Source organism: Sinanaerobacter chloroacetimidivorans (assembly GCF_018128545.1).
In the GTDB taxonomy this organism is placed as follows: domain Bacteria; phylum Bacillota; class Clostridia; order Peptostreptococcales; family Anaerovoracaceae; genus Sinanaerobacter; species Sinanaerobacter chloroacetimidivorans.
In genome coordinates, this window is the sequence record NZ_JAGSND010000001.1 from 519,045 (window position 1) to 576,715 (window position 57,671).

The following is a 57,671-nucleotide window of genomic DNA, read 5'->3' on the forward strand; positions in this document are numbered from 1 at the left end:
AAATTTAGGACCTGACTATTAATAGTCAAGTCCCCTGGAGATCCTGTTTCCAAAATCAGTGTCTGCTTTGAAAAAATAGCTGACTACCTTTTCCTGTATTCTTCCGTCAACAAAAAGCATATTATCAATTATGTTATCCACTAGGTGGTCTTGTTCCCTTTTATTTAATGACCGATACCGTTCACCTGCCTGACTGAAGTTGTCAGGATTCGATACGGCCTTCCGTTCCACCTTGCCCTCAATGATGACTGAAGTTGGAGGGTAGGAAGATACCGCTGCGGTTTGAACCGCAAATTTCGCTTTATTAATAGGTAATTGATTATAGTCTACTCCCAATCGATATCTTTGAGAATCGATGCTGGCAAAGATACTTCCCTGAAGAAGTCTGTCAAAGGAAAACTCAATTCCCGGAACAATATTGGCAGGGCTGAAAGCAGCCTGCTCAACCTCTTCAAAGAAATTCTCCGGTCGTTTATTGATCGTCATTTTTCCAACCTTCGTCAGGGGAATCTGACTTTCAGGCCAAATTTTTGTGGCATCCAAAATATCAAAATCATATTGATATTGATCCTCATATGGGATCAGCTGTACGCTCAGCTCAAAATCTGTAGTTTCTCCTCTTTCCATAGAGTCATAAAGATCTCTTGTGGCTACGTCAGGATCAAATCCAGCCAGGAATTCAGACTCTTGTCTGTTAATATCCTTTAACCCAAGCAACGGTTTCCAATGATATCTGATAAAATGCCTCTTACCTTTCTTATTCACCCAAACGTAAGTATTAACGCTATTGCCCTCTATATGGCGGTAGCTTTTTACCGTCCCTCTATCGCTGAACAGCCATGTAATCATATGAGTCGTTTCAGGATTTTCCGATACAAATTTCCAAAATCTTTCCGCCTGAATCAGATTTGTGTCCGGTGCCGGCTTTAATGAGTGAATTAACTCGGGCAGTTTCATGGCATCTCGAACAAAAAAAACCGGCAAACTGCTGGCTACCAGATCGTAATTTCCTTCCGAAGTGTAAAATTTAACAGCAAAACCTCTGGGATCTCTTGCGGTATCCGCAGATCCTCTGGACCCTGTCATGGTAGAAAATCTCACGAAAACAGGAACCTTCTTGTCAGGATTTTGAAGGAAGGCCGCACTTGTATAATCACTCATTGGCATATATACTCTAAAAAAACCGTGAGCGCCAGCACCTTTTGCATGAATGACTCTCTCCGGTATTCTTTCTCTGTTAAATCGAGTCAGCTTTTCTATCAAACGAACATCCTGGAGTAATATAGGCCCATCCGAACCAACCGTCAATGAGCTTTCGTCACTTTTCATCATATATCAACCTCCTAGATTTTAATACTACAGTATATGATTCAAGTGCCCATAAAGTCAAAACGGAGACAAACTAAATTATCATCAGTCTGTCCCCGTTTTTGTTGATTATTTTATTTTACCCGTTATACTCCCGTATGGCCGAAGCCTCCATCGCCGCGGGTTGTCTCACCAAGTTCGGAGGTATCCTCCCATTTTATTTTTTCATATTTTGCAATGACCATTTGAGCGATTCTGTCGCCATTTTTTATTTCAAATGGTTCTGGCCCCCAATTAATCATCGGGATTTTAATTTCTCCCCGGTAATCACTGTCTATGGTACCCACTCCATTGACGAGGCCAATGCCGTACTTAACCGCTAGTCCGCTTCTTGCTCTGATCTGCGCTTCATATCCTTGGGGCAATTCAATTGCAATCCCTGTAGGTACAAGATATCGATCTCCCGGCATAATGCAGACAGGCTCCTTCAAGCAGGCTCTCACATCCATCCCTGCAGAACCGTCGGTTTCATAAGCCGGCAGGATTCCGCTTTCTGATTTTATTTTTACAATCATCTGCTGCTCCTTTTGTTATGTCTGATACTAAAAAATTGCTTTATCAGGATTGGATTACTTTTTTCATATCTATTTTATTTCTGCCGATGAGGACGCCGGAATACTTCGCAACATCAGTAATGAGTTCGGAGACCGCCTTAATGTCCTCCATGGTTACCGATTCAATGTTCTGAATCGTTTCTTCCGGAGTATAGACTTTGTTTAACAGAAGTATGTTCTTTCCGATGGAAAACATCCTGCCGTTTACATTTTCCAGGCTGAAAATATAATTTCCCTTCAATTGCTCCTTCGCCGTCTGCAATTCCTCCGCAGTAACCCCATTCTGCTTCAGAAGTCTTAATTCCTCTTTAATTCCTAGAATGGCATCCTTGACCTTATCATGGCTTACACCTGCGTAAATATTAAAATATCCGCTGATACTGAAGGAACTGGCCATGGAATATACGGAATACGCCAGTCCTTTTTCCTCTCTGATATTCTGAAAAAGTCTGGAACTCATGCTCCCCCCCATAATATTGTTGAGAAGCGCCAGGGCATAATAACGTTCATCATCAATACTGAGTCCACGTAAGCCCATGCATAAATGAGACTGTTCAATATCTTTTACCTTTACCTTATAGCTGGGCTGGTATTGAGTAAGTTCATAGGATTTTGCAGCCTTCTCGGGGTTCAGCTTCATCAGTTTGCTGTCAAACAGTTCACAAACCTGTTTCTGATCAAAACTTCCGGATATGGAAATAACGATATTATCTCTGGTATATTCTTCGCTCAAGTATCTTTTTATGGAATTCTGAGTGATTCCTTTTAAAGAGCTTGGGGTTCCGATGATGGATTTAGCCAGGGGATTCCCCTTGAATACCAGCTCACTGATAATATCATGAGCATCATCCTCAGGTGAGTCTTCAATCATTTTAATTTCCTCGCAGACCACCCTCTTTTCTTTTTCCATCTCAATTTTATCAAATTTGGAATTCATAAACATGTCGATGAGAATTTCGGCTGCCTTATCAATGTTAGTTGCCAGGGTTTTAATATAATAGCAGGTGGCTTCCTTACCAGTAAATGCATTTATCTGCCCGCCGATCTTGTCCACATCTTCCGCAATCTGCTTCGCACTTCTATTATCGGTCCCTTTAAACAGCATATGCTCAATAAAATGGGAAATACCCGAGTTTTTATCGGTCTCATCAACGGATCCTGCTTTTACCCAGATTCCGACGGAAACGGATTTCACATAAGGTATTTCCTCCATTACTAATCTAATACCGCAATTTAATGTTTTATTTATTATCATTTAGCCTACCACTTTCTTTTTGTTTTTCATACAAATATTATATAGTTAAAGGGGCAGGCTGTAAAGAGGTACAATTTCTATATTCTGGGCCTTAATCTCCTGTATCAGCTCCGGCAGAGCTTTTACAGTTTCGCTTTTCGGATGCATAAGTACAATGGCGCCTTTTAACGGTTTCTTCAGGATTCTTTCCTTTATGACACTTGCCGTTGAACCTTCTCTCCAGTCAATGGTATCTGCACTCCACAAAGCCATCTTATATCCGAGACTCTTGCATAAGTCCACCGTAGTATCGTCATAATCCCCGGAAGGCGGTGCAAATACCGTTGTTTTTACCCCTGTTATATTTAGTATAACCGCTTCTGTCTTCAATATTTCTTCTTTTGCCTTATCTACAGAAATTTGCGTACAGAGCTTGTGTCCATACCCATGATTTTGAATTTCATGGCCGTCTACGGCAATAGCCTTCAGCAGTTCAGGATTATTTTCTGCCCATCTTCCACTGACAAAAAAAGTGATTTTAACGTTGTTGTCCCGGAGTATTTTCAGCATATCAGGGAGTACCTCTTCCCCCCAATCCACATTGCAGCTGAGCGTCAGCTTTTTGCTGTCTTCAGCGCCTTTTCTTATGATGATATTTTCCTGATCGATTCCTTTTCCTTCGACTCCCAATATCAAGTCACTGACTGTGTACACTTCCTTATCAAATATCAAGGAATGAATGGAGAAAATTTGATAAAAGGAGAAGATCAGAAAAAAGATGATAGCACCATAAATGATGATTTTCTTTTTTTTCATAAAAACACCCCCAAACAATCTATGCTTGAGGGTGCCGGATTATATCTTCTATCTTATAATTTTGCTGTTTCTTTAATTTTGATGGCTATACCTTTCATCAGGGCTTGCCATCTGGTCCGTTTATTTGTTATTGATAGCTATATTGTCTCTGATGTTGCAGTATTTATAGATTACCGTAGCCGCCTGCGCTCTGGTAGCCTGGCCCTGAGGCAGGTAATTCCCTTCCGGATAGCCTCCCATGATTCCCGAAGCAACGATTACGCTGACGGACTCCGAGGCCCACGGACTGATAAGACCAGAATCCGTAAAGGTTGCCCCTACATTCGTTTGAGGCAATGCCAACCCGATGCTGTTTGTAAAGTTACTCAGCATAATGGCCATTTGCTCTCTTGTAATATTGGCATTTGGTGCAAAAGCAGTCTCATCAAGACCCTTTACGATACCATTTTCAAAGCCCCAGTTAACATAGTTATAATACCAGTCAGAGGAGTTGACATCTGCAAATCCGGCAGGTGTGGATTTTGTCACATCCAGACCGTAAACAGTTTTTGCAAGCATCGTCAAAAATTGAGCTCTCGTCAGTGATTCATCAGGCATGAAGTAATTATTGCCCATGCCATTTACAATTCCCCTGGCAGCAAGCTTACCAATGTAATCCTTTGCCCAATGGTTCTTGGTGTCCAGGAAGTCTATGCTGGTAGCTCCCACCTGTACGGGGATGGTGGTTTTTAATTGTTTATATTCCACATAGATGTTTCCGGTTACTCCAGTCTGTCCGGTAGCTTTAAAGAGTCCGTTAGTATCAATGGTTCCGATCATCGGATCGCAGGACCAGGTAAACAGGCTGTCCTTGCTGGCAATTGGCGCGTATCCATATTTAGCCGTTACATTGATATCGGAACTCTTCCCGGGATCAATTACTAAATTTTGTACGTTCGTAGTGAAGGTAATATTGTCATATACATCAATACCTACCGTGGAGCTAATGCCGCCGCTCTCTGCCTGAATCGTAGCAGTTCCGATACTGCTGCCGGCGGTAAAGAGGCCGCTTGCATTGACACTGCCGTCAGAACCGGATTCCATGCTGTAACTGACGGAATTTCTTAAGGATGCGGGTTCATATTGGCTGTCGGATGCATAGGTGCTTAGCTGAATATCTGCTCCGGGCATAGCCAGTGGCTGGCTGGGGTAAATATGCAGATGCTCTGCCTTTCCATTTCCGGAATCCTTATAAACAAGAAGCAGTCCATTGGTGGTTTTTCTTTGAGTACCTCCAGAAGGTGAATTCTTCATGGCGGCTTTCGCTTCAAGTCCGGCTTCTCTGACAGACATTACAGAGGAACCACCTCCATCCATATTCACTACGGTGGTACAACCGAGGCTTACGAGGTGCTTGGCCGCATCTGTAAGGCCTAAACCGGCAGAAAATCCCGGCTGTCTTCCATCCAATACATAGAGCATCATGGTTCCGTCAGGCTTGATGCCAATAATGGTTCTTGGATTGATATTGGTTCCGTTGGAAATATATTGGCCATTGTCATATAAAACATAATAGACGCCAAGAGCTTCCTTGCTGTTTGTCAAGGCGCCGCCGCTGTAATCATTGACGGAAATTTCAACGGTAGATCCCGGAATAAGCTGGGTAAGCTGGGATGCACATGTTGAATCTGCTACGGTTGACAGCACCAGTTGTGATTGTCCGATTGGAGTGTTGCAGGAATTGGTTCTCACCTCAACAACGGTGGCCGTAATGGTGCCTCCAACGGTTAATTCTGCATTTTCTGCCGTACCGGCTTCCAGGATAACCTCAACAGTCTTTCCTGATGTTTTGGTAGTTGACGCGTATTGCCTATTAAATAAATGCAATGCTTTAGCACCTCCGTGAGGTACATTGAAAAAGCCGATATTCGCATTATATTCTGTAGGGACATTGACCACTTGAGTGGTAACAGATCCATCCGTAGTACTGGGAACCTGTGTCGGATCTACCGGATTTGTTACAGTAGTAGGCACATTGATCGTACCTTTTAAGCTATATCCTAAACTTGCCTTTGCAAGAGAAACTGCTCCTTCATCATCAAAAGAAATGACATACTCAGGCGCATAACCGGATGTTTTGATTTTACCGTCATGAATGGTAAGCCCTTTCGGTGTTCCGGTAGCCGTATCATACAGATCTCCGTTGATTCCCGCAACTACTTTATAGCCTTGGCTTTGCAAAGTACTCACCATAGTATCCATAGTATAGTTGCCTGTTACTTCTCCTTCAAAAACATAGGGTATCAAATCAGAATTTCGGGTATCGGCAGTGACGATATAGGCCCGTTCAATGCCGTTGGCACTATGCCCTGCCAATTGTTCAGAATAATAGGCGTTTTCATAAATCTCAGTTTTTGTTTGATAATAAACATTTCCCATTCCGGCCTGATACGTAAAGCCTGTTAGAAATGTCCCTGCCAATAAGGATCCCGCTAGAATTCCTGCTGTCAGCTTTCTGCTTTTCCTGTGAGTCATTTTTTCCCATTTCCCCCTTTTTTCAATAATCTTCAGTTCTTATGTCTCGTCCTATTCTATCAACCTATCCCCTCTATTTCAAGTTACACTTCGGTTACAAATGGATGTACCTCTGTACGGTCTGTACGTTACGGCAGCTATGATTGTTTTAATTTTTTGCTTCAAAATCAAACATTGTGCTTCCGAAGCAATCGGCATTGTAGAGGATGATCACCACTTCCGGTCTGTACTTCTTTGCATATTCAAAGACAGATTCTTTATATAGCCGGACATCCAACGCTCTGAGTTCCTGTACCCCAAGAGATAAAAAAGAATAGACAGGCAGACCGAAGGAGTCTTTGATCATCATTATTTTTCCACTGTTTACATTATGATTGATAAACTCCAGTTCTGCGTTATCTCCGTGATAGACGGCATAGCGATTCGTATCCAAGGGAGCTTCCTGATCGATGTAATCCTTTGTCAGTACAGCTTCTTCAAAGGAGCCCTCGTATACCTTTTCTCCGCCGTAATCCCGTTCATAAAGGGTATAGCTTGTGTCAAAGTCCGGTGTAATCAGCGTAAAATCATCGACGCCTCCGTATAGTTTGCCTACCCTTCTTCCCATGGAACCAATATAAAAATCTTCGTATGTAGTTCTGTTATAATTCTCTATGTTTGTAATTCTGTCATCGATATGAAATTGATAGTCATTGTTTAATTTATCCACGATGGTTCCCATACTTAAAAATGCTCCATCTATGGTCCAATGATGATCCGTATTAAAAAACAACTGATTTTGATCCAGATCACTGGACCAGAAGACCTGCCGCAGATCCAGATAATCGATATCGGATGCTGCAAGACCTGCCAGGAAATCATCTGCATTTTCATTGGCATAATCTTTGACAGTTGGCGGAAGCTGATTGCCCTTTTCAGGCAGCTTGAAAGGTGCTTGTATATAAAGCAATGGGATCCCGATTTCATCCAATTGAGATTTTAGGGTGCGGATTTGCTCCAGTTCGTTGGAGACATCTTTTTTCATTACAGCATAGGTAATTTGCGCTTTAGAAGTCTTATACAGCGCTCCGTAACCGGAATCCGATACAATATTTTTCCCCATGGTCTTCTGTGTCAAACCGAAGAGTTCTATAAAATTATGACGTTGAAAGGTATCTTCATTCACCGCATTTTCAAGGCTTGCTATGGCTCCTACCACCCGTTCCACCACGGGAGATTGCGGCGGTACCGTAGATCGGTAACCCGCTAGGAAAGTCCTTCCGACATCCTTCCAGGAGGCAATGAGACCGAAAAGCATAACAAAAACTACAATTAGAAACATTGCAGCCGTTATCATTTCTTTCTTATGTAATAGAAAAGCTTCTTTTAAATTTTTCAATTTTCCTTCCTCCGGACTACCGTTAAAAATTAAAATAGATAAAGGGGTTGTAAGAGCCTTTTACCAAATAGGATAAGGCTACTAAAAACAATACCATAAGGCCCAGTGGATAGACCGTATTTATAATGCCGCTCACAAGCCTGTTTCCGGAATGAACCCTGGCTTCCGCCCATTTGATCAGTACATGATAGATCGGCATGGAAAACAGGATACCAAAAATTAGGAAATATTTATTCTCTGCGAGATATACGGCAGTGTTTACATCCATGAATCGATTTCCGCTGAGGAGAAGCATGGAAGAAAGGTATGCGAAGGCATTACCGATGGTGGCTGCTCTAAATAAAACCCAGCCTACGATTACCATAAATAAAGTATAGACTCTTTTCAAAATGGCAGCGCCGATATGTCCTTCCCCCAAGCTATCAAAGTGAAAGCTCTTTTCTGCTGCAATGAGAACAAAATACATGAGCCCCCAGCAGATAAAAGTCCAGTTTGCGCCATGCCACAGTCCGGTAAGGCCCCATACCACCAGCAAATTGAATATCATCCTCCATTTTGAGGAAACACGGCTTCCTCCCATGGGAAAGTAAACATAGTCACGGAACCATGTTCCCAAAGAAATATGCCATCTTCGCCAGAATTCCGAAATAGACTTGGAGATATAAGGATAGTTGAAGTTTTCCAGGAATTCAAAGCCAAACATCTTGCCAAGTCCGATGGCCATGTCGGAATATCCGGAAAAATCATAATAAATCTGTAACGTATAAGCGATCGCCCCAAGCCATGCAAAGGATACGGAGAGCTCATCGCCAGGCAAGGAAAAAGCCTTATCTGCAATAATTGCAAAATTATTAGCTAATAATACTTTTTTCCCAAAGCCGAAAAGGAAACGGCAGACACCCTGTGAAAAACCTTCCAGAGTTTCTTTTCGATTCATAATTTGTTTCGCAATGGTCTCATACCTTACAATAGGACCTGCTACCAGCTGCGGGAAAAAGGAAATATAGAGTCCCACGTTTAACGGATTTTTCTGAGCCTGCCCATGCCCCCGATAAACGTCCAGCACGTAGGATATGGCTTGAAAGGTAAAAAATGAAATACCGATAGGCAGCATAATCACAGGAATCGGTAACTCGGTTCCAAAGAGCTTATTGATATTGTTTAACGTAAACATGAGATATTTGAACACAAAAATAATACTCAAATTGAATATTGCCATAAACGTAATAATCCATCGGCACCGCATTTTATTTTCCCTGCTTCGGTCGATCCACAATCCAAAGATCCAATTGCCGATAATGGAGCCTACCAGGATTAAAACGAACCAGGGTTCTCCCCAGGCGTAAAATCCAAGGCTTGCAAGAAGTAAGAAAACGTTCTGTGCCTTTCGGCGGTTTCTTAACAAAGTATAATAAACAGCCAATACTGCCGGCAAAAAACATGAGATAAAAATTAAAGATGAAAAAAGCATGTCAGCATCTCCTTCGGCCTGTTGTTTTTGTCGGATTCGTCATTTTCACTCATAACCCGTCGAATATTGTATCATAAATCCTGTGCTTTTGAAAGAACAAAAAGAACCGCATCAGGGTTGCCCTTCAAAGTACGAAGGATATCGATGCGGTATTTCTTTTTTATTTTTATAATATTTTATTTCCTTTAATTTGATTTCATGAAGAAGGAAATCATCTTCAGCCTTCCAAAAGCTCTTTTCTGGAAAGATTGATTCTGTTCTGACTGTCGATCTCCGTTACTTTTACTTTCACGACATCTCCGATATTCATGACATCTTCAACCTTTTCCACTCTTTCCTTTGCCATCTTGGAAATGTGAAGCAGCCCTTCTTTTCCTGGAAGAATTTCAATAAAGGCTCCAAAGTTCATCAGTCTTGTGACTCTTCCTTCGTAAATTTCACCCACTTCTACTTCTTTTACAAGAAGTTCAATGGCTTTCACACCCTTCGCCGCTGATTCCATATCAGGTGCGGCGATATAGATAAGACCTTCATCATTGATGTCAATTTTAACACCGGTTTCACTGATAATTTTATTGATGGTCTTACCTCCAGGTCCGATAACCGTTCTGATCTTGTCAGGATCGATCTGCATGGAGATAATTCTTGGAGCATAAGGTGAAAGCTCTTTTCTAGGCTCGGAAATTTCCTCCAGCATTTTTTCCATGATAAACATTCTGCCATCATGTGCCTGAGTCAATGCATCCTGCAAAATCTTCCTTGATAAACCATGCACCTTGATATCCATCTGAATTGCCGTAACACCCTTTGCCGTTCCGGCAACTTTGAAGTCCATATCTCCAAGGAAGTCTTCCATTCCCTGAATATCTGAAAGGATCGATATCTTGCTTGAACCGTCTTCTTCCACTCTTTCAATGAGACCCATAGCAATACCGGCAACAGGGGCTTTAATCGGTACCCCGGCATCCATCAGGGACAGCGTACTGCCGCATACGGAAGCCTGTGAGGTACTGCCGTTTGAAGATAATACTTCGGATACCACACGAATTGCATACGGGAATTCCTCAATGCTGGGCAATACAGGGATCAAAGCTCTTTCAGCCAGAGCGCCATGTCCGATTTCTCTTCTTCCCGGGCTTCTCATAGGCCTTGCTTCTCCTACGCTGTAAGGAGGAAAGTTATAGTGATGCATATATCGCTTTTCCACTTCTTCGCCGATGCCATCGATCGTTTGGGCTTCTCCCATTGGACCCACTGTGGTAACAGATAATACCTGAGTTTGTCCTCTGGTAAAGAGTCCTGTACCGTGAGTTCTTGGCAGAATTCCTGTTTCACACCAAATCGGTCTGATTTCTGTACTTTTTCTGTTGTCAGGTCTGATTCCGTCATCCAGAATCATGCTTCTAACCTGCTCTTTTGTAATAGAATACAATACGGCAGCTATGTCTTTTGCATTATCAGGATAAATCTCTGCAAAATGCGCTTTCGCTTCTTTTTCTACCGCATCCATATTGTCAAGGCGCTCCTGTTTGTCATAGGTCTGAATTGCAGCCCTCATCTTCGCCGATGCATATTCCTTTACAGCTGCCTCTATATCTTCCTGAACCTTATATAAGACAACCTCTCTTTTTGGCTTACCTACTTCGGCAACGACTTCCTCAATAAACTCAATCAGTTTTTTGATTTCCTCATGAGCAAACATGATGGCTTCCAAAATCACATCCTCAGGCACTTCATTGGCACCTGCTTCAACCATCATAATCGCTTCCTTCGTTCCGGATACCACTAAATGAAGGTCGCTGACCTCACGTTCAGCAAGGGTAGGATTTACCACAAATCTTCCATCTATTAAACCGATGAGTACAGATGCAGTTGGACCTTCAAAAGGAATATCTGATATGGAAAGAGCTACAGATGAGCCAATCATTCCGACGATTTCCGGCGAGCAGTCAGGATCAACGCACATAACCGTTGCAACTACCTGGACATCATTATAAAATCCTTTTGGAAATAGCGGACGAATGGGTCTGTCAATCAAGCGGGAACTCAAGATCGCCTTCTCGGAAGGTCTTCCCTCTCTTTTAATGAATCCCCCGGGGATTTTTCCCGCAGCATACATTCTTTCTTCATAATCTACACTAAGTGGAAAAAAGTCAATATCTGCTCTGGGTTCTGCTGATGCTGTTGCTGTTACATTTACAACAGTGTCTCCGTATTTCACCATAACAGCTCCGCCTGCCAGCTGACAAACCTTGCCGATTTCCAGTTGCAGTAATCTTCCACCAACTGCGGTTCTAAATATTCTGTAGTCTTCAAATCTCATTAACAACTTCCTCCTGTTAATTTCCTCTTATTTAATCAGTTACCCTTATCTTGTCCTGCAAATGCAGAGTTATACCCGATTGATAACCCACCGGATAAATAAAAGCGGGGAAGTCCCCCGCTTTTTATTCTTTGAATTATTTTCTTAATCCCAAACGAGCAATCAAGTTTCTGTATCGATCTAGATCCTTGTTCTTCAGGTAATTAAGAAGGTTTCTTCTCTGACCTACCATTTTTAAAAGGCCTCTTCTTGAGTGATGGTCTTTTTTATGGATTTTTAAGTGCTCATTCAAATCATTGATTCTGAAAGTAAGAATCGCAACCTGAACCTCAGGAGAACCTGTGTCTCCTTCTTTTGTTTTGTACTCGTTAATAATTTCTGCTTTTTTTGCCTGGTCAATCATTTTCTTATCTCCTTTTCTTCTTTCACCTTTAGCCGTGTACTACGTCGGAGAGTCGTAGGGCTCAGCAAAAGGTAACTATTGACAATACATACTAACACATACGCCGATGCTTGTAAAGTCTTTTGTCACAGATATTATAGCCAATTTACAAGAGTTCTAATCAAATTCTCAGCGTTGAACAGATTTCAAAGTTTCAAAGAAGCCCGGATAAGATATTTGAATACACTGAGGGTCCTTGATCCGGCTGCTTCCTTCCGCAGCAAGCGCCAGTACAGCCATGGACATGGCAATGCGGTGATCCTGATAGCTTTCAAATTCCGCACCGTGAATGGGGCAGCCCCCCCGGATGATCATACCGTCTTCCGTGGTGGTCACGGACACCCCTGCTTTGGTCAATTCTGCCGCCATAGCTTCAATGCGGTTGGATTCCTTTACTTTCAACTCTTCGGCATCCTTGATCATGGTGGTCCCCTCGGCAAAGGCGGCGGCAACAGCAAGCACCGGCAGTTCGTCAATGAGTCTTGGAATCAAACTGCCGCCAATCTCCGTACCATGAAGCGAAGAAGATTTCACAAGAATATCTCCGGCCGGCTCTATGGTATTGCCATACATGGTAACTTCGATCTGACCGCCCATTGCCTGCAGCACATCCAGAATTCCTGTTCTCGTTTCATTCAGTCCGACATTTTTGATCAGGATTTCCGAATTCGGAACGATCAATGCGGCAACCATGAAAAAGGCTGCGGAAGAGATATCTCCCGGTACAGTGAGATCGCAGGAATACAATTCCTCTGTTGGCTCTACCAGGATCCGGTTCTCCTGCGTGCTTACCTTTCCTCCAAAACCGTTGATCATCAGCTCCGTATGGTTCCTGGATGGTTTCGGCTCTGTAATCAGAGTCTTTCCGTCCGCATAAAGACCTGCTAAAATCAATGCCGATTTCAATTGTGCGCTGGCTACCGGCAGCGGATATTCAATTCCATGGAGCTGAGTACCTTCGATGGTAATAGGAGTATATCCGCCGTTGATTCCCGATATTTTGGCTCCCATTTTTATTAGGGGCTCGATAACACGGTTCATGGGCCGTTTCCGGATCGAAGCGTCTCCGTCCAGAACGCTTTGAAAGCGCTGAGGAGCGAGAAGCCCGCACAGCAGTCTGGTGGTGGTGCCGGAGTTGCCCGTATAAAGAAGCTCTTGGGGTTTTTTCAGGCCATGGAGCCCGTTTCCCCGGACTTTCACCTGATCTCCGCTGATACTGATCTCCGTACCCATTTTGCGGAAACAATCAATGGTAGATAAGCAGTCCTCCCCCATGAGAAAATTGTCTACAAGAGTGACGCCTTTTGCGATGGCTCCCATCATGACGGAACGATGGGAGATTGATTTATCCGATGCAGGGGTTATCTGACCCTGCAAGCCTTTTGATGCTCTAATTTCCATGATTTTCTTTATCTCCTGTTACTGCTTGCTTTCGTAGCTTCCCAGTATTTTTACATAAGGGAGTTCCTCTGTCAGCTGATAAAAAAGCACCCGCATTCTTTCATCCTGAAGGTTCCCAGTAAAATCTACGTAAAATAAATATTCCCAGGCGTGCTTACCGTCCGGTCTGGAATGGATTTCGGTGAGATTGACACCGTAATCCCCGAATATTCCGAGGACACTGGCAAGGCTTCCGCTTCTGTGGGAACAGGCAAAAACCAATGCGATTCTGTTGTGGTTAGGTCTAGAAATGAGATGCTTTGAAACAGCTACAAATTTTGTCGCATTTTCTTTATTGTGATTAATTCCTTCTATGAGGATGTTCAAGCCGTATCGCTTTGCCGCTGCTATGGAGCAGATAGCTCCTCTTCCCAGGTCATTCTCACGAAAAACATCCTGGGCCGCAACTGCCGTATTGCTGCTTACCTTAGCCGTAATCCCTCTGCTCTTTAAAAATTCCTTGCTTTGCAGAATGGCCTGGGGATGGGAATAGACTTCTTTGATATCTTCCAATGACGCCCCTTTGATTCCCGCAAGGCAATGTTCTACCTTTACGATATCACTGCAGTTAATGTAAAGATTGTATTTCAGAAGCAGATCATACACCTCGTAGACCCCTCCGGCCGTGGTGTTTTCCAGAGGAACGATGCCAATATCCGAGCTGCCCTCACTGACCTGGCTGAAAACATCCTCAAAGGTGGAAACAGCGGTATATTGACAGTTCGGGAACATGGAGCCCGCAGCCATTTCGGAATAGGAGCCCGGAAGCCCCTGATAGCAGACCTGCCTGACTGGCAATTCTTCCTTCTGACAGGCAATTTCAAAGGCAGCGCCAAGTATAATAGTCTTCTTATATTGATGGGTTCTGCTGACTTCCATCATCTTTTTGACAAAGGAGATATATTCCTGTTCCAATTCTTTGTCAAGCCCGGCAGTCAGCTGTCTGATCACCTGTTCTTCCCGCTCGGGTTTTAATATTTTGTCTTTGGTTCTGAATTTACTTTCCGCTACTCGTTCAGCTGCTTTCATCCGCCGCTGAAACAATTCTTTCATTTGTATATCTATTTCATCAATTTCTTTTCTGATTTCATCCAGCGTCATAGCCATATGCCTCCAAATACAGATCCATCATTGCAACAGCTGCCGCAGCTTCAACTACAACCGGAGCCCTCAGCGCAATGCAGGGATCATGTCTTCCATGTATTTCCAAATTCTCTTCCAGCCCAGTTTTGATGTTCAAGGTGTCCTGCTTTCTTGAGATAGACGGGGTAGGCTTAAAAACCGTCTTGAACAGAATCGGCATACCCGTGGTGATGCCTCCTAAAATCCCGCCGTTGTAATTGGTTTTTGTTCCGATCTTTTGATCTTCCTGCAACATAAAGCAGTCGTTGACTTCGGAACCTTTCTTACCGGCAAAGTCAAATCCCAGGCCGAATTCGATCCCTTTGACAGCGGGTACACCGTATAAAAGAGAAGCAATCCTGCTTTCCACATTTTGAAACATGGGACTTCCGATGCCCTCTCCGGCACCGATGATGGCACATTCCACGATACCGCCGAGAGAATCCAGTTCCATTCTCGCCGAATCTACCTGCTCTATTATTTGAGGCAGAAGGGTTTCGTCAAGAAGCGGTACGGTTTCCCCTTGAAGTTTCTCCAGCTGTGCAGCTTTCACGGAGGTCGGGTCGAAAGGCAGATCCGCGATGGAACCCACCTGATACAGATGGGAGCCTATTGTAATCTTTCTGCTTTGTTTCAGAAAATCTTTGCATAAAGCACCGGCAAATACAAGAGGTGCCGTCAGCCTGCCCGAAAAGTGTCCGCCCCCCCGAATGTCGTTATAACCTCTGTATCTGAGCTGACCGGTATAATCGCTGTGACCTGGCCTTGGTACGGTTCTCAGCCCTTCATAATCCTTGCTGTGCATATCCTGATTATAGATGGTGATGCAGATTGGTGCTCCGGTGGTGATCCCATCGTAAAAACCGGACAGAAGTTCCGGTAGGTCTTCCTCTTTTCTGCTGGTGGTAAGCTTGCTGGTTCCCGGCGCTCTTCTCTTCATTTCTCTTGAAATGAAGTTCATATCGGGACGAAAACCGGCAGGAAAACCATCAATTACAACGCCAATTGCCTTTCCATGGGATTCTCCGTATATTGATATTTTTAATTGATTGCCCCAAGTGCTTCCCATCTTAATCACCTAACACTTTCATCATTTCTTTTAATTCTAATACAGGCATTTTTACCTGTCTGGTTTTTCCTGGCTCTTCAATGTGTATAAAATGAATGCAGTCACCCTGTTTTTTCTTATCAGTCAATAAAGCCCCGTATAAGTCCTTCCTGTTGTAGGGGATATCCGTCGGAAGGTCAAACTTCTTCAGAACGGCCGTCAGATTTTGCAACGTGCCTTTTTTTGTGATTTCGAAAGCTTCTCCCATTTTAACAGCTGCCACCATTCCGACAGCAACTGCTTCCCCATGTGAAAACCGGGTAAAATCTCCCAGCATTTCAACGGCATGCCCGATGGTATGGCCAAAGTTCAATATTCTGCGAAGACCTTCTTCGGTCTCATCTTCTTCTACCACATGGATTTTAATTTTGACACATCTTGTGACGATCTCTTCCAGATTTCTCTGCAGTTCATCTGCTGACAGCAGTTCCAGAATTTCCGGGTCCCAGATACAGCCGTATTTAATGACTTCAGCCAATCCCGATGAAAAGATTTCCCGGGAAAGAGTGGATAGAACATTCATGTCTATGATTACTTTATCAGGCTGGCGGAATGCCCCAACCAGATTTTTCCCTGTTGGCAAATCCACTCCGCATTTGCCGCCTACGGATGAATCCACCTGAGCCAGTAACGTTGTAGGGATCTGAATCAGATGTCGGATCCCCCTTAAGTACGTAGCAGCTGCAAACCCTGCAATATCTCCGATGACACCGCCTCCCAGGGCAATGATCATATCCTTCCTTCCAAGCTGATTTCTGCTCAGTGTTTCATAGATTTCAGATACCGTTTGCAGAGTCTTATATTCCTCACCGGCCGTTATGATATGACTGCATACTTCAAATCCCCGAGGTTCCCATTGCTCAGTAAGTACTTCCAGATAGACCGGTGCCACATTAGTATCGCTGATCATGCATATTTTCGATGGCTGATCCTCAGTTGACAAATCTGCAAGGCATAGGTCAGCAGCTTGCTGAAGCAGTCCTTTATCTATAAATATTCTCGATGTATTCCGGCTTCCATTCAGTATTAATTCTTTCATCGATACCTCTTTTGTTCACAATCTCATTTATTTTCAATTCTATATTTTCAATATCTAATTACAGTTCTCTGTCTACTACTTCGGCAATAGCCCCAATTTTCTTCATTGTACTGTTAAACATCTCGTAGGTTAAGCTTTGCGCCCCATCGCTTAAAGCATTCGGCGGATCATTGTGTACTTCAATCATCAATCCATCTGCTCCTGCTGCAATTGCTGCCATGGAAAGGGATTCCACCATCCAGGATTTTCCGGAAGCATGGGATGGATCTATGATGACCGGTAAATGACTCAATTTCTTAAGGGCTGGTATTGCACTGATGTCCAGCGTATTTCTGGTAAAGGTTTCGTTGGTACGAATCCCTCTTTCACATAATATCACATTTTCATTGCCGCCGCTCAAAATATATTCCGCAGACATGAGAAATTCTTCCAGAGTGTTTGAAAATCCACGCTTCAAGAGTACCGGAATTCTCGCTTTTCCAAGTTCAATGAGCAGTTCGAAATTTTGCATGTTTCTGGCACCCACCTGAAAGCAATCCACTTTTCCGATGAATTTTTCCACATGACCAGGGTTGGTAATCTCTGTAACAATGGGCAGCCCTGTTTCCGCTTTAGCAATATTAAGAAGATCCAGTCCCTCTGCTTTCAAGCCCTGGAAGGAATAAGGGGAGGATCTTGGTTTCCAGGCTCCTCCTCGGATGATGGTTGCACCTGACTGCTTGATATGCTTTGCAATATCAATGATTTGCTCCTCTCCCTCCACAGAGCAGGGCCCTGCCATAACAACAATTTTTTTGCCTCCCACGGGTACTCCGCCTACGGTGACGATGGTATCTTCAGGATGCATTTTTCTGTTTGCCCTTTTATACGGTTCCTGTATCTTAATAATTTTATCTACATGATCAGAAAGATAAGCGGAACTTGTGTCCACGGAGGAGGTATCCCCTACAAGACCCAAAACCGTCATCTGCGCTCCGACGATGGGACTCACCTCTACATTGTATCGGCTGAGCCACCCCGCAATTTTGTTGATGTCCTCTTGTGAGGTTCCATTTTTTAATACGATAATCATGTTCTATTCTCCTTTACTGTTATTTCTAGCAAAAAAGTCCCTGAATACAAAAAACCTTCCGTCCCTACAAAGGGACGAAAGGTTATTATTGATAGCTTCCGCGTTACCACCCAAATTCAGTACAAAAAGTACTGCACTCGTTTCAAATACAAAGCACTGTTTCTATGCTTGATATTCTATCCCTATAACGTGGGATTACGCCATAGCCTACTGCAATCGTTCAGCCTGGAGCTCAAGAGGGAACTTCAAAATAATTTGCCAAATATCCACTTCCAGTCAACGATGGATAATCCCTGGTAGGTTCCTTATTCCTACTTTCCTCTATCATAGCCTTTTTCACTATTATTGGTATTATGCTATCTTCTATTGCATCATTTGTCAAGTAAATTTTTCATTTTAACAAAAAAAGAAGAAAGATAAAACTATAATATAATGTCCTTATCATGCTGCTGATGATAGAGCTTCGCTTCCATGCAGTCTTTTCTGATTTGCTCTGCCAGCTCGTCCACATTGTTAAATTTAATTTCCGACCGGATCTTTTCTAAAAATTCGATTCGGATTTCCTTACCGTAAAGATCCTTATTAAAATGGAAAATATGTGTTTCAATATTTTTTTTATTATCTCCAATTGTAGGTTTTATCCCTACATTTGTTACTCCATGATATTTTACCCCATTGTAGCAGCAATAGGTTACATATACGCCATGTGCAGGGGTTACCATAGTCTCATCTATCAGAATATTGGAAGTAGGAAATCCGATGGTCCTGCCGATTCGATTGCCGACCACCACTTCACCGCCGACGGAATAATTCCGGCCCATATATTTCATACATTCTCCGACTTTCCCTTCCTCGATCAGATTTCTGATAAAGGTACTGCTCACAAGATTTCCGTCGATGCGGAACGGCTCCAGTACATGAATTCCAAAGCCCTCCCGGAGTCCTGCTTTCATCAAAATTTCAGGATTTCCTTCCGCTTGATAGCCGAAATGATAATTAAAGCCGCAATAGGCTTCTCTCATTTTAAAGGCATCAAGGAGCAGTTTCTGTATAAAATCTTCGGCTGACATATGCTGGATTTCTTCATCAAATTCCAAGGAGAATAGATAGTCCACTCCCAGGGATTTGATAATGGCGGCTTTGTCTTCCAAGTACAAAATATTTTTAATTACAGGTTTCCCTGACAGAACATTCTTTGGATGGTTGCGAAAGGTGAACACAGCACTTTTCAGCCCCGCCATCTTCGCACTCTTTACGGTTCTTCTGATCAATTCCTGATGTCCCTTATGTACACCGTCAAAATTTCCAAGAGCCACTACTGTTTCTTTGATATTCTTGATTTCTTCCAATGAGTTAAATAGTTTCATTTGCTAACACCCTTATCAAAAGTCTTGTCCGATTTTCAGGAATCCCCACGGTCCTGGACTGATTTTTCTAGGCGGCATGGCTTTCAGCCCTGCCTGAGAAAAATCTTGCCCGATTCCTGGGATTCTATTTTTTAGCTTTTTGAGAATCCCCACGGCCCTGGACTGATTTTCTAGGCGGCATGGCTTTCAGCCCTGCCTGAGAAAAATCTTGTCGGGGACTAATTTTTTATATTGTTTATTATAAAAGGCTACTCCCAAAAATCCATTTGTTACGTCTTTACTTCCCTGTGGCTGATCCAAATAAATATTATAAGCCATTTTATATTCTTCTCTGATATCTAATCCTTGTTCAGAGTCTTTAAATTCAGGTTCTTTTTCTATTTTCACTTCAGACATCCTTAAATGTCCTCCGTTCACGAACCATTTTCCTCTTTCTTCACTTACTGCTGCCCGTCCGAAATGAACCAGAGGATAATCCGTATCCAATATATATCGATCCAGTGGGCCTTCTGCAAGTTCCTCCAGTGTCACCGTATTTTCCAAAGTGAAGATACCGCTTGCTGTTCTGATCAGACAACTCATAACAGCTCCGCACCCCAATTGTTCGCCGACATCCTGACATATTGTACGTATGTAAGTACCTTTTGAGCACTCTACGTCAAAAGTAATACGGCCGGAGTCGAGATCCATTTGGATTACACTTAAAGATTTTATGTCAACCAACCTGGGTTTTACTTCCACCGTTTCCCCTTGTCTGGCATACTCATATAATCTTCTGCCATTGACTCTAACGGCTGAATAATTCGGCGGCAGCTGCAAAATCTGCCCTCGGAAAGGCTTAAAAGCCTCGAGGATTTCAGCTTCGCTGAACTTCTTTCCATCTTCCCGGTGATCACTTAGTATGGTGCCCCAGATATCCTGAGTATCTGTCACAAGCCCCAACTGCATTTCACAACGATACTTTTTATAATCAAGATCCAAATATTCGGTAATTCTTGCAGCACTTCCAATGCAAAGGGGAAGTACCCCTACTGCCATAGGATCCAAGGTTCCGGTATGGCCGATTCTTTTAATACCCGATAGCCGCCTCAATATCTGCACTCCATCATGGGAAGTCATCCCCGCAGGTTTCAAAAGATTTATGATTCCGTCTCTAATCATGTTTCCGCCTGTTCTTTCATTTCTTCTATTTTCACTGTCTCCAGATAGCTGACAATGGCATCGGAAATCTGCCGCTTTGCATCCTCTAATGTTGTATATAAAGTGCAGCCGGCAGCTTTAATATGTCCGCCTCCTCCAAAGGATTGTGCGATGGAAGAAACGTCTGCATAGGTTTTGGATCGAAGGCCCACTTTAATGTGGTTCCCATCGTTTTCCTTCAAGAAGGCAGCGATCTCTACTCCGCTGATATTTCGAAGCGTTTCAATGATACCTTCCGTCTCATCCATGGAAGCTCCAGTCTTTGCAAGCATTTCCTGGGTTACGTACGCGATATCCGCTTTCCCTCCGCCGATCATTTCAATGGTATTCAGTACTTCCTTGGTTATTTTCAGCTTTTCATGCCGGATATTCTGATAGAGTTCAACACTGACTTTCTCCAGATCAATACCAATATCAAAGAGCTCGGCAGTAATCAGATGGGTCTTTTTTGTTGTGTTTGTGTATTGAAAATTTCCAGTATCCGTGGTTATAGCCGTATATAAAGCTTCCGCTATTTCCACATCGATTTCCACTTCCATCTCATTGATCAAATCATAGACGATTTCACCGGTTGCCGATGCATGTTCATCGATATAGTTCAAATCTGCAAAATAGTTATTTGTGGTATGATGATCCACGCAGATACGAAGTTTCCCCTCGAGGAATTTTTCTTTTCGTTCTGTGAAACGGTCGATATCACTGCAATCCACGGATATGGAGATATCCGGATCTTCTATCATGTTTTCGTTGTTTGTGCAATACCCTTGATCCAGAAAAGAAAGATAGGCAGGTATCCCATCTTCTATAAGAATATAGGATGTTTTTCCCGCTTTTCTAAGAGCCCTGCACAGTGCCACAGAGGAACCTAAAGTATCCCCATCCATAAGGATATGGGGATACAAGAGAACGGTTTTCGCGTCCATCAATTTTACTGCGATTTCTTTCAATGTATTATTACTCATCTTCATTTCCTGATTCTTCTATTCCCAGTTCATGGATCAGTTTCGAAATATGTCTTCCATATTCCAAAGAAGTATCCATTTTAAAGAGCAATTCCGGAACATGTCTCAGCTTGATCTGTTTTCCGATTTCCCTTTTCATAAGCCCTTTGGCGCTTTTAAACGCTTCCAGGACTTCGTTTTTTCCCTCTTCGTCCGGTTCTTCCTTCGCATTTCCAAAAACCGTAAAATAAACGGTGGCATAGCTTCCATCTTCAGTAACATCTACGGCAGAAATACTCACCAATCCAGAGAGCCTCGGATCTTTGATATCTCTTAACAGCATATCACTGATAATTCTTCTGATTTCTTCACCAAGCCGACCTTTTCTATAGCCTTTTCCCATTGTTTATCCCTCGTTTCCCAGCTCGCCCGCTTTGAAAGGCAAACATCAGCGAGCTGATGCAGAGAAATCACGAATATAACTTTGTAGATTTCTGCTGCTTGTTATTTTCTTTCAATCTCTTCCATCTTAAAGGCTTCTATTATGTCCCCTTCCTTTAAGTCGTTATAATTTTCAATACCAATACCGCATTCATAGCCGTGGTTTACTTCTTTTACGTCATCCTTGAATCTCTTTAAGGATGAAATCTTTCCTTCATGAATGACGATGCCGTCTCTTACAAGCCTGATCTCGGCATTTCTCAGCACTTTGCCTTCCAACACATAAGCGCCGCCGATGATGCCCACACCCGGTACTTTAAAGGTATTTCTAATCTCTATCTTGCCCAGAACCACTTCTTTAAATACAGGGTCAAGCATGCCTTTCATGGCTGCTTCAACATCGTCAATGACGTCGTAAATAACACGGTAGGTTCTGATTTCAATTTTTTCTCTTTCTGCCATGCTGGAAATCGCAGTACTAGGTCTTACGTTAAAGGCGATAATAATGGCTCCGGAAGTATTCGCCAGCATGATGTCTGATTCCGTAACGGTTCCGACTCCGGTATGAATAATTTTCACTTTTACATTTTCATTCTGCAGCTTCTCCAAAGACTGGGTCAGCGCACCAACAGAGCCTTGTACGTCACCTTTGATAATCAGGTTCAGTTCTTTCACTTCCCCTTCTTGGATCTGGCTGAATAACTGTTCCAAAGTAACGCTGGAATTTCTGGCCATTACTTCTTCTCTAAGTTTTTGTTTTCTATTTTCAGCGATTTCTCTTGCAATTTTATCTTCTTTTACAGCATTGAATTCGTCACCGGCTTCCGGTACTTCTGTCAGACCAAGAATTTCCACTGCAGTTGCCGGTCCGGCTTTTCTGATGGTATCACCCTTGAAATTGGTCATAGCTTTAATTCTGCCGGAACAGGTTCCTGCAACAACACTCATACCCGCCTGTAAAGTTCCGTTCAAAACAAGCAAGGTGGCAACTGAGCCCTTGGTTTTATCAAGTCTGGCTTCGATTACCGTTCCCATAGCAAGCCTGTTGGGATTTGCCTTTAATTCGAGTACTTCCGCCTGAAGCAGGATCATTTCCAAAAGGGTATCGATACCTTCCCCTGACTTTGCAGATACAGGTACGCAGATGGTATCTCCGCCCCATTCTTCAATCAGAATTCCATGCTCGGTCAGATCCTGCTTGACTCTGGTAGGATCTGCACCCGGTTTATCCATTTTATTAATAGCGACGATAATCGGAACATTGGCCGCTTTGGCATGACTGATGGCTTCTACGGTCTGTGGTTTTACGCTGTCATCGGCAGCTACGACCAGTACCGCTATGTCCGTCACATGGGCCCCTCTGGCTCTCATTGCCGTAAAGGCCTCATGGCCCGGAGTATCCAAAAATACGATTTTATGACCGTTTGCATACACTTCAGATGCTCCGATATGCTGTGTGATACCTCCCGATTCAGTGGAGGTAACATTTGTTTTTCTGATAGCATCAAGCAATGAGGTCTTACCATGGTCTACGTGCCCCATAACGGTAATGATAGGGGGTCTGCTTTTTAGATCCTCTTCCTTATCCTCAAAGAGTTCCAGTCCTTCTTCCACTACTTCTTCTGCTACTTTTCCCACCATAATGGGAACACCCAGTTCTTCACCCAGAAGGACTACCGTATCCTCATCCAGATTTTGATTGATGTTGGCCATAATTCCGAGCTTCATCAAAGCCATGATAACTGCTGAAGTTGATTTTTCAATCTGATCGGCAAATCCGGCTACGGTAATCGGTACATTGATGATCTTCGTACCTGGTGCCAGCTCTTCCATATTAATCTCCGGTTCTGCAGGCTTTGGCTTTGACTTGTGATGTACAGGCTTTTGCTGCATTGGAGGCAGACTGCTTTTCTGTTTTTGTTTTTGATTGGGGAACTTCTGTTCTGGCTTTTGTTCAGACTTCTGATGCTGCTGAGGTCTTCCTTCATTGGATTTTTGCTGAGCATTTGACTTCTCGTGATACCGTTGAGGTTGTTTCCCTTCGGTATTTTTCTGAGATGAAGGTTTATTGTCTGCATGTCTTACCTGTTGTGCCGGATTTCCTTCCATATTTCGCTGCTGTCCTTGTCTGTTTTGCTGTTGATTTCCATGTTCAGTTCTTTGCTGTTGGTTTCCATGCTCAGGTCTCTGCTGCTGATACCCCTGATTAGGTCTCTGCTGAGGATTCCCCTGATTAGGTCTCTGCTGCTGATACCCCTGATGGGATCTCTGCTGCTGATTTCCCTGATGGGTTCTCTGCTGCTGGCTTCCTTGGGCTGGTCTTTGCTGCTGGCCTCCCTGAGCCGGTCTTTGCTGCTGATTCCCTTGAGCCGGTCTCTGCTGCTGGCTTCCCTGGGCCGGTCTTTGCTGCTGATTCCCTTGAGCCGGCCTCTGCTGCTGATTTTCCTGAACCGTTCTATGTTGATGGTTTTCATTGGTCGTTTTTTGTTGTTGTCCTTGACCCTGTCTTTGAGGCTGCGGCTTTGCTGTCTTCTCCGGACTCACGCTGGGATGTGCGGCAGCTTTCACTACGACCTTTACTTCTTCCTTGTCCTGCTGCACTTCAGCCTTTTTGGGAACTACCTTTACTATTTTTGTCTCCGGTCCGTTTTTGCCCCGCAACACAGTGTTTCTGATTGCAATTACATCCATATCTGATAATACGCTCATATGGCTTTTGGCATCGATCCCCATAACGTTTATTTTATCTAACATATCTTTACTCGACATATTCAATTCTTTTGCCAGTTCATGTACTTTTATATTGGACATAAGAACACCTCCATTCTTTCTTTTATTCCCTGTCTAGTTCTTTTAATATTACATCTGCAAAATTTACATCTGTTATACCAAAAACTCCTCGTTCCTGACTTCCTGTAATTTTTGACAGTTCCTCTGTTTTTCCGTAAATACGCACTGGGACTCCATGATCCTCCGATAATTTTGCAAGCTTCTTTACGGTATTCTCTGATAAATCTTCGGTAAGGATTAATAGCTTAATCTTGCCTTGCTTAATTCCATAGGTGCATGTATGATACCCGGACAACAGGTTTCTAGATTTTTTTGCAAAGCCAAAATAACTATCAATCTTTTTTCTCATGCTCCTTTAGCTCCTTGAACAGTTCATCTAATTTCTCTTCTGTAATATCAATTTCCAAATTTCTGCTAATTGCCTTTTTCTTTCTTGCCTTTATAAAGCACTCAGTATCAGGACAAAGGTATACGCCTCTGCCGTTTGCCTTCCCCGTGAGATCGACTTTTGGGCCGTCTTCCGTCGCAACGATTCGAATCAGTTCTCGTTTCGGCTTGGACTCCATACAGCCAACACATCTCCTCATGGGTAATTTTTTTGCTTTCATCAAAGCACCTCCTTTATACTGATTTTAGTGCCTTTGTTTCATTTTTACGGTACTTGAATATGGAAATAAATAATTTAAAATTATTCAACTTCAACAATATCTGAATCGTCTTCTATCATATCTTCGTCTTGATAGGCTTCAAAATCTCCCGTTTCATCCGATACGTAACCGTCAGGGAAATATTGGCTATGGCTTTTGATATCGATCTTCCAGCCGCATAGCTTTGCAGCAAGTCTGACATTCTGTCCTTCTTTTCCTATGGCAAGGGAAAGCTGATAATCCGGCACCACCACGGTAGCCGATTTCCCTTCGGAATTGATGATGACTTTTTCTACTTTTGCCGGGCTCAGTGCACTGCTAATCAGTTTTTCAGGATCATCACTCCAATTGATAATATCGATCTTCTCACCAAACAGCTCATCCACAATGGCCTGAACTCTGGTACCTCTGGCACCGACACAAGCCCCTACCGGATCTACGTTTTCATCCGCCGTATAAACCGCCATTTTTGTTCTGGAACCAGCTTCCCTTGAAATACTTTTAATCTCAACAATGCCGTCCTGAATTTCAGGCACTTCCAGTTCAAAGAGCCGTTTTACCAAGCCGGGATGGGATCTTGACAGATACACCTGAGGCCCTTTTGTCGTCTTTTTTACATCCATAATAAAAACCTTAATACGGTTGTTAATAACGTACTTTTCTCCGGGTACCTGCTCCGTAGCAGCTAAAATCCCTTCGGTTTTTCCCATATTGATAAAAACCGTATCATTGCTGATTCTATGAATCAATCCTGTTACGATCTCAGACTGTTTGTTAGAATAATCATCATAAATCATTCCGCGTTCTGCTTCTCTGATTCGCTGAACAACAACCTGCTTTGCAGTCTGGGCAGCGATTCTGCCGAAGTCACGTGGAGTCACCTGTTTTTCCACGACGTCTCCAACCTCGAATTTGGGATCGATTTCTCTTGCTTCTTCGAGTGAAACTTCAACAAGATCATCTTCTACGTTCCCTACTACATCTTTTCTCATATATACATCGATATCACCGGTTTCTTTATTAATATTCACCCTGACATTCTGAGAGGTTCCATAGTTTTTCTTGTAAGCAGATACAAGGGCTGATTCGATGGCTTCAATCAAGAGATCTTTTGAAATCTCCTTTTCTTTTTCTAATTCTTCTACTGCCTTGATAAATTCTCTGTTCATTTTTTTCTATTTTCCTCCTTAAAAAATAACAGCAAGTTTCGTTTTAGCCGCTTTTTCCATTGGTATTTCAATTTTATTATTTTTTTCATCCAGTAAGACTATGATTCCATCGAAGAGCCCTTCCAGTTTACCGGTTATGACCTTTTTCCCATTCATCCCCTGGTAAAGAGTTACATCGACAATATTTCCCGCAAATCTGGCATAGTCACTTTCCTTTAACAGCGCCCTGTCCATACCGGGAGAAGAAACCTCAAGATAATAATTTTGTTCGATCGGGTCCAGCTCATCCATTCTTGCACTGAGAAATCTGCTCACTTTTTCACAATCGTCCGTGCTGATTCCTCCGCCGGGAGCACCCTGTGCTCTGTCAATATAAACGCGTAAAAACCAATCTTTTGCTTCTTTTACAAATTCTACATTATAAAGCTCATACCCATTCTCCTGAAGGAATGTCTCCAGTTCCTGGGCAACCAGATCTTTAATCTTACTCTTTGCCATGTTAACTCCTTTTTTCAGTAAAACTCCATGATAGATTTATTCCGGAACGGAATGATATCTAATTTACTTAGGTACAAAAGTGAAAGAGTGGGATTGCCCACTCTTTTGCATTTACCAGTCCAGTTTTTACTACACTTTGAGGATAGCATAAAATCCTTGGTATTGCAAGCTTTTTATTAAAAAAAGCATCATTGACAGTTGAAAAATTTGTCATTTTCAGGCTTTCCTTAACAGGATCTTCCGGTGCATTCAGAAACCCGGTTGGATCAGAAAAGACATAGTTGATCAGATTCAGGAATGCCGGACAAAACACCATGATTCGTGAGCGCTTCAATGGCAGTTTTATTTACCTTTGCTCTGTTTCTCATGTCGTCAACCGATATAAACGGTTTTTTCTCAAACTCCGTCACAATGGATTTCGCCGCACTTTCACCAACGCCGGACAGCGCTACAAAGGGTATCAGCACTTTGCCATCTATGGACTGGAACTTCGTAGCGTCGGATTTCCCTATTTCTGCCGGAAGAAATTCATATCCTCTGGCATACATCTCATATGCGACTTCCAATACCGTGACTTCGTCTTCTTCCTTCTTGGTAGCATTTTTCCCCTTAGCTTCTATCAGTTCCATTTTATTTCTGACTGCTGCAGGTCCTTTTAAAATGGTATCGGAATCAAATTCGCTTACCTTCGTTGTAAAGAATACAGCATAAAACTCAACAGGATGATAAACCTTGTAATAAGCAATTCTGTATGACATCGTCACATAGGCTACGGCATGGGCTTTCGGAAACATGTACTTAATCCTTCTGCAGGATTCAATATACCATTCCGGCACGTCGTTATCTTCCATAATGGCCACTTCTTCGGGAGTTACTCCTTTACCTTTTCTGACATTTTCCATGATCTTAAAGGCAGTTTTATTCGGTACACCTTTATGAATCAGATAGTTCATGATGTCATCTCGGGTAGAAATGGCGTCCTTCATGGTTGCCTGGCCATTCCTGATAAAATCCTGGGCATTATTAATCCAAACATCGGTGCCGTGGGAAAAACCTGAAATACGTACCAGATCAGCAAACATGGACGGTTTGGTATCATCCAGCATCTGCCTTACAAATTTTGTCCCAAATTCGGGAATTCCATAACTTCCGTGTGTAAATTTATAATCAGGATCTTTAATATTCAGCCCTTCTATTCCGTTGAAAATGCTGTCCACCTTCTCATCCTTTAAAGGAACAGTCAGAGGGTCTACTCCCGTCATATCCTGCAGATGGCGAATCATAGAGGGTACGTCGTGGCCCAGAATATCAAGTTTCAGCAAATTCTCATCAATGGAATGATAATCAAAATGCGTTGTGATGATATCGGTGTTCATATCATTTGCAGGATGTTGTACCGGACAGAATTCATAAATTTCATGACCTCTTGGCACGATGATGATCCCTCCGGGATGCTGACCCGTCGTTCTACGAACACCGGTACAGCATTCCGTGAGTCTTTCGGTCTCCCATTTATTGACCGGAAGCTGTCGCTCCTCAAAATATTTCATTACAAAACCATATGCCGTTTTGCTGGCTACAGTACCGATGGTCCCTGCCCTGAATACATTTTCTTTTCCGAAAATTTCTTCCACATATTTATGGGCAAAAGGCTGATATTCACCTGCGAAATTCAAGTCGATATCAGGCTCTTTATCCCCTTCAAAGCCTAAAAAAACCTCAAATGGGATGCTAAAGCCCTCTCTTTTATAGAGTGTACCGCATTCGGGGCAGTTTTTCTCCGGCATATCAATACCGCAGTCATAGCTGCCGTCCAGAATAAATTCTGAGTTTTTACACGCAGGATTCGGGCATATGTAATGAGGAGGCAGCGGATTTACTTCTGTAATTCCACCCATGGTAGCGGCGAAGGATGAACCAACGGATCCTCTGGAACCTACCAGATATCCATCCGACAGTGATTTTTGCACCAGCATTTCCGCAGAAACATACATAACGGCATAACCATTATTGATGATGGAATCCAGTTCTCGGTCCAAACGTTTCTGCACCAATTCCGGTAAGGGATTGCCATAAATGCTCCAGGCTGTCTCCATGCAGGTATTTCGCAGCTTTTCTTCCGCCCCGTCTATTTTAGGAGGAAACTTACCGCTTGGAACCGGCATTACTTTCTCAATTTGATCTGCAATATAATTGGGCGCCTCGATAACAACTTCTTTTGCAAGCTCTTCACCCAGGTATTCAAATTCTTTCAGCATTTCCTCCGTGGTTCTGAGGTAAAGGCCTTTATCTCCTTCGATATCTTTATATCCCTGGCCTGCCATGAGAATTTTCCTGTATAACGACTCTTCGGGGCTTGCATAATGTGCATCACAAGTAGCAACGATCGGCTTGCCTAGTTTTTTTCCAAGGGCTATTATTTTTTTATTGATTTCTTTTAATTCATTGACATCGGCAACGGAACCATTATCTACCAGAAACTGGTTGTTGGCCAATGGTTGTATCTCCAAATAATCATAAAAATCAGCAATTCTTTCAATTTCGGATTCGCTTTTTTTATGTAATATGCTCCGATATACCTCACCCGCTTCACAGGCAGAGCCAATGATCAGTCCTTCCCTGTAGCTTGAAAGTACGGATTTAGGGATTCTAGGCTTTTTATAAAAATACTCCAGATGGGATTTGGATACCAGTTTATAGAGATTCTTCAAGCCTTCCTGGGTTCTTGCCAAAAGAATAATATGGTAGGTGCCTTTGGATTTATAATCAATCTTGCCGTCTCCCCCATCAGAATCGTCAAACAGATATCCTTCCAGACCATAAATGAGCTTAATATCAAGCTTGCCGTATTTTACAGCCTTTTGGGCATCAGGAAAAGCCTGTACCACGCCATGATCGGTTATGGCGATGGCTTTCTGACCCCATTCCGCTGCCGTCTTTACCAAAGCTTTGATTTCATTGAGCCCGTCCATGGCGCTCATTTTTGTATGCGCATGAAGTTCTACTCTCTTTGTTTCGCAAAGATCCTGCCGGCTTGGCTTTTCTGTTTTTTCTATATCTTTCCCCATGATTACAAGAACATTCTCATAGGTGTCAAATTCGGCTGCCCCTCTGATTTTCACATAATTTCCGGGATTGAGGCTGCTGTCGATTTCATTCCATTTTTCTTCCGAAGCAAAAACCTTGACACAGATAGAAGTTGTCAAGTCCGTTACCAAGATGGTGACAAGTTTTTTATTGTTTTTTATCGTTCTTGCTTCTTTTCTAAAAAGCATTCCCTCAATTGTTACCTGTCCGCTGTCTACGGTTATAGAGGAAATGCGTACCGGCTCATCCTTGATCATTTTACCCATAATTCGATTTCCGACCATGGGTTCTTCTTTTTGATCTCTGCGCTGCCATTTCCCTCCGTTACCATTGCTGCCCGGGTTTGCACCGTTTGTTTTTTGCACTCCCTGCGAGCCATTTCCATTAGATGCTGCAGTCTTTTGTGCTTTGCTGGCTTCCTCCAGCTCTTTCAGGGCCAATGCTGCTATTTCTTCCGTTTTTTCTTTATAAGTGTCCTGATGATTTGCAAAATGAACCGTTTTATGAATGTTAAAATTATGATATAAAAGCTTTTCAAATAAGGGTGCGACCTTATCGTTCAATTCTTTAACAGCAACATCACCCAATGCCATAATAGTCAGCTTTTCGCCTTCACAATCAAATTCCTGCGGGAATATAGTTTTTGTTATCGCAGCATAATCTCCGTTGATTTCTTCAATCATATGCTCTATATACAATTTGAAGATTTCATTCTCTGAAAGAATCATGTCCACGTATATAAATTGAATTTTGACACCTTTTAACCCAGGAATTTCATTTTTTATAAGCTTGCAGATTCTGTCCACATCACCATAGGGTACGACGAAGTTAAGTCTCATATCCATAGAAAGGACAGCCGTCTCTTTCGAAACAACTGCCTTTTCAAGTGAATACTGATAACATTCTTTTGGGTGTTTTCCAATCTTGTTCCAGCTTATCGTATTCTCGATTAATGACTTCAATGATGGCCTCCGTTTATTTTTGCTTATAAAAATTTCTACTTCTTCTGCTCTGGTTCATCCTTCATGATTTCCGTAAGCGAGGTTGCAAGACCTGCCAGCCCCTGAATTTCTGAAGGAATAATAATTTTAGTTGCTTTTCCGTTTGCTGCGGCGGTAAAGGCATCCAGACTCTTCAGTGCAATGACTTTCTGGTTTGGATCGGATTCTACCAGCATTTTGATACCGTCTGCCGTAGCTCTTTGCACCATGAGGATCGCTTCTGCCTGACCTTCTGCCTCTTTAATCTGCGCTTCCTTCCTCGCTTCTGCCGCCAGAATCATGGACTCTTTATTGGCTTCCGCAGTCAGGATAACGGACTCCTTGTTACCTTCGGCAATCAGAATGGCAGATTTCTTTTCTCCTTCCGCACGAAGTATTGCTTCACGTCTTTCTCTCTCCGCACGCATCTGTTTTTCCATTGCCTGCTGAATATCTCTTGGGGGAACGATGTTCTTTACTTCCACACGATTGATCTTAATGCCCCATGGATCGGTAGCTTCATCGAGTACCAGCCTGATTTTTGCATTGATATGTTCTCTGCTGGTCAATGATTCGTCGAGTTCCAGATCACCAATAATGTTACGCAAGGTAGTTGCCGTCAAATTTTCTATAGCAGCCATAGGATTTTCCACACCATAGGAATATAATTTCGGGTCGGTAATCTGAAAATAGATAACCGTATCAATTTCCATGGTAACATTATCTTTTGTAATGACAGGCTGAGGCGGAAAATCGATAACGTGTTCCTTTAAGGATACTTTTTTTGCGATTTTATCGATTAGCGGAATTTTTATATGAAGACCTACCTGCCAGGTTGCATGATAAGCTCCCAATCTCTCTACAACATAGGCCCTAGCCTGAGGAACAATTCGTATATTTGTTACAACTAAAAAAATGGCGATGACAATTAAAAGAATAATTGCCAAGATTGAAATCAAACCAGATGTGACTAACATGTTTCTTCTCCTTTCACCAACTCAACAATGAGCTTAACCCCTTCAATTTTAACAACTTTGACTTCCTGACCCTTGAGCAGCGTTTGATTATCCAAAGATGCGGCAGTCCAGATCTGGCCATTCAGCTTTGCCTGGCCCGTACCGTAAGGCATAATATCTTCCGTTACCAGCGCAATTTTTCCAATCATCTGATCAATATTGTTCTTTTCATGACCAATTTTCAATCTCTTTTCTGCCAACGGTCTTGTGAAGTACAGAAGTATGATCGATACGGCCAGAAAAACCGCTCCCTGTAGTAATAATGGACCTCCGATTAATGCAATAAAGCAGGCCGCTACACCGCCCACCGTAAACCAGATGGTGGTCAATCCCATGGTAAACCCTTCAATGATAGCAAAAATGACTGCAATCAGAATCCAAATCAGTGGTTCGGACATCTCAAATCCCGGAATCATAAAATCACCCCTTTCTTTTTAAAACTACGTTTTTATAATTGTGAATCATGTAAAAATTAAACTAAAATATGTTCCTGATTGATATATAAAATGAGTTCCTTTGCAATCTCATCCTCATTTACTGTTTTTATGACTTTCCCTTTTTTAAAGAGGATTCCTTTCCCTTTACCGCAGGCAACACCCAGGTCGGCCTCCCTTGCCTCTCCCGGTCCGTTTACCTCACATCCCATTACGGCCACGGTAATAGAAGGTTGTTTTTTTCTTGCCATTTCTGTTTCCATAGGTTTGATTGCAGCTTCTACCTCAGCGGCTATTTTAGCAAGGTCTACACCGCATCTTCCGCAGGTCGGGCAGGAAACCAAATTGATTACACTGCTTTTTAAATCCAAAGCCTTCAGGATTTCTTTTGCAAAATATACTTCATTCACAGGATCCCCAGTAAGCGATACCCGAATGGTATCTCCGATACCGGCTAAAAGCAACGCCCCGATACCAATAGCGGACTTTGCCTTACCGCTTTCCACCGTACCGGATTCGGTAATTCCGATATGCAGCGGATAGTCCATCTTATCCCTGATGATATGATGCGCCTGATTATTAAATCTGACATCGGACGATTTTAGCGATACTACAATATCGAAAAAATCAAGCTCCTCTACATATTGAATGCTGCGCAGTGCACTTTCTGCCAGTCCTTCGGGGGTAACCCCTCCATATTTCTCTAAAATATCTTTTTCCAAAGAGCCTGAATTTACCCCAATTCGAATGGGTATTTTTCTTTCCTTCGCAGCATCTATCACTGCCTTTACCCTATCCCTGCTACCAATATTTCCTGGGTTAATTCGAACTTTGTCCGCACCATTCCCAATAGCAGCTACAGCTAATCGATAATCAAAATGGATATCTGCTACCAAGGGGAGCTTTACTTTTCTTTTAATTTCTCCAAAGGCTTCTGCTGCCTCCATATCCGGGATGGCACAACGTACAATATTACAGCCTGCTTCTTCCAGTTTCATGATTTGATCGACCGTAGCAGAAATATTCCTGGTATCCGTATTCGTCATGGACTGAATGGACACGGGAGCGCCTCCGCCGATTGCCAGGCCCCCGCAAAATATCTGCCTGCTCATAGAATAAACCTTCCTACATCCTGGAATGTAATATAAATCATCAGACCGAACAACAGCATGATGCCGATAAAATGTATTTTTCCTTCCGTTTCATCGGATATCGCTTTTCCAGTAAATAATCGAATTACCATGAAGAGAAGTCTGCCTCCGTCCAATGCAGGGAAAGGCAGCATATTTACGATCGCCAGATTTAAACTGATTAATGCTGTCAACTGTGCTAAATAGAAAATGCCCATCTTGGCAGTATCACCAACCATGTAAACAATTCCAACCGGTCCTGTAAGATTTTTGGTGGATACTTCACCGGTAAAGAGCTGGCCAATCACCTCAACCATTTTGATGCCCATTTCTACCGTACTTTGAGCTCCCAAAACCAACGCTTTCCCCGGATTTTTACCATATTCCGGCGTGATGCCGATCACTCTGCGTCCATTTTCTGCAGTCGTCACAGCAGTTTCAAAGTTGAGCTGCTCTCCATTTCTTTCAACAACCACGGTAATGGTATCCCCGGTACTTTGGCCTATAGTATCTGTAATATCGTTCCATTCACGAATTACCTTATCCTCGATCTGTACAATTTTATCCCCCGGCAGCATTCCCGCCACTGCAGCAGGATTATCCGGTGTAAGCTCTTTGATAATATTGGTAGGCATCCCTACAGACATAAAGACGATGGATAAAATAACAATCGCAAGAACTAAATTCATTGCAGAGCCTGCAATGACCACAAGTGCTTTTGCCCAAAACGGCTTGTTATTAAAAGCTGCTGTATCGCTGGATTCCTCATCTTCCCCTTCCATTTTGCAGAATCCGCCGATAGGCAGTGCCCTTAAGGAATATTCCGTATCTCCCTTTTTAAAATGAAAAAGCAGCGGACCCATACCCAATGCAAATTCATTTACTTTAATCCCTACTGACTTTGCCAGAATATAGTGTCCCAATTCGTGAACAAAAATCAATAAACAAAAGATTAATATGGCATAGATAATCATCATTTTTCTAATTCCCCCCTGGTCTTTTTATCTACTTCTAAAATCCCTTCCATATCCAAATGATAGATGACTTCATGCTCCTGCAGCACTTTGTCAATAGTATTCTGAATATCAATGAAACTTATCCTGTTTTCTAAAAATTGCTGCACTAAAATTTCGTTGGCAGCATTCAATACAACAGGATAGCTTCCGCCTGCTTTTAATGCCTCGTAAGCAAAGTCGAGACATTGAAAGGTTTTCCGATTCGGCTTTTCAAAGGTTAATGTACCCAGTTCAAAAAAATCTACACTGGAGCAGTTGTTTTCGATTCGATCCGGGTAAGTAAATGCGTAACTGATAGGCACTCTCATATCCGGAACTCCGAGCTGTGCAATGATGGAATGATCCACATATTCAACCATGGAATGGATAATGCTCTCAGGGTGGATGACAACATCAATTTGCTCAGCCGGCATATCAAAAATCCATCTGGCCTCGATCACTTCCAATCCCTTATTCATCATGGTTGCTGAGTCAATGGTAATCTTGCTTCCCATCGTCCAATTCGGATGCTTTAAAGCCTGGGCTAACGTTACTTTTTCAAGCTGCTCAAGAGTATACCCCCGAAAAGGTCCCCCGGATGCCGTCAAAATCAGCCTGTTTATATTCTTATGTTCATTACCCTGCAATGCCTGAAAAATAGCACTATGTTCACTGTCAACAGGCAGCAGCCGAACTTTATGCTTCGCCGCCGCACCCATGATCAGCTCTCCTCCTGCCACCAATGTTTCTTTGTTTGCAAAGGCAATATCTTTGCCCGCTTCAATGGCACAGTAAGTAGGTATCAATCCTCTCATGCCCATCAGTGCATTCAAAACCAGATCGGAATCAGCCATAGCTGCAGCTACGGTCAGCCCTTCCATCCCGTATAGAAATTCCGTATCCGGATGTATCTTGCTCAATGCAACCGCATCATCCTCATAGGCGGTGACTGCAAGAGCGGGTTTATGTTTTGCAATTTGTTCGGAAAGTTTATCTGCATTGCTTCCACAGGTCAATACCGTAGCACAAAAGAGGTCCGGGTTCTGTTCTATAATATCCAATGCCTGGGTACCGATAGATCCTGTGGAACCTAGTATTGCGATTTTTTTCATTGTTTCTCCCTTAAAGCTATTATTTATTAGTTTGTGAAACTAAGTTTGAATTTTTGTCTGATCAGCAAAAGGTCTAATTTTATGTGATAACGCAAAGCTGGTTCGCAGTTTTGATATTTTCATAACCTCATCTCATGATTTTTCGTGCGCAAAAATGTGAAGGGTCACATTATTTGCTGAGATTGCTGATGCAATCTACGAAAAATCCTACTCGATTCGGTTGAAAATACTTCAAACCTGCTCAAGGCTTTGCTTATATCCCATAAAGATTATGACCATTTCGGATAAGACCAAAGCAAAATCATTCCGACGTATTGTTATAGCCCTTTTGCTGATCAGACAAATTAAATCACATAGTTTACAAACAATGGCATTCCACTATTATTAGCGGTAAGCAAATTTTTCTTAGTTTTTTAAAATTTGCTTTTTTAGTCAGGCCACCCCGTTAGTCAAAATAAAATTATGTATATTACGCTATTGAACTGCCAGCTTTTAGCTTTAGCGAGTTTTTTACCAAGCCGCAATGGCTGAACTTTGGATTTAAGAAAATATCCGAACAGGTTTCGTCAATGACATAGGATGAAGATGATGTTATTTTTAATGATGGCATTCAAGTTTTGCTATAACCCAAAAACACCGATTAGGGATACCGTTTGTTTTTGGGGTTAAAAATAACGAATCGAGACCATATCATTAGAAACCTGTGAGTATTTTCGTGATACAAAGTCAGACCTTTGGCTTGTCAAAACTCAACTACTTCGATCTGGCAGTTGAATGATTCGGTTTAAATACTAATAAATGAAATTTGACTAACTAATAAATAATAGTTACCCACTTTATTGAATCACAAGCATTATATAATAGTAAATCAACGGGGCCGTGAACAGTACGCTGTCGATTCGGTCCAGCACACCGCCATGTCCCGGTATTAAATTTCCGTAGTCTTTGATTCCTATTTTTCTCTTAAAGATGGATGCGGTCAAATCTCCAAACTGAGAAATGATGCCTCCAAGCAGACCGATAATAATACAATGGAGCAACAGTCTGGGTATCACGAAATAACCAAATAGGGCACAAAAGAGCAGACTTCCTAAAGTACCGCCGATGGCGCCTTCGATTGTTTTCTTGGGACTGATTTTCGGGCAGAGTTTATGCTTGCCGAAAGCAAATCCGCTGAAATAAGCCATGCTGTCTGTTCCGAAGGCCGTGATGAAAATCAGCCAGACAAAAACGCCATATTCCGGAATCTGTTCCACCAGAGTAACATGGAAGGAGAAGAAAATAACATAAAAGATTCCTGCCATAGTGACCATGGCATCCTGTAATTCACGTTCTTCAATTTTAAAAAGGTAAAGGAGACTCATAATGATCACTGCGAAAAACCACAGCCTGTAATATTGTTCGTTGCCTCCCCCAAAGAGGTTAATGGCATATAAGCCTAATATGCTGATATTGGCAGTCAGATAGGACGGTTTTACGCCGATAGATTCAAAGCCCCGATAAAACTCTCTAACACCTAGAATTCCTATAATAAAACTGGCTATTAATAATACTCTTCCGCCAAAGAAAACCACAGCCAGCAGAGGAAGCATGATAATTCCTGATATGATTCTTGTCTTCATTCCAATTCCTCACCTTCCGCCATAACGTCTTTTTCTTCCTTGATATTCTTCAATGGCTTTATGAAATTCTTCCTTTTTAAAGTCCGGCCAAAGCACATCGGTAAAAATAAATTCACTGTAAGCACACTGCCATAAGAGGTAATTGCTTAATCTTTTTTCACCGCTGGTTCTGATTATCATATCCGGATCAGGAATTCCAGCCGTATATAGATAATTCGAAATCATATCTTCTGTAATGTCCTCAGCCTTTAATTTTCCATTTTCAACTTCCTGAGCAAGGACTTTTACGGATCTTACAATCTCATCCCGGCTGCCGTAATTTAATGCTATATTAAACTGAAGTCCGGTATTATTTTTCGTTACTTCAAGGGTTTTTTCAATACTTTTCACTGCATCTCCCGGCAATTTCTGGTAATCCCCGATAATTTTTACCTTTACATTGTTTTCGTGGAGTTCTTTCAGCTCTTTCTCCACATAAAGAACAAGCAGTTTAAAAATACCGCTTACCTCTTCCATAGAACGCTTCCAGTTCTCCGTTGAAAAGGCATAGACCGTAAGGTGATGAATGCCCAGCACGGAAGAAGCCTTCACAATTTCTTTCATCGCAATCATTCCGGCATTATGCCCTGCAAATCTTGGGAGATTTTTGCTCTGCGCCCACCTGCCGTTCCCATCCATGATGATTGCAACATGAGATGGTATTTTATCGTAATCTATCATATTTTGCACACCGTTACTACCAGGTTTTCGGCCTCTTTCAGGCTCTGTACTCTGATTACCCTGAGAAACCCATTCAGCGGTTCCTTTTTGGTTGATTTTGTTTCTATAATACGAAAAGCTAGCCCTTCTGCTTCCAGAAGGGCTGATGCTGCATTTAACTCCATACCTAGTACATCAGGAAAGTCCCTCAATGGTTAAACCTCCATGATTTCCTTTTCTTTATCAACGATCATTTGATCGATGTCTTTGATGCATTTATCGGTTTTTTTCTGAACCTCATCCAATGCTTTTTTTAAATCGTCCTCTGTAAGTTCTCCGGCTTTTTCCTGCTTTTTCAGCTCATCGTTGGCATCTCTTCTTTCATTTCTGATGGCAACTTTGGCATCTTCACCCATTTTTTTAACTGTCTTAGTGAGTTCTTTTCTTCTTTCTTCAGTAACAGCCGGAATCACCAATCGGATTACTTTTCCGTCATTGGAAGGATTAATTCCCAAATTAGCGACATTGATGGCTTTTTCAATGTCATGGATGGATTTCGGGTCAAATGGTGAAATCATAAGACTCCTTGGATCGGGAACAGATATATTTGAAATGTTTTTAAGTGGTGTGGGGCTGCCATAATAGTCAACCATTACCTTATCCAGTAATGCCGCATTTGCCCTTCCCGCTCTTACTGTATTTAATTCTTCTTTTAAGACTGCCATACTTTTTTTTGTTTTTTCATCTAGAACCTGCTGTACATCAATACTCATAATTTCATCCTCCGCAATTTAATTTTGTTAATACATAACTCTATTATTTTACTTTATGATTGTGCCTATTTTTTCACCATAGATTGCCTTAATGACATTATCCGGTTCAGAAAGTCCAAAAACATGAATAGGAATTTTATTATCCATGCATAGGGAAGCTGCAGTGGAGTCCATTACACCCAATCCCCTATCCAGTACTTCTTTATGAGTCAGCTGGTCAAAACGTACCGCATCGGGATTTTTCTCCGGATCGTCGGAGTAAACTGCATCGATTTTTTTTGCCAGAAGTATGATATCTGCTTCAATTTCGGCAGCTCTCAGCGCGGCTGTGGTATCTGTAGAGAAGAATGGATTTCCGGTACCGGCAGCAAAAATTACCACTACATTTTTTGATAAATGAGCCATGGCTCTTCGTCGGATATAAGGTTCTGCTACTTCCTTCATCTCAATGGCTGTCTGTACTCTCGTAGGAATGCCTATCGCTTCAAATGCGTCCTGAAGTGCCAGTGAGTTGATTACCGTTGCCAGCATACCCATGTAATCAGCCGTAGCCCGATCCATACTTTTGCTGGTTCTTCCTCTCCAGAAGTTTCCGCCGCCAACGACAACAGCTACCTGAACGCCCAACTCAACGAGTGCTTTTACCTGCTTTGCCACCATGCTGAGCATTTCTTCGTTTAGACCAAACTTATTCTCTCCAGCTAATGCTTCTCCGCTAATCTTTAAAACCACTCTCTTATATTTCGGCTCCATAATCGCGTCCTTTCCTGTTTTGTAGATTTCTACTGCCATCTGTGCGTTTCAATGAGGCGGGAGAAATCTTTTCGCCTCGTTATTATGATTACTAATCTAAAGGACACTAGATCGTAGTGTCCTTTTATTATAGCATATTCTAATTAGCTGTTCATCTGTTTTGCAACTTCTTCTGCAAAATTTTCTTCTTTCTTTTCAATTCCTTCGCCAACTTCATATCTGATCATTTCAACAACTTTCATTGGCTTTCCGATTTCTTTAGAACAATTAGCAACATACTGGCCTACGCTGATTTCGCCGTCTTTAACAAATTTCTGTTCCAGAAGACAAGTTTCCTTCAATTCCTTCTTCAGTCTGCCCATTACCATTTTTTCAACGATATCAGCAGGCTTTCCTTCATTCAGCGCCTGGTGAACCAGGATTTTCTTTTCGCTTTCCAGATATTCGGGATCTACGGCGGATTCATCAATGAACTTCGGATTCATGGAAGCAACCTGCATGGCAACGTCTCTTCCCATTACATTCACTTCATCAGCAGAAGCTTCTGTTTCCAAACCGACAAGAACTCCGATTTTACCGTTTCCATGTGAATATCCTACGTATACAACTCCAGGAGTCTGGCATTTTGCAAATCTTCTCACGTTCATGTTTTCGCCAATTTTTGCAATTTTTCCGTTTAATGCTTCCGTAACAGTGCCTTCTCCCTTATAATCAAGTGCCATGAAAGCGTCCATATCTGTCACATCGGTATCCAGCGCCATATCAGCTAAATTGGATACGAATTCAATAAACTCTTCATTTTTAGCTACAAAGTCTGTTTCTGAGTTTACTTCTACTGCAGCTGCCTTTTTACCATCAGCTGAGAAAGCAAGTTTTACAAGACCCTGTGAAGCAACTCTGCCGGCTTTTTTTGCAGCCTTAGCCAGACCTTTTTCACGAAGCAATTCAATTGCTTTATCCATATCTCCACTTGTTTCCACAAGTACTTTCTTACAATCCATCATTCCTGCGCCGGTTCTTTCACGCAGCTCTTTCACCAAACTAGCGGTTACTTCCATTCTCGTACTTCCTCCTGTTTCGTTTATTATCTATTTTATCTTGGATTATTCAGCGTCTTCTGCCAGCGCTTCTTCTTTTTCCTCAGCTGCAGCTTCATCAGCTTCAGCAAAGCTTTCACCCTGGTTTGCTTCAATAATCGCGTCAGCCATTCTGCCGGCAATTAATTTAACTGCTCTGATTGCATCATCATTAGCAGGGATAATATAATCTACGTCATCCGGATCACAGTTTGTATCTACGATTCCGATAATTGGAATTCCTAATATTCTTGCTTCTTTGATTGCAATTCTTTCTTTCTTAGGATCTACTACAAAAATTGCAGCAGGCATACCCCTCATTTCTTTAATGCCGCCCAAGAACTTTTCAAGCTTTTCCAGTTCGCCTCTCAATTTAATAACTTCTTTTTTTGTTAATGCCTCAAAAGTTCCGTCTGTTTCCATAGCTTTAATATCATTGAGTCTTTTGATTCTCATGGAAATGGTTTTATAATTGGTAAGCATACCACCCAACCATCTTTCGTTAACAAAGTACATGCCGCATCTCTTTGCTTCATCAGCAATAGCTGCCTGAGCCTGTTTCTTTGTACCAACGAAAAGAACCGGTCTGCCGGTTGCTGCCACTTCCTTCATGAAACCATATGCTTCGTCAATTTTCTTTACTGTTTTCTGAAGGTCAATGATGTAAATTCCATTTCTTTCAGTGAAGATGTATGGAGCCATCTTAGGGTTCCATCTTCTGGTCTGGTGTCCGAAATGCACACCTGCTTCTAATAATTGTTTCATTGAAATAACTGCCATAATTTTTTCCCTCCTGGTTTTTCTTCCTCCACTTTGGTTTTTCCCGGAGAATGACCTTGCAACAGGCACCAGTTCTCAAGAAACCAAGTGTGTGAATTTGATAAAAATAATGATGGATAAGGTCTGCCTGACACATATCCTCAAATACTATACTATATTATATTGGGAAAATCAAGGAAAACTTATGCAAATTTCATTCAAATTCCTTAGCTTTATCGTTCTTTTCCAAAAATCTGCGATAATAGCTTCTGGTATATTGATAATTATTCTGACCTACTCTCAGGGTCTTTCCGCCTTCCAGATAAAAAATCCCTTTTTCCATTCTGAGGATTTTATCTAAATTTACAACACAGCTTCTATGGCATCTGTAAAAGTTATCATCCAAATATTTCATAATATCATCCAGTTTTCCATAAAAGGAATACACTCTGCCGGCAGTATAAATTTTAATCAATCTTAATTCTTTCTCAATATACAGGATTTCTTTTATCCAGACCTTACTGGATTCTTTTCGTGTTATAACAGGTATATATCCCTGGTTCGACTCCTTGTTTCTTTTTGGATCCATAACGTTTCCTCCCTCCATTACGCAACCTGGTTCTAAAAATATTTCCCTGCGTATTAGAGGATTTTTGAGGCAAAAATGTTGCAAATTTTCTGATAAATTTCATTCCTGAACGTTATTTTTTTACAACAAAAAACGACATTGAAACGATTCAATGTCGATACGGGTATCATATTGGCTTTAATAGTCTATCTTAATCGATTTTTGCGGGCGCCTGATTCCAAAAATCATCTTTTCTCCCGGTTCCCACAACAGCAAATCCTTTACCACTTCCGAAGCCATCATCAATCCTGCTGCCGCAGGCAGAAAAGAAATACTGGATGGAACTCTGCTGCCGTCTTCCGGAAGTTCTTCACGATGCGGATTCTCCGTAGAATAAACCACCTTTAAATCTTTGATCCCCGATTTTGCTATTTCCTTACGGATCAATTTTGACATGGGACACATCCTGGCTTTACCGATATCTCCCACCTTTAGCTGGGTAGGATCAAACCGATTTCCCATACTCATGGAGGATATGATCGGCACTCCCAAGGATTTGGCATATTGTATCAGCAGGAGTTTATCGGGAATTTGGTCTAATGCATCGATAACATAGTCAAAGTCTTTCATGGCGAAGTTCTTTATCAAGTTTTCATCCAAAGTTTCCGACGAAATTGCTGTCTCGGCTTCAGGATTGATATCCAAAATACGGGCTGCCATTACCTCCGTCTTGTTTTTACCAAGGGTGCTTTGAAGCGCAACCAATTGCCGGTTCAGGTCGGAAGCTTCTACCCTGCTATGATCAACAAGTGTCAATGTTTTGATTCCGGCTCTAACGAGAGCCTCAGCTGCATAGCCGCCTACTCCGCCAAGACCAAAGATGATAATATTTTTCGAATGAATTTTTTGAAAGCTTTTTTCTCCAAGAAGCATACGCGTCCTGTCATAAATGGATTTCATCATGTTCACCTCTGCCAAAAAGAATAGACTTGTAAAACACCGGAATCAGATTTGGGTATCCGATTTCGGAATATGATTATAACACCTTATTCAGGAAGGTCCTGATTCTCGGATGCTCCGGATTTACAAAGATATCGTCTGGAACACCGTCAACAACGATCTGTCCGTCATCCATAAAGACGATTCGGTCGGAAATCTCTCTTGCAAAATTCATCTCATGGGTTACGATAATCATGGTCATGCGCTCTTCAGCCAGCTTCTTGATTACCTGCAGAACTTCTCCGATCAGCTCGGGATCCAGGGCTGAAGTAGGTTCGTCGAAAAGCATGATATCAGGTTCCATAGCCAAGGCTCTTGCAATAGCCACCCTCTGTTTCTGACCTCCGGAAAGCTGTCCCGGGTAGGCATTCTTTTTATCCAGTAAGCCTACCTTTGTCAGCAGATCTTCCGCTGTTTTTTCTGCTTCTGCTTTGGATTTTCCCTTTACCATAACCGGTGCCTCGATAATGTTCCTGAGCACAGACTTATGGGGAAATAAATTAAAGTTTTGAAATACCATACCGATGTTGCTGCAGATGGAGAGCACCTCTTTATTACTCTTGTAAACCGCTTTTCCTGTCGAATCCTCTTTGGCAATATATTGACCCTCAAAGCTGATACTGCCTTTATCCGCAACCTCTAAATGGTTCAGGCATCTTAGAAGTGTGCTCTTTCCTGAACCGGAAGGACCTATGATCGATACGATCTCTCCTTTGGCCACACTTAAGTTGATACCTTTCAATACGTTCAAAGATTGAAAACTCTTGTGTAGATTTTCAACGCGTATGATCTCATTCATGGTGTCCCTCCTAATTATAGTACGCAAAACGCTTTTCAATATACCGGAAGACACGGATAATCACGAATGTCATTACCAGATAAAGAATGGCGGCTATGATAAAGCCTTCTATGGTGGCATATTTGGATACCATGGCTTTTGCATTTCTTAAAATATCAGCAAGAGCAATAACAGAGCAAAGCGCTGTGTCCTTGATCAATGTGACGGCCTCATTCCCTGTAGGAGGCAGAACCACCTTGATCGCCTGGGGAATGATGATGCTTTTCATGGTCTGTCTGTAATTCATACCCAAGGCTTTTGCCGCTTCATATTGTCCCTTGTCTATGGACTGGATACCGGCTCTGAAAATCTCGGTAAAATATGCCCCATAGTTAATCACAAAGGTTACATAGGCTGCCATCTCCTTGGAAAGTTCAATGCCCAGGTAAGGTAAGCCGTAATAAACGAAAAACAGCTGCAATAACAAGGGGGTGCCTCGAAAAATCCAGGTATACGCTTCAAGAATCCATTGTAAAAACTTAAATCTCGAAAGTTTTCCCATAGAGCATAGCATCCCCAAGGGTATGGATAATAGTATGGTGACTACATAAATTTTAATGGAGATGATCGCTCCCTGCAATATGTAAAAACCCATATTCAGTAAATTGTCCAATGAATAGACCACCTTTCTTCTGTTCCAAGAAAGAACAAAGCCTCTGCCGAAGCAGAAGCCCTATTCCTTTATTTAATCTAAGGAGCACGCTTATTTAAAGTCGTCAGCAGTCAGCTGTTCAACGTCACGGATTACGATGTTTTCACCGAACCACTTTGTTGAAAGCGCTTCTATGCTTCCGTCTTCCCATAATTCGTCAAGGGCTTTGTCGATTGCTTCTCTGAGAGCAACGGAACCCTTAGCGCAACCAATACCATAATACTCGTCTGCCAGACCTTCGTCAAGTACTCTATATTTGCCAGGTGTCTGCTGCATGGTATATCCGATCAGTATTTTATCTACTGCTACGGCATCCAGTCTTGAAGTTCCAAGATCCATCAAAGCATACAGGTAATCATCATATTCCGGCATGTCAGCCAGTGCAGAGGAAAAAGCTTCATCTGCCTTCAGCGCATCCAAACCGGCGCTTTCAACCTGAGCACCTACAATTTTACCCTCTAAATCAGCTTTTGTCTGATAAGGAGAATCTGCAGCAACGACCAGAACCTGCTGGTTATTCAGATAAGGTTTTGTGAATTCCACCTGCTCAATTCTTTCAGCCGTAATGGTATAACCATTCCAGATTACATCGATATTGCCGCTGTTTAATTCCATTTCTTTTGCAGACCAGTCAATAGGCTGAATAACGGCTTCTACACCAAGTTTTTCTGCAACCATTTTTCCAAGATCTATATCGAAACCAATAATTTCACCGTCATCTCCGATAAAGCCCATTGGGGGGAAAGCATCATCACAACCAATGATTAAAGTTCCTTTTTCCTGTAAATCGGTTAATGATGTATCAACATCGCCTGCTGGTTCTTGAGTTTCTCCACCGCCGCATCCAACTGCAAATACACTCATCATGAGTACGAGTACCAGTAACAAACTAACTTTCTTGAACATTATTCATTTCCTCCTCTTATGTAGCAATACGCTTATGTCTCCATTATACTTTACTACGCTAAATTTGTAAAGTATTAAATTGTATAAATAATAAAAAAGAATGAAGAACGAATTATTTCTTTCTTTGATATTCCGTCAATATCGCTGAAAGCGATATTTCCTGCATAATAAAAAAATGGAGCGGTTTCATACCGCTCCTATATGGTTATCTTCCTGATTCCATTTCACGTTCACGATGATACGTAATTAAATCTTCAGCAATTTCGTGAGCTGCAATGGATACCGGCTTTTCAATATCTTCTTCCGTAAGCTTGGGTTTCCCATCTATGATATCTCTGGCTCTTTTAGCCGCCAAAATTACTAGGGTGTACCTGCTGTCTGCCTTTTTTCTAATCAGATTAATTGACGGATATAACATTTACATCTCCTCCTTATATTTTGCAATTAATTTATAGATATCTTCCGAGACCCTGGAATGTTCTGCCTTAATAATAGCAGCCACCCTGTTCACAGCCTCGTCAATTTCGCCGTTAATAACACAATAATCATATTTGTCAATATAGGATACTTCTTTTAATGTTTCCCCCAATCTTAGGTTAATATCATCCTCGGTTTCAGAACCTCTGCCCGTAATCCTTTTCCTTAGTTCGGACATGGAAGGCGGCAGAATAAAGATAAAAATGCCTTTCGGATAGGAATCCCTGATTTGTAAAGCTCCCTGAATATCAATTTCAAGAACTACATCTTTTCCGTCATCCAATTTCTTCAGCACAATATCCTTTGGTGTTCCGTAATAATTTCCATATACTTTGGCATACTCTAAAAAACCATTGTCATGAAGAACCTCCAGAAACTTTTCTTTGGGCACAAAAAAGTAATTTTTTCCTTCTTTCTCACCTGGTCTGGGGCTTCTGGTGGTCATGGATACAGACAACTCAATATCCGTTTTCTCCAATAGTTTTTTACAGATGGTACCTTTACCTGCTCCTGATGGTCCGGAAACAACAAATAATAGGCCTTTGCTCATAGTATATCCTTTCGCTTCTTCCTCTTGTACTGTCTAATCAAAATCTCGTCCTGCAAATATATAGAATACCTCAAGAATGATAATAATACAACATATTTTTTTATTCAAATACAGAAAGTCACATCTAAAGTGAAAACTCCATGACTATTCGATATTCTGAACCTGTTCTCTGATTTTTTCAATTTCACTTTTTATATCGAGTACTTTATTCGTAATTTCAATATCGTTGGCCTTTGAGCCAATGGTATTGGCCTCTCTGTTCATTTCCTGAACCAGAAAATCCAGCTTTTTCCCATCCGGTTGATTGCTGCTTGATATGATATGATTCAACTGAAGAATATGGCTGTCCAAACGTACCAGTTCCTCCGTAATACTGCATTTGTCGGCAAACAAAGCTGCTTCTACCAGGATTCTATCTTCCGGAACCGTAATGCTGTTGCCCAGAAGCTCTTTCATTCTGTCCCTGAGTTTTTCCATGTAAGCCTTCGTTACTTCCGGTGATCTTTCCTCTATTAATTTTACCAGATTTCGGATTAATTCCCCTCTTTTTATAATGTCCTCTGCAAGCTTGGCCCCCTCTGTAATTCTCATCTGATCCAACTTTTTAGAAGCTTCTAATACCGGAATTTCAAGACTCTTGAAAATTGCTTCCTCGTCTTCCACATCAGGAATGGACTTCATAACATCTGGCAGAGTGGATAAAAACTGTAAGGTGATATCTCCGCTTACATCAAAGCTTTTTTGCAGTTCCCTCAGATTATCATAATACTGTCTGGCTACCATAGTATTCAGTTTCACATTGGTGTCATCCTCGGTAATGTTTTCTACGATGATGGAAACATCTATTTTTCCGCGTCTTGCGATGTCCTTTACCTTCCCTTTCAGCTTATCCTCAGCAAATGAATACCGTCTCGGCATTTTAATTGTAATATCACTGTATCTATGATTGACTGATTTGATTTCTACAATTATGTTCCGTTTCCCGTCTGTATATTCGCTTCTGCCGAAGCCGGTCATACTTTTTATCATACAAAGTTCTCCTTACCTTGCTTGTTATTTTTAGAAAATATGGTATCATAATGTATTATACAACATTAAAGGAGACTTCACAATGGGTTTTGACGGTATGGTCACCGGGGCCGTCACCAGGCAGTTGAGCCAATTGCTGGTAGGCGGCAAAATCGAAAAAATATATCAGCCCGAATCGGATGAAATCATTATGAATATTCATTCAGGCCGGGAAAATTATAAACTTTATTTATCTTCCAACAGCAGTCATGCTAGAATGCATCTGATTTCTTCCGCAGGAAGCAATCCCCAGAATCCCTCGGGATTTTGCATGCTACTCCGCAAACATCTGCAGGGAGGACGAATTTCCTCCATCCTTCAGAAGGACACGGAACGTATCGTTGAAATGTCTGTAGATACGATTAACGAACTGGGTTTTTCCGTGAATAAAAAGCTGATCATAGAAATTATGGGAAAGCACAGCAATATTATCGTTATAGATGCGGTAACCGGGAAAATTATCGACAGTATCAAAAGGATTTCTATTGATGTCAACCGGTATCGTCAGATACTTCCCGGACAGATCTATGTCTATCCTCCGTCTCAGGAAAAAGTTCCATATCATGAGATTACAGAACAGCATCTCATTTCAATGGCAGAATTTGCTCAGGACAGGCTTTCCAGAGCGCTGGTAGACCGTATTCAGGGGATCAGTCCTGTCATCGCAGAAGAAATCGTATTTCAGGCCGGCCTGCTATCCGATTCATCTCATACAGAAAATCCTGATGCCGCATCGCTTCTTACGGTAATCAAAAACTTTAGCCAAAAGATCCATAATGGTGATTTTTCACCCAAGGTTTATCTGGATGACAACGGCGTGCCCGTAGATTTTCATTTATTCCCCCTCGCCGCATTCAAAGGGATTTATGAAGAATTATCTTTTGATCATATCAGTGAAGCTGCGGATTATTTTTATTCCAATAAAAGCTCCTCCAATCGAATCAAACAAAAATCCTCAGATCTGGAAAGAGCTATTCACAATAGCCTGGATAAGCTTTATTTAAAAAAGCAGCGATTGTCTGAGGATTTATTAAAAGCAGCAAATGCGGAAACTGACCGCCTCTATGGAGAATTGCTCACAGCAAACCTTCATTTGATACGTCAGGGGGATGGGGCCGCCGAGGTATTGAATTATTATGACAACCAAATTGTTCAAATAACTTTGGATCCCAGATTTTCTCCTTCTCAGAATGCACAAAGGTATTATAAAAAATATAGCAAGGCAAAGACTGCCATAACCGAGAAAAATATCCAGCTTCGGGAAGCCAATCAGGATATCGAATATCTGGAATCAGTTCTTTCTTATATTGAAAAAGCCGTAACTGTAGATGAAATTGAGGAGCTGAGACAGGAGCTGATCGAAGGCGGTTATCTGCGTAAAAGAAAGAATCAATACAAACCCTCCAGAAGCAAGCCTTCACCCTACCAGTATACTTCCAGTGACGGTCATAAAATTCTGGTGGGCAGAAATAACAAAGAAAATGATATTTTAACCTTTAAAACCGCATCCGGCAAAGATGTCTGGTTTCATACAAAGGACATTCCCGGTTCTCATGTTATCTTATTTACGGAGGGAAAAGGTGTTACAGAAACCGCCATATTCGAAGCTGCTGCTATTGCTGCCTATCACAGCAAAGCCAGGGAGTCTGAAAATGTACCCGTAGATTACACACAGGTCCGGCACGTGAAAAAACCATCCGGGGCAAAGCCGGGGATGGTTATATTTGTTGACAATAAAACTGTTTATGTAAATCCATCCGTAACATAGGTGCTCCCTGCTGCGGCCGCAAAAACAAGAGCCGCACAGGGGAATAACGGATTTACATTTAACCTTTTCAAGCAGTGGCTGAAATTTTCATCTTTTGAATCCAGCTTACCATGGCTGATATGACTTCGGTTCCATCCTCCGTATCGTTCCCATTGTGTATTTCATGATCGAAGCCTTGCCATTCCATGTATTGACACAGGTCTCCTTCCAGCTCGGCAATTTTCCTGCTGCCTTCCGGGGAGCAAATTTGATCCCCTTCTCCCTGCATCAAAAGCAGGGGTCTCAATGGCTCATCTCCGAATTTTTCTACCTTTCCATCCATGAGTGCTCTTCCGATATCAAAACACTCGATTGCAGTTTGAACGGATATTTTTCCATGATTCAAGTGGGAATTGATCTGACCTCCTATAATTTCCTTATTGCCCAAGGTATCCTGCTTGACACCTGAGTTCATTTGAAAATCCGGTTTGATTTTAGAAATTAGCTTAACAAAGAAGTAAAGATGCCCTGGAATTTCCCTTCTCAGCAGAACCCAGGGAGAAGTGACGAGGTAGCCTTCCGGAATGGATCTGAGGGGACCCCTTCTCCTGTAATCCAATACCAGATTTCCACCCATGCTATGTCCATACAAAATCACAGGCAATCCCGGATATCGATTCATTGCATAGGTTATTAGCCAATCAATATCTGCAAAGATATCCTTTCGGCAGGCAGCATGTCCCCTGACACCAGAAGAAAACCCGTGGCCGCGTAAATCCATCCCAAGTAACGATATCCCCGCTTCTTTGAAAATTTCGCCGATTCGGTCATACCTTCCGGCATGCTCCCCTATTCCATGAACCAGGCAAACAACGATTTGCGGATTTTTCGGCTCCCATTCATATCCATGAATACGAATCCCCTTATTTTCCTCTTTGAAATTTCGAAACATTTACAATCATCTCCCAAAATATCTATATTATTACATTTCATACACTATTTATTACATTTCGATAATTTTTTCTTGATTTATTTTTCCGGTAATCCTACAATAAGATTAATCTAACAACAGCCTTTAAATATTAAAAGTGAATGTGAGAGTTCTCCTCTTACACGATAATGGAGATTTCAGAAGGAGGTATAAAATGATGCATTTAAATTATAAAAATGGTTCTGACAAGGAATCTCATAAGACAGGAGAATTATACTGCACATTATGCGGCAGATTAAGTCACGGTATGGATTTTAAAAACGGTCATATCTGTGATAATTGTTTAAAATTCGTTAAAACACTATAGTATTGGAAAATCCCCTTTCTCAAAATACATATCATGTTTTTCTAAGTCAATATGAAGCTCACCAATTGTTTTCATTTCTTGGTTAGCTCAGGTTATCTCCCGCTCTTTGATACTAAAGGCTGTGTAAGGCTGATCCATTTTGTTTCAGCCTTACTTTTTTCTTTTCTCATTTTCCAGCCGTTTCTTTGTTTTTTTCTTCATCACGGAAAAACCGAATTTTCCTAAAGGTTTTTTGTGCAGAGCAAAATAATCTCCATGGCTGTAACAGATCAGCCCTGCCTTCTCCAGTTCAAGCTTTCCTTTCTCATCCATCAATTTTTCATCGGCATGGACGGCAATAATATCCGCAATGAACATGTCATGAGATGGGTACTCATGAATTTCTCTTACACGGCATTCAATATTAACCGGAGATTCCTGAATCATTGGGCAGGCCACATGTTCCGCTTTTACGGGGGTCAGTCCCTGCTCTTTGAATTTGTTCATGTCTCTTCCCGATTTTACGCCGCAGAAATCTGTTTGCCTTGCCAGTTCCTCCGTACATAAGTTGATAACAAATTCCTTGCTTTTTTCGATCAGCCCATGGGAATGTCTCGATTTTCTAACTGATATATAGGTCATCGGCGGCTCGGAATTCACGATCCCAGTCCAGGCGATGGTGATAATATTGTACTCCTCCTCGGAAGAACCGCAGGAAACCATAACCACCGGTACGGGGTTTACCATAGTTCCAGGCTTAAAGGTTATTTTACTCATGATAAGTACCTCCTAATTTATTTAATATTTTTTGAAATTCCTCTGGCAAATCACTGTCAAATTCCATGTATTCATTTGTTCTGGGGTGTTTGAATCCCAGAACCTTGGCATGAAGCATCTGGGTCTCTGCTCCCAAAACCTGCTTATGGGGTCCATAGACAGCATCTCCCAGCAGCGGATGTTTTATATATGCCATATGCACCCTGATCTGGTGGGTTCTTCCTGTTTCCAAACGGGCTTCAACATAGGTAAAGTTTCCAAACCGCTCCAATACCTTGTAATGAGTAACAGCCTCTCTGCCGTTTTGCTTTGTAACGGCCATTTTCAGCCTGTTTTTAGGATCCCTCCCAATGGGGGCATTTACGGTCCCTTCATCTTCGGTAAAATTATGGTACACAATGGCTCTGTAAGCTCTTGTTATGCTGTGATTTGCCAGCTGCTCTGCTAGAGAACGGTGGGCAATATCATTCTTGGCTACCATCAGAAGTCCGCTGGTGTCCTTGTCAATTCTATGGACAATGCCGGGCCGAATCACACCATTAATCGATGACAGATGGTCGCAATGGAATAAAATGGCGTTGACCAGAGTTCCGCTCGTATTTCCGGCCCCGGGGTGCACCACCATTCCTTTCGGCTTGTTTACCACCAGAAGATCCTCATCCTCATAGACAATGGTAAGTGGAATATCCTCAGGCATGACATCCAGTGCCTCCGGCTCAGGAATCTCCAGCAGAATTTCATCTCCCTTTTTTACTTTCCATTTTTTAGAGGCGCATGGCACACCATTGATTTGGACCTTACCTGCCTCAATAAGTTTTTGAAGATAGCTTCTGGAGGCTTCTTCCAAAACGAGAGAGAGGACCACATCAAGTCTGGTCCCCTGTAAATCTTCTTCTATTTTCACTTCAAATAGATTTAAATTATCCATAAAAATCCCTTATTGTTCTTCTGCTTTCTTTTTTTCCTTTGCTATTTTAGGTTCCACCACGAACATAAATAAAATAAGTAAACCACATCCAACACATACGGATATATCTGCAACATTAAATATTGGAAAAACTCGTATGTCAAAAAAGTCAACAACATATCCGTTGCCGATTCTGTCAATAAGATTGCCGATTCCGCCGGCAACTATGAACGACATGCTGAGCAGCAGCATCCAATGTTCTGTTTTCCGTTTTCTTGCCAGATATACTAAGACAGCCGTGGTTACCGCCAGCGGCAATAAAATCAGCAAAATTGTTTGGTTTTGCAAAATACTGAAGGCCGCACCATAATTATGAATATACGTAAGATGAAACACTCCGTCAATCAATGGGGCCGAGCTATTCAGTTCCATGCCGGCCTGTATAAAATATTTGGTTAGTTGGTCCAGTATTACGATGACAGCTATAATGATAAAATACATTTAATAACCGGGGCTGGCGGCCCCTTCTCCTGTCCTAAGATTTGTAATTGTTTTTTTATTCTCGGATTCCTTGATATCACTTTTCATATCCATTTTTGTTTCGGAATAAGGCTTCAGTTCATCCAATACGCGGTCGGCAAAAAGTTCTGCACTCAAGGTATCGAATTTTTCCAGCTCCGATTCCAGAAGACTTCGATATCTGGTTCTGAAAATGGTTAATCGGTTTCGCATGGATATGGTTTCTTCCTGCAGCCGCTCAACGGACTCTCTTGCTTCCCGTTGAATCAGTTCCGCATCCAGTTCCGCATTTTTGAGCAGAATCTCCGCGCGCTTTTCAGCGCTGGCTGAAATATCACCCATCAATGCTTTTGCAGCCTCCAATGTTTCCAAAACAGCACCCTCAGAGTTTTTATAGCGCTCCAGTTCGATGCCCAGGCTTTTTACTTTTTCCTTCATCTTATGATTTTCATCAATGAGCTTTTCCAAATCCAGAGTCAGCAGGTCAAGAAAACCATCCACTTCCTCTTCTTTGTAACCTCGAACACCCTTTGAGAATTGTTTATTTTGAATATCAAGCGGAGTAATCATCCTTATACCTCTCAATTATCGTTCATTAGAAGATAAAAATTCTGATGATATTAACCAGAATACTATTGATAACGGATAAACCAATAATAGCAAGAATGGGAGAAAAATCAATAGTACCGGCCAGTCCAAATCTTGCAAGAATATTTCTGCACGGTGCCAGCATCGGTTCTGTAATCTGCATGATCATCACATAGATTTTATAAACAGAGCCATAGGGCGCCCTGATAAACCAGCTTAAGACAGCTCTTGCCAGTATCAAATAAACCAATATCTGAAAAAACGTATTTATCGCATTAATTAACACATAAATCATCTAACTATCTCCATACATTCTTCGGTGAACCGCTGAAATCTATCCCTTTATGATCAATATTCGCAGTTACATCAACGTTCTCCGGCGCAAAAATAAAAATATTATTTGCAACCTTTTGTACATTGCCACTTAGTGCATAGGTAGCACCGCTGAGAAAGTCAAATATTTTCCTTGCACTGTCCGACTCGATTTTTTCAAGGTTGATGATGACAGGTTTCTTTGCTTTTAAATTATCTACCAGTTTCGGGCATTCATCAAAGCTTTTGGGTTCAATGACTACCATTTTAAATTGGCTTGTACCTGGATTGATGTTCTTATTCTGCATCTGAAGCACCCTGCTTTCCTTATTATCCTTCACTTCCTTATTTTCCATTCGTGAGGAAGCATAAGAATTTCTTACATCCATAGGTTTTCTGTCCATAGAGGCCGCAGCTGCCAGTTCCTCTTCCTGTTCGTCTTCCTCTATTTCTTCAATACCAATCAAAACTTTCAGTTTATTAAAAAAACCGTCTCCCATTTTTACCTCCCGTTACCTTTATTCCATTTACCCAGCCGTAAGAAATAAAGTCCTTTTACTTATTGCTATAATTTCTTTCTCCAAAAATTGCAGTTCCTACTCTGATCAGATTGGATCCTTCCTGAATGGCAACCTCATAGTCATTGGACATTCCCATGGACAAATACTGAAAATCCAATCGTTCATGTGATATGGAACCAAACTGCTCATAAAGTTCTTTCACCTGTCTGAAGTAACCCCTTACCTCTTCGGGGTTATCCTCAAAAGGTGCAATACACATAAGACCTTTTATCTTAATATGAGGGCAGCGTTTCAGGATCTCCTGAATCAGCATTCCGGTCTCCTCTGTGGTGATTCCAAACTTGCTTTCCTCTTCGGCTGCATTGACCTGGATGAGGATATTCATCATGATGCCGGACTGTCCCGCTCTTTTGTCTATTTCCTCCGCAAGCTTCAGCGAATCTACAGAATGGATCATATAGACCTTGTCTATAATGTATTTTACCTTATTTGTCTGTAAATGTCCAATCATATGCCAATTTACCCGTTTGACCTGATCAAACTTATCCATGATCTCCTGGACTTTGTTTTCGCCAATATGGGTAATCCCGGCATCAATAGCTTCGTTGATTTCTTCCGCAGTTCGGGTCTTTGTTACAGCAACCAGCAATACTTCATCCTTATTTCTTCCTGCTTTCGCCGTAATCTCTTCCTTCTTTGCAATAATATCCTCTATGTTTTCCTTAATTCTACCCACTCGTAACCCTTCTTCCTGTCTCATTTCGGTTTTTTTAAAATTTCATCGTAGATGTTTACCGTCTCTACCTTGGTAGCGCCATTGTCGGTATAAAAGTATGAAACCTCTACCAAAGACCATTCTCCGTCACTGGTGATAATCTTTACGGGCTTAAAAACATATTCCCCGCTTTTGTCTTTTACATAAACCCCAGGCTGTCCATCTTTTGTGGTAATGCTTTCGTTTTTGATGGTCAGGCCTTTATAATCAGAAGTGATAACTTCTGCGTCTATTTTGCGTATCCGGGCAAATTCCTCATAATATCTGTTAAAACTGAGAATAACCAACCATTGTCCGTCATCATCTATAATATCGTAGATCTTTCCTTCTACTTGACCCAAAGGCAAATTCAGATAGGCTATTTTTCCCTTTTCGTATTTTACAATATTTTCCGGAGCCACCCAGAATACAACGAACCATTGGTTGTTATCAACGACTTTGTAAAGAGGCTCTCTGGAAAGCGTCGTTTTTCTGGCCAGGTTTTGAACATCTATTTTTAAATTCTCCACCTTGTCTTCACTTAAAAGCGCCATGTTGGCTGGTGTAAATTCCGATTCATATCCGTCTATGTAATAACTGATCACTCCGTTGGACTGACTGATATACTGTTCCGGGATAATCCCTTTTTCACTGCTTGCGGTATTCTGCTTTACGATTTCTTCTCTGGCCGCAGCATCATTGGCTTCTATGTATTCTTTCTTTTGCGTCAATCGGTCGATCTGCTTGTCCAGCTTTTCAGCCTTTTGCGTTTCCCCTTCCGCTAGCGCCTGTTCTTTCTGCTCTTTCAGCTTCACAAGCTGCGATTTCATCTTTTTTATATCATCGCTGAAAATGCTCTCTCCGCCATTGAACCGGTCAATCCGTTCCGTGATCCTCGAATAGCTGCTTTCCTCATTCTCAGGGTCTCCCAGCGTAATATCCAGAATTTTAACGCCTTTTCTAACTTGTTCTCCTTCTTCTACATAATAATTGATGCTTCCGGATTTATTGGCAAAATAAACACTTTCGTCGCGAACAAAATATGCAGTGATATGATCGGTTACCTGAATACCGCCATACTCTATGATGACGGTTTTTTTCAGCGCTCCGGTGACATTAGGAAAGGCGTAAATAATGATAAAAAGAACAATCAGGGCAGCAAAGAAAACCGTTATGATCCTTCTCTTTCTCTTTCGCATAGCAACAAGTTCCTCCTATCCGCCTATCAATCTCTAATTATATATTAAATTCCTTGATTATTCAATCATTACGGTCCTCAGAACGCATAATTTTATCGAGTATTTTTTTCTCATCCTTAGTCAAAAACTCCGTATTTTTTATATATTCCGTCAGCAAATCCGGTCTTCTTTCCTTTGTCAGCTCCAGTGATTTCTCAAACTGCCAAAGATGAATCATTTTATGATGGCCCGAGACCAGCACTTCGGGAACCTCTATGCCTCTGTATTCTCTGGGTTTGGTGTATTGAGGGTACTCCAAAAGACCGGAGTAGATGGATTCCTCATGATGAGCTTTACTGCTTCCCAATACCTCCGGAACCATTCTTGCCACCGCATCGATGAGGATCATTGCCGGAAGCTCGCCGCCGGTTAGAATGTAGTCCCCTACCGAGACTTCTTCCATATTCCAATATTCGATAATTCTTTCATCAATGCCTTCGTAATGCCCGCAGAGAATCACCATTTCCTTTTCTTCCGCCAGATCGGAAATCAGCTCCTGGTTCAGAGTTTTTCCTCTTGGGGACATATAGAGGATTCGTTTTCCCTCTGCCTGTACCGCTTCCAAAGCCCGGAATACAGGATCCGCCATCATGACCATACCGGCACCACCGCCGAAAGGATAATCATCTGCTTTTTTATGCTTGTCCTGGCTGTAGTCCCTGATATCCGTAAGCCTGATATCCAGAATCTTGTTTTCCTTAGCCCGCCCCAAAATGCTTTCTTCCATCACAGGGGCAAACATACCCGGAAACAACGTTAATATATCGATCTTCATAAACTATCTCCTGTTTATTGATCCAAGTCCATTAAGCCTTCAATAAGCTTAATTCTCATAAACTTTTCGTCAATATTTATTTCCAGAATAAATTCCTCCACTGCCGGGATCAGGAATTTTTTCTTATTTTCTGTTTCCACCTCATATAAGTCCTGCGCACTGTTTTGAATGACATCGCTAAGAGTACCTATCGCACGATCATTTTCATCGATTACCTTCAGTCCGATGAGATCAAATATATGGTAAGTGTCTTCCGGTAAAACTCTGATATCCTCTTTTCGAATGTAAACGGATTTTCCTTTTTGCTTTTCCGCCTCGTTCCGGTCATTGATTCCCTCCAGTTTGAGAATCACCAGGTCTTTCATATATCTCACACCGTCAATTTGATATTCTTTGTTTTCCAATAAGATGACGGATAACTCTTCAAATCGTTCTTTATAGTCGGTATAATGGTAAACCTTGAGCTCTCCCTTCAGGCCAACCACATTGACAACCTGTCCAATTTCTATTTTTTCCATAATTTCCTCTTTACAGTCGATACACAATCTCTTGAATATTTCACGTTCTAAATAATAGGCACATATATAAAATATATGTGCCATAATCGCAGTATTGCAGAATCTCTATTGTACGATTTCTACTACCACTTTTTTATTAGCCTTGGTCGCCGCGGCTTTTACTACAGTACGAAGAGCTTTTGCAATTCTACCTTGCTTTCCGATCACTTTTCCCATATCATCAGGAGCAACCTTCAGCTCGATTACAATAGCCTGTCTTCCTTCTACTTCCTTAACTTCCACCGCATCAGGATTATCAACAAGTGATTTT

Annotated in this window: 57 protein-coding genes and 1 other annotated feature (1 of these 58 only partly in view); of the genes, 1 reads left to right on the forward strand and 56 read right to left on the reverse strand. The window is 41.9% G+C overall.

Annotated elements, in window-relative coordinates; genetic code table 11:
• Window positions 1-18: 18 nt before the first annotated feature.
• The 44 genes from KCX82_RS02535 to KCX82_RS02755 all read right to left on the reverse strand — a co-directional run bounded on the left by KCX82_RS02535 (window position 19) and on the right by KCX82_RS02755 (window position 47,389).
• Window positions 19-1,332: a catalase gene (locus KCX82_RS02535; RefSeq protein WP_227016862.1), complete on the reverse strand. Its 1,314-nt coding sequence runs from the start codon at window positions 1,330-1,332 to the stop codon at window positions 19-21.
• Between the two features lie 122 nt (window positions 1,333-1,454).
• The gene (gene dut, locus KCX82_RS02540) at window positions 1,455-1,883 is read right to left on the reverse strand and encodes a dUTP diphosphatase (RefSeq protein ID WP_227016863.1); all 429 of its coding nucleotides are present in this window, start codon (window positions 1,881-1,883) and stop codon (window positions 1,455-1,457) included.
• A gap of 43 nt (window positions 1,884-1,926) precedes the next feature.
• Window positions 1,927-3,177: a M16 family metallopeptidase gene (locus KCX82_RS02545; RefSeq protein ID WP_227016864.1), complete on the reverse strand. Its 1,251-nt coding sequence runs from the start codon at window positions 3,175-3,177 to the stop codon at window positions 1,927-1,929.
• Window positions 3,178-3,222: 45 nt separating this feature from the next.
• Window positions 3,223-3,972, reverse strand: a complete 750-nt coding sequence (locus tag KCX82_RS02550) for a polysaccharide deacetylase family protein (protein WP_227016865.1) — start codon at window positions 3,970-3,972, stop codon at window positions 3,223-3,225.
• A 120-nt stretch (window positions 3,973-4,092) separates the two neighbouring features.
• Window positions 4,093-6,486 carry an S-layer homology domain-containing protein gene (locus KCX82_RS02555; protein ID WP_227016866.1) on the reverse strand — a complete coding sequence of 798 codons (2,394 nt, stop codon included), beginning with the start codon at window positions 6,484-6,486 and terminating at the stop codon, window positions 4,093-4,095.
• A gap of 148 nt (window positions 6,487-6,634) precedes the next feature.
• Window positions 6,635-7,864 (reverse strand): alginate O-acetyltransferase AlgX-related protein, encoded by a 1,230-nt coding sequence (locus tag KCX82_RS02560; RefSeq protein ID WP_227016867.1) that lies wholly within the window; start codon window positions 7,862-7,864, stop codon window positions 6,635-6,637.
• A gap of 22 nt (window positions 7,865-7,886) precedes the next feature.
• The gene (locus KCX82_RS02565; protein WP_227016868.1) at window positions 7,887-9,335 is read right to left on the reverse strand and encodes an MBOAT family O-acyltransferase; all 1,449 of its coding nucleotides are present in this window, start codon (window positions 9,333-9,335) and stop codon (window positions 7,887-7,889) included.
• 217 nt (window positions 9,336-9,552) lie between these two features.
• Complete coding sequence (locus KCX82_RS02570; RefSeq protein WP_227016869.1) at window positions 9,553-11,658, reverse strand: polyribonucleotide nucleotidyltransferase; 2,106 nt, start codon at window positions 11,656-11,658, stop codon at window positions 9,553-9,555.
• A 136-nt stretch (window positions 11,659-11,794) separates the two neighbouring features.
• A complete protein-coding gene (gene rpsO, locus KCX82_RS02575) occupies window positions 11,795-12,061 on the reverse strand; it encodes a 30S ribosomal protein S15 (RefSeq protein WP_227016870.1) in 267 nt (88 codons plus the stop codon).
• A 168-nt stretch (window positions 12,062-12,229) separates the two neighbouring features.
• Window positions 12,230-13,501, reverse strand: coding sequence for a 3-phosphoshikimate 1-carboxyvinyltransferase (aroA, locus tag KCX82_RS02580; RefSeq protein ID WP_227016871.1), 1,272 nt, complete (start codon window positions 13,499-13,501; stop codon window positions 12,230-12,232).
• An 18-nt stretch (window positions 13,502-13,519) separates the two neighbouring features.
• Window positions 13,520-14,641, reverse strand: coding sequence for a bifunctional chorismate mutase/prephenate dehydratase (locus KCX82_RS02585; RefSeq protein WP_227016872.1), 1,122 nt, complete (start codon window positions 14,639-14,641; stop codon window positions 13,520-13,522).
• The gene (aroC, locus tag KCX82_RS02590) at window positions 14,628-15,731 is read right to left on the reverse strand and encodes a chorismate synthase (protein WP_227016873.1); all 1,104 of its coding nucleotides are present in this window, start codon (window positions 15,729-15,731) and stop codon (window positions 14,628-14,630) included. Before aroC ends, KCX82_RS02585 begins: the two co-directional genes overlap by 14 nt.
• 1 nt (window position 15,732) lies before the next feature.
• On the reverse strand, window positions 15,733-16,809 hold the full coding sequence (gene aroB, locus KCX82_RS02595) for a 3-dehydroquinate synthase (RefSeq protein WP_227016874.1): 1,077 nt from the start codon (window positions 16,807-16,809) through the stop codon (window positions 15,733-15,735).
• Window positions 16,810-16,867: 58 nt separating this feature from the next.
• Window positions 16,868-17,881 carry a 3-deoxy-7-phosphoheptulonate synthase gene (aroF, locus tag KCX82_RS02600; protein WP_227016875.1) on the reverse strand — a complete coding sequence of 338 codons (1,014 nt, stop codon included), beginning with the start codon at window positions 17,879-17,881 and terminating at the stop codon, window positions 16,868-16,870.
• Window positions 17,882-17,948: 67 nt separating this feature from the next.
• Window positions 17,949-18,218: a binding site (T-box leader), on the reverse strand.
• A gap of 85 nt (window positions 18,219-18,303) precedes the next feature.
• Complete coding sequence (locus KCX82_RS02605; RefSeq protein WP_227016876.1) at window positions 18,304-19,248, reverse strand: bifunctional riboflavin kinase/FAD synthetase; 945 nt, start codon at window positions 19,246-19,248, stop codon at window positions 18,304-18,306.
• Between the two features lie 186 nt (window positions 19,249-19,434).
• Complete coding sequence (gene truB, locus KCX82_RS02610) at window positions 19,435-20,409, reverse strand: tRNA pseudouridine(55) synthase TruB (protein WP_227016877.1); 975 nt, start codon at window positions 20,407-20,409, stop codon at window positions 19,435-19,437.
• On the reverse strand, window positions 20,406-21,410 hold the full coding sequence (locus tag KCX82_RS02615; protein ID WP_227016878.1) for a DHH family phosphoesterase: 1,005 nt from the start codon (window positions 21,408-21,410) through the stop codon (window positions 20,406-20,408). The genes truB and KCX82_RS02615 overlap by 4 nt, the downstream gene beginning before the upstream one ends.
• A complete protein-coding gene (rbfA, locus tag KCX82_RS02620; RefSeq protein ID WP_227016879.1) occupies window positions 21,403-21,792 on the reverse strand; it encodes a 30S ribosome-binding factor RbfA in 390 nt (129 codons plus the stop codon). Before rbfA ends, KCX82_RS02615 begins: the two co-directional genes overlap by 8 nt.
• A gap of 101 nt (window positions 21,793-21,893) precedes the next feature.
• A complete protein-coding gene (gene infB, locus KCX82_RS23110) occupies window positions 21,894-24,641 on the reverse strand; it encodes a translation initiation factor IF-2 (protein ID WP_319633324.1) in 2,748 nt (915 codons plus the stop codon).
• Between the two features lie 22 nt (window positions 24,642-24,663).
• Window positions 24,664-24,969 carry a L7Ae/L30e/S12e/Gadd45 family ribosomal protein gene (locus tag KCX82_RS02635; protein ID WP_227016880.1) on the reverse strand — a complete coding sequence of 102 codons (306 nt, stop codon included), beginning with the start codon at window positions 24,967-24,969 and terminating at the stop codon, window positions 24,664-24,666.
• Window positions 24,953-25,228: an RNase P modulator RnpM gene (rnpM, locus tag KCX82_RS02640; RefSeq protein WP_227016881.1), complete on the reverse strand. Its 276-nt coding sequence runs from the start codon at window positions 25,226-25,228 to the stop codon at window positions 24,953-24,955. Before rnpM ends, KCX82_RS02635 begins: the two co-directional genes overlap by 17 nt.
• Before the next feature lie 80 nt (window positions 25,229-25,308).
• On the reverse strand, window positions 25,309-26,436 hold the full coding sequence (gene nusA, locus KCX82_RS02645; RefSeq protein ID WP_227016882.1) for a transcription termination factor NusA: 1,128 nt from the start codon (window positions 26,434-26,436) through the stop codon (window positions 25,309-25,311).
• An 18-nt stretch (window positions 26,437-26,454) separates the two neighbouring features.
• On the reverse strand, window positions 26,455-26,934 hold the full coding sequence (locus tag KCX82_RS02650) for a ribosome maturation factor RimP (RefSeq protein ID WP_227016883.1): 480 nt from the start codon (window positions 26,932-26,934) through the stop codon (window positions 26,455-26,457).
• Between the two features lie 266 nt (window positions 26,935-27,200).
• Window positions 27,201-30,983, reverse strand: a complete 3,783-nt coding sequence (locus KCX82_RS02655) for a PolC-type DNA polymerase III (protein ID WP_227016884.1) — start codon at window positions 30,981-30,983, stop codon at window positions 27,201-27,203.
• Window positions 30,984-31,018: 35 nt separating this feature from the next.
• On the reverse strand, window positions 31,019-31,978 hold the full coding sequence (locus KCX82_RS02660) for an SPFH domain-containing protein (protein ID WP_227016885.1): 960 nt from the start codon (window positions 31,976-31,978) through the stop codon (window positions 31,019-31,021).
• Entirely contained in the window at window positions 31,972-32,433 is a 462-nt protein-coding gene (locus KCX82_RS02665; RefSeq protein ID WP_227016886.1) for an NfeD family protein, read from the reverse strand. The genes KCX82_RS02660 and KCX82_RS02665 overlap by 7 nt, the downstream gene beginning before the upstream one ends.
• A gap of 56 nt (window positions 32,434-32,489) precedes the next feature.
• The gene (gene ispG, locus KCX82_RS02670) at window positions 32,490-33,563 is read right to left on the reverse strand and encodes a flavodoxin-dependent (E)-4-hydroxy-3-methylbut-2-enyl-diphosphate synthase (RefSeq protein WP_227016887.1); all 1,074 of its coding nucleotides are present in this window, start codon (window positions 33,561-33,563) and stop codon (window positions 32,490-32,492) included.
• Window positions 33,560-34,558, reverse strand: a complete 999-nt coding sequence (gene rseP, locus KCX82_RS02675) for an RIP metalloprotease RseP (RefSeq protein WP_227016888.1) — start codon at window positions 34,556-34,558, stop codon at window positions 33,560-33,562. The genes ispG and rseP overlap by 4 nt, the downstream gene beginning before the upstream one ends.
• Window positions 34,555-35,688 carry a 1-deoxy-D-xylulose-5-phosphate reductoisomerase gene (locus tag KCX82_RS02680; RefSeq protein WP_227016889.1) on the reverse strand — a complete coding sequence of 378 codons (1,134 nt, stop codon included), beginning with the start codon at window positions 35,686-35,688 and terminating at the stop codon, window positions 34,555-34,557. The genes rseP and KCX82_RS02680 overlap by 4 nt, the downstream gene beginning before the upstream one ends.
• A gap of 836 nt (window positions 35,689-36,524) precedes the next feature.
• A complete protein-coding gene (locus KCX82_RS02685) occupies window positions 36,525-37,310 on the reverse strand; it encodes a phosphatidate cytidylyltransferase (protein ID WP_227016890.1) in 786 nt (261 codons plus the stop codon).
• A gap of 9 nt (window positions 37,311-37,319) precedes the next feature.
• A complete protein-coding gene (locus KCX82_RS02690; RefSeq protein WP_227016891.1) occupies window positions 37,320-38,030 on the reverse strand; it encodes an isoprenyl transferase in 711 nt (236 codons plus the stop codon).
• Window positions 38,027-38,221, reverse strand: coding sequence for a hypothetical protein (locus tag KCX82_RS02695; protein WP_227016892.1), 195 nt, complete (start codon window positions 38,219-38,221; stop codon window positions 38,027-38,029). The genes KCX82_RS02690 and KCX82_RS02695 overlap by 4 nt, the downstream gene beginning before the upstream one ends.
• Window positions 38,222-38,224: 3 nt before the next feature.
• Entirely contained in the window at window positions 38,225-38,782 is a 558-nt protein-coding gene (gene frr, locus KCX82_RS02700) for a ribosome recycling factor (protein ID WP_227016893.1), read from the reverse strand.
• 48 nt (window positions 38,783-38,830) lie between these two features.
• Window positions 38,831-39,538: a UMP kinase gene (pyrH, locus tag KCX82_RS02705; RefSeq protein WP_227016968.1), complete on the reverse strand. Its 708-nt coding sequence runs from the start codon at window positions 39,536-39,538 to the stop codon at window positions 38,831-38,833.
• A 140-nt stretch (window positions 39,539-39,678) separates the two neighbouring features.
• Complete coding sequence (gene tsf / locus KCX82_RS02710) at window positions 39,679-40,593, reverse strand: translation elongation factor Ts (protein ID WP_227016894.1); 915 nt, start codon at window positions 40,591-40,593, stop codon at window positions 39,679-39,681.
• A gap of 45 nt (window positions 40,594-40,638) precedes the next feature.
• The gene (gene rpsB, locus KCX82_RS02715; protein ID WP_227016895.1) at window positions 40,639-41,391 is read right to left on the reverse strand and encodes a 30S ribosomal protein S2; all 753 of its coding nucleotides are present in this window, start codon (window positions 41,389-41,391) and stop codon (window positions 40,639-40,641) included.
• Window positions 41,392-41,584: 193 nt separating this feature from the next.
• A complete protein-coding gene (locus tag KCX82_RS02720) occupies window positions 41,585-41,959 on the reverse strand; it encodes a LytR/AlgR family response regulator transcription factor (RefSeq protein ID WP_227016896.1) in 375 nt (124 codons plus the stop codon).
• Window positions 41,960-42,136: 177 nt separating this feature from the next.
• On the reverse strand, window positions 42,137-42,901 hold the full coding sequence (locus tag KCX82_RS02725; protein WP_227016897.1) for a tRNA threonylcarbamoyladenosine dehydratase: 765 nt from the start codon (window positions 42,899-42,901) through the stop codon (window positions 42,137-42,139).
• Between the two features lie 73 nt (window positions 42,902-42,974).
• Entirely contained in the window at window positions 42,975-43,727 is a 753-nt protein-coding gene (locus tag KCX82_RS02730) for an amino acid ABC transporter ATP-binding protein (RefSeq protein ID WP_227016969.1), read from the reverse strand.
• A gap of 19 nt (window positions 43,728-43,746) precedes the next feature.
• Window positions 43,747-44,388: an amino acid ABC transporter permease gene (locus tag KCX82_RS02735; RefSeq protein ID WP_227016898.1), complete on the reverse strand. Its 642-nt coding sequence runs from the start codon at window positions 44,386-44,388 to the stop codon at window positions 43,747-43,749.
• 90 nt (window positions 44,389-44,478) lie between these two features.
• Window positions 44,479-45,333 carry an amino acid ABC transporter substrate-binding protein gene (locus KCX82_RS02740; protein ID WP_227016899.1) on the reverse strand — a complete coding sequence of 285 codons (855 nt, stop codon included), beginning with the start codon at window positions 45,331-45,333 and terminating at the stop codon, window positions 44,479-44,481.
• Between the two features lie 205 nt (window positions 45,334-45,538).
• The gene (gene rpoZ / locus KCX82_RS02745; RefSeq protein WP_227016900.1) at window positions 45,539-45,751 is read right to left on the reverse strand and encodes a DNA-directed RNA polymerase subunit omega; all 213 of its coding nucleotides are present in this window, start codon (window positions 45,749-45,751) and stop codon (window positions 45,539-45,541) included.
• Entirely contained in the window at window positions 45,752-46,360 is a 609-nt protein-coding gene (gene gmk, locus KCX82_RS02750) for a guanylate kinase (protein ID WP_227016901.1), read from the reverse strand.
• A gap of 144 nt (window positions 46,361-46,504) precedes the next feature.
• Window positions 46,505-47,389: a YicC/YloC family endoribonuclease gene (locus tag KCX82_RS02755; protein ID WP_227016902.1), complete on the reverse strand. Its 885-nt coding sequence runs from the start codon at window positions 47,387-47,389 to the stop codon at window positions 46,505-46,507.
• A gap of 82 nt (window positions 47,390-47,471) precedes the next feature.
• On the opposite strand from KCX82_RS02755, the gene KCX82_RS02760 reads away from it, so the two are divergent.
• Window positions 47,472-49,196, forward strand: a complete 1,725-nt coding sequence (locus tag KCX82_RS02760; protein WP_227016903.1) for an Rqc2 family fibronectin-binding protein — start codon at window positions 47,472-47,474, stop codon at window positions 49,194-49,196.
• Window positions 49,197-49,263: 67 nt separating this feature from the next.
• On the opposite strand, the gene KCX82_RS02765 is transcribed toward KCX82_RS02760, so the two are convergent.
• The 12 genes from KCX82_RS02765 to KCX82_RS02820 form a co-directional block, all read right to left on the reverse strand.
• Window positions 49,264-50,127: an alpha/beta fold hydrolase gene (locus KCX82_RS02765; protein ID WP_227016904.1), complete on the reverse strand. Its 864-nt coding sequence runs from the start codon at window positions 50,125-50,127 to the stop codon at window positions 49,264-49,266.
• Between the two features lie 496 nt (window positions 50,128-50,623).
• Window positions 50,624-51,229 carry a flavin reductase family protein gene (locus KCX82_RS02770; protein WP_227016905.1) on the reverse strand — a complete coding sequence of 202 codons (606 nt, stop codon included), beginning with the start codon at window positions 51,227-51,229 and terminating at the stop codon, window positions 50,624-50,626.
• On the reverse strand, window positions 51,222-52,157 hold the full coding sequence (locus KCX82_RS02775) for an RluA family pseudouridine synthase (RefSeq protein ID WP_227016906.1): 936 nt from the start codon (window positions 52,155-52,157) through the stop codon (window positions 51,222-51,224). The genes KCX82_RS02770 and KCX82_RS02775 overlap by 8 nt, the downstream gene beginning before the upstream one ends.
• A gap of 9 nt (window positions 52,158-52,166) precedes the next feature.
• A complete protein-coding gene (gene lspA, locus KCX82_RS02780; RefSeq protein WP_227016907.1) occupies window positions 52,167-52,637 on the reverse strand; it encodes a signal peptidase II in 471 nt (156 codons plus the stop codon).
• Complete coding sequence (locus tag KCX82_RS02785; protein WP_227016908.1) at window positions 52,638-53,225, reverse strand: DivIVA domain-containing protein; 588 nt, start codon at window positions 53,223-53,225, stop codon at window positions 52,638-52,640. It lies immediately after the preceding gene.
• A gap of 25 nt (window positions 53,226-53,250) precedes the next feature.
• Complete coding sequence (locus tag KCX82_RS02790; RefSeq protein WP_227016909.1) at window positions 53,251-53,538, reverse strand: YggT family protein; 288 nt, start codon at window positions 53,536-53,538, stop codon at window positions 53,251-53,253.
• A 4-nt stretch (window positions 53,539-53,542) separates the two neighbouring features.
• Entirely contained in the window at window positions 53,543-54,055 is a 513-nt protein-coding gene (locus tag KCX82_RS02795) for a cell division protein SepF (protein WP_227016910.1), read from the reverse strand.
• A 55-nt stretch (window positions 54,056-54,110) separates the two neighbouring features.
• On the reverse strand, window positions 54,111-54,812 hold the full coding sequence (locus KCX82_RS02800; RefSeq protein WP_227016911.1) for a YggS family pyridoxal phosphate-dependent enzyme: 702 nt from the start codon (window positions 54,810-54,812) through the stop codon (window positions 54,111-54,113).
• A gap of 20 nt (window positions 54,813-54,832) precedes the next feature.
• Entirely contained in the window at window positions 54,833-56,029 is a 1,197-nt protein-coding gene (locus tag KCX82_RS02805; RefSeq protein ID WP_227016912.1) for a biotin/lipoyl attachment domain-containing protein, read from the reverse strand.
• Window positions 56,030-56,090: 61 nt separating this feature from the next.
• Complete coding sequence (gene trmD, locus KCX82_RS02810; protein ID WP_227016913.1) at window positions 56,091-56,843, reverse strand: tRNA (guanosine(37)-N1)-methyltransferase TrmD; 753 nt, start codon at window positions 56,841-56,843, stop codon at window positions 56,091-56,093.
• Between the two features lie 14 nt (window positions 56,844-56,857).
• Window positions 56,858-57,361 (reverse strand): ribosome maturation factor RimM, encoded by a 504-nt coding sequence (rimM, locus tag KCX82_RS02815; RefSeq protein ID WP_227016914.1) that lies wholly within the window; start codon window positions 57,359-57,361, stop codon window positions 56,858-56,860.
• 105 nt (window positions 57,362-57,466) lie between these two features.
• On the reverse strand, window positions 57,467-57,671 hold the 3' portion of the coding sequence (locus KCX82_RS02820) for a KH domain-containing protein (protein ID WP_227016915.1). The gene runs 26 nt beyond the window's last position; the window shows 205 of its 231 coding nt (coding positions 27-231); the start codon falls outside the window, past its right edge; the stop codon is at window positions 57,467-57,469.

What these genes read in the sequence shown, in the direction of transcription:
- KCX82_RS02535 (WP_227016862.1), bottom strand. Translation starts at nt 1,332, where the DNA reads ATGATGAAAAGTGACGAAAGCTCATTGACGGTTGGTTCGGATGGGCCT.
- dut (WP_227016863.1), bottom strand. Translation starts at nt 1,883, where the DNA reads ATGATTGTAAAAATAAAATCAGAAAGCGGAATCCTGCCGGCTTATGAA.
- KCX82_RS02545 (WP_227016864.1), bottom strand. Translation starts at nt 3,177, where the DNA reads ATGATAATAAATAAAACATTAAATTGCGGTATTAGATTAGTAATGGAG.
- KCX82_RS02550 (WP_227016865.1), bottom strand. Translation starts at nt 3,972, where the DNA reads ATGAAAAAAAAGAAAATCATCATTTATGGTGCTATCATCTTTTTTCTG.
- KCX82_RS02555 (WP_227016866.1), bottom strand. Translation starts at nt 6,486, where the DNA reads ATGACTCACAGGAAAAGCAGAAAGCTGACAGCAGGAATTCTAGCGGGA.
- KCX82_RS02565 (WP_227016868.1), bottom strand. Translation starts at nt 9,335, where the DNA reads ATGCTTTTTTCATCTTTAATTTTTATCTCATGTTTTTTGCCGGCAGTA.
- KCX82_RS02570 (WP_227016869.1), bottom strand. Translation starts at nt 11,658, where the DNA reads ATGAGATTTGAAGACTACAGAATATTTAGAACCGCAGTTGGTGGAAGA.
- rpsO (WP_227016870.1), bottom strand. Translation starts at nt 12,061, where the DNA reads ATGATTGACCAGGCAAAAAAAGCAGAAATTATTAACGAGTACAAAACA.
- aroA (WP_227016871.1), bottom strand. Translation starts at nt 13,501, where the DNA reads ATGGAAATTAGAGCATCAAAAGGCTTGCAGGGTCAGATAACCCCTGCA.
- KCX82_RS02585 (WP_227016872.1), bottom strand. Translation starts at nt 14,641, where the DNA reads ATGACGCTGGATGAAATCAGAAAAGAAATTGATGAAATAGATATACAA.
- aroC (WP_227016873.1), bottom strand. Translation starts at nt 15,731, where the DNA reads ATGGGAAGCACTTGGGGCAATCAATTAAAAATATCAATATACGGAGAA.
- aroB (WP_227016874.1), bottom strand. Translation starts at nt 16,809, where the DNA reads ATGAAAGAATTAATACTGAATGGAAGCCGGAATACATCGAGAATATTT.
- aroF (WP_227016875.1), bottom strand. Translation starts at nt 17,881, where the DNA reads ATGATTATCGTATTAAAAAATGGAACCTCACAAGAGGACATCAACAAA.
- KCX82_RS02605 (WP_227016876.1), bottom strand. Translation starts at nt 19,248, where the DNA reads ATGAAACTATTTAACTCATTGGAAGAAATCAAGAATATCAAAGAAACA.
- truB (WP_227016877.1), bottom strand. Translation starts at nt 20,409, where the DNA reads ATGATTAGAGACGGAATCATAAATCTTTTGAAACCTGCGGGGATGACT.
- KCX82_RS02615 (WP_227016878.1), bottom strand. Translation starts at nt 21,410, where the DNA reads ATGAGTAATAATACATTGAAAGAAATCGCAGTAAAATTGATGGACGCG.
- rbfA (WP_227016879.1), bottom strand. Translation starts at nt 21,792, where the DNA reads ATGGGAAAAGGCTATAGAAAAGGTCGGCTTGGTGAAGAAATCAGAAGA.
- infB (WP_319633324.1), bottom strand. Translation starts at nt 24,641, where the DNA reads ATGTCCAATATAAAAGTACATGAACTGGCAAAAGAATTGAATATGTCG.
- KCX82_RS02635 (WP_227016880.1), bottom strand. Translation starts at nt 24,969, where the DNA reads ATGAGAAAAAAGATTGATAGTTATTTTGGCTTTGCAAAAAAATCTAGA.
- rnpM (WP_227016881.1), bottom strand. Translation starts at nt 25,228, where the DNA reads ATGAAAGCAAAAAAATTACCCATGAGGAGATGTGTTGGCTGTATGGAG.
- nusA (WP_227016882.1), bottom strand. Translation starts at nt 26,436, where the DNA reads ATGAACAGAGAATTTATCAAGGCAGTAGAAGAATTAGAAAAAGAAAAG.
- KCX82_RS02650 (WP_227016883.1), bottom strand. Translation starts at nt 26,934, where the DNA reads ATGGCAAAGAGTAAGATTAAAGATCTGGTTGCCCAGGAACTGGAGACA.
- KCX82_RS02660 (WP_227016885.1), bottom strand. Translation starts at nt 31,978, where the DNA reads ATGTTAGTCACATCTGGTTTGATTTCAATCTTGGCAATTATTCTTTTA.
- KCX82_RS02665 (WP_227016886.1), bottom strand. Translation starts at nt 32,433, where the DNA reads ATGATTCCGGGATTTGAGATGTCCGAACCACTGATTTGGATTCTGATT.
- ispG (WP_227016887.1), bottom strand. Translation starts at nt 33,563, where the DNA reads ATGAGCAGGCAGATATTTTGCGGGGGCCTGGCAATCGGCGGAGGCGCT.
- rseP (WP_227016888.1), bottom strand. Translation starts at nt 34,558, where the DNA reads ATGATGATTATCTATGCCATATTAATCTTTTGTTTATTGATTTTTGTT.
- KCX82_RS02680 (WP_227016889.1), bottom strand. Translation starts at nt 35,688, where the DNA reads ATGAAAAAAATCGCAATACTAGGTTCCACAGGATCTATCGGTACCCAG.
- KCX82_RS02685 (WP_227016890.1), bottom strand. Translation starts at nt 37,310, where the DNA reads ATGAAGACAAGAATCATATCAGGAATTATCATGCTTCCTCTGCTGGCT.
- KCX82_RS02690 (WP_227016891.1), bottom strand. Translation starts at nt 38,030, where the DNA reads ATGATAGATTACGATAAAATACCATCTCATGTTGCAATCATCATGGAT.
- frr (WP_227016893.1), bottom strand. Translation starts at nt 38,782, where the DNA reads ATGAGTATTGATGTACAGCAGGTTCTAGATGAAAAAACAAAAAAAAGT.
- tsf (WP_227016894.1), bottom strand. Translation starts at nt 40,593, where the DNA reads ATGGAAGTAACCGCTAGTTTGGTGAAAGAGCTGCGTGAAAGAACCGGC.
- rpsB (WP_227016895.1), bottom strand. Translation starts at nt 41,391, where the DNA reads ATGGCAGTTATTTCAATGAAACAATTATTAGAAGCAGGTGTGCATTTC.
- KCX82_RS02720 (WP_227016896.1), bottom strand. Translation starts at nt 41,959, where the DNA reads ATGGATCCAAAAAGAAACAAGGAGTCGAACCAGGGATATATACCTGTT.
- KCX82_RS02725 (WP_227016897.1), bottom strand. Translation starts at nt 42,901, where the DNA reads ATGATGAAATCCATTTATGACAGGACGCGTATGCTTCTTGGAGAAAAA.
- KCX82_RS02740 (WP_227016899.1), bottom strand. Translation starts at nt 45,333, where the DNA reads ATGTTCAAGAAAGTTAGTTTGTTACTGGTACTCGTACTCATGATGAGT.
- rpoZ (WP_227016900.1), bottom strand. Translation starts at nt 45,751, where the DNA reads ATGTTATATCCGTCAATTAATCTGATTAGAAAAAAGGCAGACAGCAGG.
- gmk (WP_227016901.1), bottom strand. Translation starts at nt 46,360, where the DNA reads ATGAGCAAAGGCCTATTATTTGTTGTTTCCGGACCATCAGGAGCAGGT.
- KCX82_RS02755 (WP_227016902.1), bottom strand. Translation starts at nt 47,389, where the DNA reads ATGATAAAAAGTATGACCGGCTTCGGCAGAAGCGAATATACAGACGGG.
- KCX82_RS02760 (WP_227016903.1), top strand. Translation starts at nt 47,472, where the DNA reads ATGGGTTTTGACGGTATGGTCACCGGGGCCGTCACCAGGCAGTTGAGC.
- KCX82_RS02765 (WP_227016904.1), bottom strand. Translation starts at nt 50,127, where the DNA reads ATGTTTCGAAATTTCAAAGAGGAAAATAAGGGGATTCGTATTCATGGA.
- KCX82_RS02770 (WP_227016905.1), bottom strand. Translation starts at nt 51,229, where the DNA reads ATGAGTAAAATAACCTTTAAGCCTGGAACTATGGTAAACCCCGTACCG.
- KCX82_RS02775 (WP_227016906.1), bottom strand. Translation starts at nt 52,157, where the DNA reads ATGGATAATTTAAATCTATTTGAAGTGAAAATAGAAGAAGATTTACAG.
- lspA (WP_227016907.1), bottom strand. Translation starts at nt 52,637, where the DNA reads ATGTATTTTATCATTATAGCTGTCATCGTAATACTGGACCAACTAACC.
- KCX82_RS02785 (WP_227016908.1), bottom strand. Translation starts at nt 53,225, where the DNA reads ATGATTACTCCGCTTGATATTCAAAATAAACAATTCTCAAAGGGTGTT.
- KCX82_RS02790 (WP_227016909.1), bottom strand. Translation starts at nt 53,538, where the DNA reads ATGATTTATGTGTTAATTAATGCGATAAATACGTTTTTTCAGATATTG.
- KCX82_RS02795 (WP_227016910.1), bottom strand. Translation starts at nt 54,055, where the DNA reads ATGGGAGACGGTTTTTTTAATAAACTGAAAGTTTTGATTGGTATTGAA.
- KCX82_RS02805 (WP_227016912.1), bottom strand. Translation starts at nt 56,029, where the DNA reads ATGCGAAAGAGAAAGAGAAGGATCATAACGGTTTTCTTTGCTGCCCTG.
- trmD (WP_227016913.1), bottom strand. Translation starts at nt 56,843, where the DNA reads ATGAAGATCGATATATTAACGTTGTTTCCGGGTATGTTTGCCCCTGTG.
- rimM (WP_227016914.1), bottom strand. Translation starts at nt 57,361, where the DNA reads ATGGAAAAAATAGAAATTGGACAGGTTGTCAATGTGGTTGGCCTGAAG.